General features: G+C 72.8%; 50 protein-coding genes and 1 pseudogene (2 of these 51 running past the window's edge). 22 read left to right on the top strand and 29 right to left on the bottom strand.

Annotated features, from left to right (window positions below):
- A protein-coding gene (locus tag ACY0MR_RS05955; RefSeq protein WP_404078385.1) for a LysR family transcriptional regulator crosses the window boundary here: on the bottom strand, positions 1-466 show its 5' portion. 446 nt of this gene lie to the left of the window's left edge; only the first 466 of its 912 coding nucleotides appear in the window; the start codon lies at positions 464-466; the stop codon falls past the left edge of the window.
- Between the two features lie 97 nt (positions 467-563).
- Between ACY0MR_RS05955 and ACY0MR_RS05950 the strand changes: the two genes are divergently transcribed.
- From ACY0MR_RS05950 to melC2, 5 genes are all read left to right on the top strand, one after another.
- Positions 564-1,289, top strand: coding sequence for a succinate dehydrogenase (locus ACY0MR_RS05950; RefSeq protein WP_473559616.1), 726 nt, complete (start codon positions 564-566; stop codon positions 1,287-1,289).
- A gap of 3 nt (positions 1,290-1,292) precedes the next feature.
- A complete protein-coding gene (locus ACY0MR_RS05945) occupies positions 1,293-3,248 on the top strand; it encodes a fumarate reductase/succinate dehydrogenase flavoprotein subunit (protein WP_388795227.1) in 1,956 nt (651 codons plus the stop codon).
- Positions 3,245-3,994 carry a succinate dehydrogenase/fumarate reductase iron-sulfur subunit gene (locus ACY0MR_RS05940; RefSeq protein WP_361858831.1) on the top strand — a complete coding sequence of 250 codons (750 nt, stop codon included), beginning with the start codon at positions 3,245-3,247 and terminating at the stop codon, positions 3,992-3,994. The genes ACY0MR_RS05945 and ACY0MR_RS05940 overlap by 4 nt, the downstream gene beginning before the upstream one ends.
- Before the next feature lie 316 nt (positions 3,995-4,310).
- Positions 4,311-4,703 carry an apotyrosinase chaperone MelC1 gene (gene melC1, locus ACY0MR_RS05935; protein ID WP_388795224.1) on the top strand — a complete coding sequence of 131 codons (393 nt, stop codon included), beginning with the start codon at positions 4,311-4,313 and terminating at the stop codon, positions 4,701-4,703.
- Positions 4,704-4,726: 23 nt separating this feature from the next.
- Complete coding sequence (gene melC2 / locus ACY0MR_RS05930; RefSeq protein WP_361858837.1) at positions 4,727-5,554, top strand: tyrosinase MelC2; 828 nt, start codon at positions 4,727-4,729, stop codon at positions 5,552-5,554.
- 28 nt (positions 5,555-5,582) lie between these two features.
- On the opposite strand, the gene ACY0MR_RS05925 is transcribed toward melC2, so the two are convergent.
- A complete protein-coding gene (locus ACY0MR_RS05925; protein WP_473559614.1) occupies positions 5,583-7,943 on the bottom strand; it encodes an ATP-binding cassette domain-containing protein in 2,361 nt (786 codons plus the stop codon).
- A 112-nt stretch (positions 7,944-8,055) separates the two neighbouring features.
- The gene (locus ACY0MR_RS05920; RefSeq protein ID WP_473559612.1) at positions 8,056-9,087 is read right to left on the bottom strand and encodes an LLM class flavin-dependent oxidoreductase; all 1,032 of its coding nucleotides are present in this window, start codon (positions 9,085-9,087) and stop codon (positions 8,056-8,058) included.
- A 112-nt stretch (positions 9,088-9,199) separates the two neighbouring features.
- Between ACY0MR_RS05920 and ACY0MR_RS05915 the strand changes: the two genes are divergently transcribed.
- Both ACY0MR_RS05915 and ACY0MR_RS05910 read left to right on the top strand, forming a co-directional pair.
- A complete protein-coding gene (locus tag ACY0MR_RS05915) occupies positions 9,200-9,691 on the top strand; it encodes a phosphatase domain-containing protein (protein ID WP_473559610.1) in 492 nt (163 codons plus the stop codon).
- A gap of 184 nt (positions 9,692-9,875) precedes the next feature.
- Positions 9,876-10,094, top strand: coding sequence for a dodecin (locus ACY0MR_RS05910; protein ID WP_338491675.1), 219 nt, complete (start codon positions 9,876-9,878; stop codon positions 10,092-10,094).
- A 348-nt stretch (positions 10,095-10,442) separates the two neighbouring features.
- Here the strand turns inward: ACY0MR_RS05910 and ACY0MR_RS05905 are convergent, their stop codons facing one another.
- Positions 10,443-11,483 (bottom strand): vWA domain-containing protein, encoded by a 1,041-nt coding sequence (locus ACY0MR_RS05905; protein WP_361863187.1) that lies wholly within the window; start codon positions 11,481-11,483, stop codon positions 10,443-10,445.
- A 360-nt stretch (positions 11,484-11,843) separates the two neighbouring features.
- Between ACY0MR_RS05905 and ACY0MR_RS05900 the strand changes: the two genes are divergently transcribed.
- The 3 genes from ACY0MR_RS05900 (at position 11,844) to ACY0MR_RS05890 (ending at position 14,991) form a co-directional block, all read left to right on the top strand.
- Positions 11,844-13,091 (top strand): extracellular solute-binding protein, encoded by a 1,248-nt coding sequence (locus tag ACY0MR_RS05900; RefSeq protein ID WP_361863184.1) that lies wholly within the window; start codon positions 11,844-11,846, stop codon positions 13,089-13,091.
- Positions 13,092-13,228: 137 nt separating this feature from the next.
- On the top strand, positions 13,229-14,092 hold the full coding sequence (locus ACY0MR_RS05895) for a GNAT family N-acetyltransferase (RefSeq protein WP_473559607.1): 864 nt from the start codon (positions 13,229-13,231) through the stop codon (positions 14,090-14,092).
- A complete protein-coding gene (locus tag ACY0MR_RS05890) occupies positions 14,089-14,991 on the top strand; it encodes a lysophospholipid acyltransferase family protein (RefSeq protein ID WP_473559605.1) in 903 nt (300 codons plus the stop codon). The genes ACY0MR_RS05895 and ACY0MR_RS05890 overlap by 4 nt, the downstream gene beginning before the upstream one ends.
- Here ACY0MR_RS05890 and egtD read toward each other — a convergent pair.
- The 4 genes from egtD to egtA are packed head-to-tail and all read right to left on the bottom strand — an operon-like array spanning position 14,886 to position 19,181.
- Positions 14,886-15,851 (bottom strand): L-histidine N(alpha)-methyltransferase, encoded by a 966-nt coding sequence (egtD, locus tag ACY0MR_RS05885; protein WP_361849897.1) that lies wholly within the window; start codon positions 15,849-15,851, stop codon positions 14,886-14,888. The genes ACY0MR_RS05890 and egtD overlap by 106 nt on opposite strands.
- Positions 15,848-16,600 carry an ergothioneine biosynthesis protein EgtC gene (gene egtC / locus ACY0MR_RS05880; protein WP_361849895.1) on the bottom strand — a complete coding sequence of 251 codons (753 nt, stop codon included), beginning with the start codon at positions 16,598-16,600 and terminating at the stop codon, positions 15,848-15,850. Before egtC ends, egtD begins: the two co-directional genes overlap by 4 nt.
- The gene (egtB, locus tag ACY0MR_RS05875; protein ID WP_404078411.1) at positions 16,600-17,925 is read right to left on the bottom strand and encodes an ergothioneine biosynthesis protein EgtB; all 1,326 of its coding nucleotides are present in this window, start codon (positions 17,923-17,925) and stop codon (positions 16,600-16,602) included. Before egtB ends, egtC begins: the two co-directional genes overlap by 1 nt.
- Positions 17,922-19,181 (bottom strand): ergothioneine biosynthesis glutamate--cysteine ligase EgtA, encoded by a 1,260-nt coding sequence (gene egtA, locus ACY0MR_RS05870; protein ID WP_473559602.1) that lies wholly within the window; start codon positions 19,179-19,181, stop codon positions 17,922-17,924. The genes egtB and egtA overlap by 4 nt, the downstream gene beginning before the upstream one ends.
- Positions 19,182-19,408: 227 nt before the next feature.
- Between egtA and ACY0MR_RS05865 the strand changes: the two genes are divergently transcribed.
- Positions 19,409-20,242 (top strand): TIGR02452 family protein, encoded by an 834-nt coding sequence (locus tag ACY0MR_RS05865; protein WP_404078417.1) that lies wholly within the window; start codon positions 19,409-19,411, stop codon positions 20,240-20,242.
- Between the two features lie 77 nt (positions 20,243-20,319).
- Positions 20,320-20,490 carry a hypothetical protein gene (locus tag ACY0MR_RS05860; RefSeq protein ID WP_388795190.1) on the top strand — a complete coding sequence of 57 codons (171 nt, stop codon included), beginning with the start codon at positions 20,320-20,322 and terminating at the stop codon, positions 20,488-20,490.
- 114 nt (positions 20,491-20,604) lie between these two features.
- On the opposite strand, the gene ACY0MR_RS05855 is transcribed toward ACY0MR_RS05860, so the two are convergent.
- The 4 genes from ACY0MR_RS05855 to ACY0MR_RS05840 all read right to left on the bottom strand — a co-directional run bounded on the left by ACY0MR_RS05855 (position 20,605) and on the right by ACY0MR_RS05840 (position 24,365).
- A complete protein-coding gene (locus ACY0MR_RS05855; RefSeq protein WP_473559599.1) occupies positions 20,605-22,023 on the bottom strand; it encodes a flotillin family protein in 1,419 nt (472 codons plus the stop codon).
- A gap of 83 nt (positions 22,024-22,106) precedes the next feature.
- Positions 22,107-22,337 carry a hypothetical protein gene (locus ACY0MR_RS05850; RefSeq protein ID WP_361849883.1) on the bottom strand — a complete coding sequence of 77 codons (231 nt, stop codon included), beginning with the start codon at positions 22,335-22,337 and terminating at the stop codon, positions 22,107-22,109.
- Positions 22,338-22,351: 14 nt separating this feature from the next.
- Entirely contained in the window at positions 22,352-23,059 is a 708-nt protein-coding gene (locus ACY0MR_RS05845) for an alpha/beta fold hydrolase (protein WP_473559597.1), read from the bottom strand.
- 43 nt (positions 23,060-23,102) lie between these two features.
- Positions 23,103-24,365, bottom strand: a complete 1,263-nt coding sequence (locus ACY0MR_RS05840; protein ID WP_361849879.1) for an MFS transporter — start codon at positions 24,363-24,365, stop codon at positions 23,103-23,105.
- A 153-nt stretch (positions 24,366-24,518) separates the two neighbouring features.
- On the opposite strand from ACY0MR_RS05840, the gene ACY0MR_RS05835 reads away from it, so the two are divergent.
- The 3 genes from ACY0MR_RS05835 (at position 24,519) to ACY0MR_RS05825 (ending at position 27,266) form a co-directional block, all read left to right on the top strand.
- Positions 24,519-25,553, top strand: a complete 1,035-nt coding sequence (locus tag ACY0MR_RS05835; RefSeq protein WP_473559595.1) for a LacI family DNA-binding transcriptional regulator — start codon at positions 24,519-24,521, stop codon at positions 25,551-25,553.
- Positions 25,554-25,662: 109 nt separating this feature from the next.
- Entirely contained in the window at positions 25,663-25,932 is a 270-nt protein-coding gene (locus ACY0MR_RS05830; RefSeq protein WP_361849875.1) for a hypothetical protein, read from the top strand.
- A 146-nt stretch (positions 25,933-26,078) separates the two neighbouring features.
- On the top strand, positions 26,079-27,266 hold the full coding sequence (locus tag ACY0MR_RS05825) for a thiolase family protein (protein WP_388795175.1): 1,188 nt from the start codon (positions 26,079-26,081) through the stop codon (positions 27,264-27,266).
- Positions 27,267-27,326: 60 nt separating this feature from the next.
- Here the strand turns inward: ACY0MR_RS05825 and trxA are convergent, their stop codons facing one another.
- From trxA to ACY0MR_RS05800, 5 genes are all read right to left on the bottom strand, one after another.
- Entirely contained in the window at positions 27,327-27,692 is a 366-nt protein-coding gene (trxA, locus tag ACY0MR_RS05820) for a thioredoxin (protein WP_361849873.1), read from the bottom strand.
- A 125-nt stretch (positions 27,693-27,817) separates the two neighbouring features.
- Positions 27,818-29,242, bottom strand: coding sequence for a GH1 family beta-glucosidase (locus ACY0MR_RS05815; protein ID WP_473559592.1), 1,425 nt, complete (start codon positions 29,240-29,242; stop codon positions 27,818-27,820).
- 83 nt (positions 29,243-29,325) lie between these two features.
- Positions 29,326-30,429 (bottom strand): DUF1996 domain-containing protein, encoded by a 1,104-nt coding sequence (locus ACY0MR_RS05810; protein WP_388795169.1) that lies wholly within the window; start codon positions 30,427-30,429, stop codon positions 29,326-29,328.
- 27 nt (positions 30,430-30,456) lie between these two features.
- On the bottom strand, positions 30,457-32,661 hold the full coding sequence (locus ACY0MR_RS05805; protein WP_473559590.1) for a discoidin domain-containing protein: 2,205 nt from the start codon (positions 32,659-32,661) through the stop codon (positions 30,457-30,459).
- A 122-nt stretch (positions 32,662-32,783) separates the two neighbouring features.
- Positions 32,784-34,979, bottom strand: a complete 2,196-nt coding sequence (locus tag ACY0MR_RS05800) for a galactose-binding domain-containing protein (protein ID WP_473559588.1) — start codon at positions 34,977-34,979, stop codon at positions 32,784-32,786.
- A 191-nt stretch (positions 34,980-35,170) separates the two neighbouring features.
- Between ACY0MR_RS05800 and ACY0MR_RS05795 the strand changes: the two genes are divergently transcribed.
- Entirely contained in the window at positions 35,171-36,190 is a 1,020-nt protein-coding gene (locus tag ACY0MR_RS05795) for a LacI family DNA-binding transcriptional regulator (protein WP_404078438.1), read from the top strand.
- A gap of 209 nt (positions 36,191-36,399) precedes the next feature.
- Here the strand turns inward: ACY0MR_RS05795 and ACY0MR_RS05790 are convergent, their stop codons facing one another.
- From ACY0MR_RS05790 to ACY0MR_RS05775, 4 genes are read right to left on the bottom strand one after another with little or no spacing between them, the layout of a single operon-like run.
- Positions 36,400-37,818, bottom strand: a complete 1,419-nt coding sequence (locus ACY0MR_RS05790) for a GH1 family beta-glucosidase (protein WP_404079061.1) — start codon at positions 37,816-37,818, stop codon at positions 36,400-36,402.
- A 17-nt stretch (positions 37,819-37,835) separates the two neighbouring features.
- Complete coding sequence (locus ACY0MR_RS05785; protein ID WP_361861951.1) at positions 37,836-38,675, bottom strand: carbohydrate ABC transporter permease; 840 nt, start codon at positions 38,673-38,675, stop codon at positions 37,836-37,838.
- 49 nt (positions 38,676-38,724) lie between these two features.
- Positions 38,725-39,717, bottom strand: coding sequence for a carbohydrate ABC transporter permease (locus ACY0MR_RS05780; protein ID WP_361861945.1), 993 nt, complete (start codon positions 39,715-39,717; stop codon positions 38,725-38,727).
- 11 nt (positions 39,718-39,728) lie between these two features.
- Entirely contained in the window at positions 39,729-41,033 is a 1,305-nt protein-coding gene (locus ACY0MR_RS05775) for an ABC transporter substrate-binding protein (RefSeq protein ID WP_361861942.1), read from the bottom strand.
- 172 nt (positions 41,034-41,205) lie between these two features.
- On the opposite strand from ACY0MR_RS05775, the gene ACY0MR_RS05770 reads away from it, so the two are divergent.
- The gene (locus tag ACY0MR_RS05770) at positions 41,206-42,513 is read left to right on the top strand and encodes an ROK family transcriptional regulator (protein WP_388795153.1); all 1,308 of its coding nucleotides are present in this window, start codon (positions 41,206-41,208) and stop codon (positions 42,511-42,513) included.
- 69 nt (positions 42,514-42,582) lie between these two features.
- A complete protein-coding gene (locus ACY0MR_RS05765; RefSeq protein ID WP_388795150.1) occupies positions 42,583-44,031 on the top strand; it encodes a dihydrolipoyl dehydrogenase family protein in 1,449 nt (482 codons plus the stop codon).
- A gap of 7 nt (positions 44,032-44,038) precedes the next feature.
- On the opposite strand, the gene ACY0MR_RS05760 is transcribed toward ACY0MR_RS05765, so the two are convergent.
- Complete coding sequence (locus tag ACY0MR_RS05760; RefSeq protein ID WP_404078445.1) at positions 44,039-44,680, bottom strand: TetR/AcrR family transcriptional regulator; 642 nt, start codon at positions 44,678-44,680, stop codon at positions 44,039-44,041.
- Positions 44,681-44,876: 196 nt separating this feature from the next.
- Between ACY0MR_RS05760 and ACY0MR_RS05755 the strand changes: the two genes are divergently transcribed.
- Positions 44,877-46,292, top strand: coding sequence for a purine-cytosine permease family protein (locus ACY0MR_RS05755; RefSeq protein WP_473559584.1), 1,416 nt, complete (start codon positions 44,877-44,879; stop codon positions 46,290-46,292).
- A 219-nt stretch (positions 46,293-46,511) separates the two neighbouring features.
- Complete coding sequence (locus ACY0MR_RS05750) at positions 46,512-48,176, top strand: amidohydrolase (RefSeq protein ID WP_473559581.1); 1,665 nt, start codon at positions 46,512-46,514, stop codon at positions 48,174-48,176.
- A 339-nt stretch (positions 48,177-48,515) separates the two neighbouring features.
- On the opposite strand, the gene ACY0MR_RS05745 is transcribed toward ACY0MR_RS05750, so the two are convergent.
- From ACY0MR_RS05745 to ACY0MR_RS05735, 3 genes are all read right to left on the bottom strand, one after another.
- Positions 48,516-49,172, bottom strand: coding sequence for a DUF305 domain-containing protein (locus ACY0MR_RS05745; RefSeq protein WP_404078451.1), 657 nt, complete (start codon positions 49,170-49,172; stop codon positions 48,516-48,518).
- A 93-nt stretch (positions 49,173-49,265) separates the two neighbouring features.
- Complete coding sequence (locus tag ACY0MR_RS05740; protein WP_404078454.1) at positions 49,266-49,670, bottom strand: DUF6153 family protein; 405 nt, start codon at positions 49,668-49,670, stop codon at positions 49,266-49,268.
- A 52-nt stretch (positions 49,671-49,722) separates the two neighbouring features.
- Positions 49,723-50,070, bottom strand: a complete 348-nt coding sequence (locus ACY0MR_RS05735) for a tetratricopeptide repeat protein (protein WP_388795135.1) — start codon at positions 50,068-50,070, stop codon at positions 49,723-49,725.
- A gap of 120 nt (positions 50,071-50,190) precedes the next feature.
- Here ACY0MR_RS05735 and ACY0MR_RS05730 point away from each other — a divergent pair, with 120 nt between their 5' ends.
- A complete protein-coding gene (locus tag ACY0MR_RS05730) occupies positions 50,191-51,159 on the top strand; it encodes a pirin family protein (protein ID WP_473559577.1) in 969 nt (322 codons plus the stop codon).
- Positions 51,160-51,568: 409 nt separating this feature from the next.
- Here the strand turns inward: ACY0MR_RS05730 and ACY0MR_RS05725 are convergent, their stop codons facing one another.
- Positions 51,569-52,033: a transposase family protein gene (locus ACY0MR_RS05725; RefSeq protein WP_473559575.1), complete on the bottom strand. Its 465-nt coding sequence runs from the start codon at positions 52,031-52,033 to the stop codon at positions 51,569-51,571.
- A 34-nt stretch (positions 52,034-52,067) separates the two neighbouring features.
- On the opposite strand from ACY0MR_RS05725, the pseudogene ACY0MR_RS05720 reads away from it, so the two are divergent.
- A pseudogene (locus tag ACY0MR_RS05720) lies at positions 52,068-52,415 on the top strand (MBL fold metallo-hydrolase); the annotation flags it as partial.
- A 262-nt stretch (positions 52,416-52,677) separates the two neighbouring features.
- Here the strand turns inward: ACY0MR_RS05720 and ACY0MR_RS05715 are convergent.
- From ACY0MR_RS05715 to ACY0MR_RS05705, 3 genes are all read right to left on the bottom strand, one after another.
- The gene (locus ACY0MR_RS05715; protein ID WP_473559573.1) at positions 52,678-54,483 is read right to left on the bottom strand and encodes a zinc-ribbon domain-containing protein; all 1,806 of its coding nucleotides are present in this window, start codon (positions 54,481-54,483) and stop codon (positions 52,678-52,680) included.
- A 458-nt stretch (positions 54,484-54,941) separates the two neighbouring features.
- Positions 54,942-55,781 carry a hypothetical protein gene (locus ACY0MR_RS05710; protein WP_351850210.1) on the bottom strand — a complete coding sequence of 280 codons (840 nt, stop codon included), beginning with the start codon at positions 55,779-55,781 and terminating at the stop codon, positions 54,942-54,944.
- On the bottom strand, positions 55,778-55,952 hold the 3' end of the coding sequence (locus ACY0MR_RS05705) for an AAA domain-containing protein (protein WP_473559571.1). The gene runs 4,259 nt beyond the window's last position; 175 of the gene's 4,434 nt are visible here — the last part of the coding sequence; its start codon lies off the right edge, out of view; its stop codon occupies positions 55,778-55,780. The genes ACY0MR_RS05710 and ACY0MR_RS05705 overlap by 4 nt, the downstream gene beginning before the upstream one ends.

Below are 55,952 nucleotides of genomic sequence, written 5' to 3'. Positions count from 1 at the left end.
CCGGCGACGGACTCGGCAGCGGCAGCACGACCAGTGCCAGGTCGAGGGCCCCGCGGGCCAGCTCCCGCACCAGGTCGTGCGAGCCGCCCTCCTCGATGAGCAGCTCGATCCCCGGGTGCAGGTCGTGGAAGGCGCGCAGCACGTCCGGCAGCAGGCCCGTGCAGAGGCTCGGGGTCGCGCCGAGCCGCACCCGGCCCCGCTTCAGCTGGGCCAGTTCCTGGACCTCGATCCGGGCGGTCTCGGTGTCGGCGAGGATCCGGCGCGCGAGCGGCAGCAGGGCCTCGCCGGCGTCGGTGAGCGTGATGTTCCCCCGGGCGCGGCTGAACAGCTCGGCGCCCAGCTCCTGCTCCAATGCCTTGATCTGCTGGGAGAGCGAGGGCTGCGAGACGTGGACGCGCTCGGCGGCCCGGGTGAAGTGGCGGGTCTCGGCGACGGCGACGAAGTAGAGGAGCTGCTGGAACTGCATGGGCACCAGGGTAGGACACGTTCATAGGGGTGGCCTATCGAGATCAGCCGGACCATGTCTTGGACCTCTCGGGTCCTTCGGCCCTAGCGTCGTGGGTATGGCTCTGGCACCCACGAGGGACCGGACGACGGGCCGCCCGCCGTCCCCCACACCGCACCGCGGATTCCTGTCGTCGACCCTCGGCAAGAAGACGGTCATGGCAGTCAGCGGGCTGATCATGCTCGGCTATCTCGTCGCCCACGTCGCCGGCAACCTGAAGGTCTTCTTCGGCCCCGAGGAGTTCAACGGCTACGCCCACTGGCTGCGGGTCCTGGGCGCACCCCTCCTGCACCACGAGTGGGCCCTCTGGCTCGTCCGGATCGTGCTCCTCGCCGCCGTCGGGGCCCACGCGGTCTCCGCGTACCAGCTCAGCCGCCGCGACGTGCGGGCCCGGCCCACCGCCTACGTGCACCGGCGCAGGCGCTCCTCGTACGCGACCCGCACCATGCGCTGGGGCGGGATCATCCTCGCCCTCTTCATCGTCTGGCACATCCTCGACCTGACCACCGGCACGGTCCACCCCGGCGGCTTCGAGGAGGGCCGGCCCTACCAGAACGTGATCGACACCTTCTCCACCTGGTACGGCAACGTCATCTACATCGTCGCCATGCTGGCCGTGGGCCTCCACGTCCGGCACGGCTTCTGGAGCGCCGCCCAGACGCTCGGCGTCGGCAGCGCCCGCCGCGAGCGCCTCCTGCGGGGCCTCGCCAACACCCTCGCGATCGTCCTGACCGCGGGATTCGTCTCCGTCCCCGTCGGCGTCATGACCGGAGTGGTGAGCTGATCCATGAACCCCACCGAATTCGCGGACTACACCGTGGGCGAGCCGATCACCGACACCAAGGCCCCCGCGGGACCCGTCGCCGAGCGCTGGGACACCCGCCGCTTCGAGGCGAAGCTGGTCAACCCCGCCAACCGGCGCAAGCACCGCGTCATCGTCGTCGGCACCGGCCTGGCGGGCGGCTCGGCCGGCGCCACCCTCGCCGAACAGGGCTACCACGTCGTCCAGTTCTGCTTCCAGGACTCCCCCCGCCGGGCCCACTCCATCGCCGCCCAGGGCGGCATCAACGCGGCGAAGAACTACCGCAACGACGGCGACTCGATCCACCGGCTCTTCTACGACACCGTCAAGGGCGGCGACTTCCGCGCCCGCGAGTCCAACGTCCACCGGCTCGCCCAGATCTCGGTCGAGATCATCGACCAGTGCGTCGCCCAGGGCGTCCCCTTCGCCCGCGAGTACGGCGGGCTCCTCGACACCCGCTCCTTCGGCGGCGTCCAGGTCTCCCGCACCTTCTACGCCCGCGGCCAGACCGGCCAGCAGCTCCTGCTCGGCGCCTACCAGGCGCTCTCCCGGCAGATCGCCGCGGGGAACGTCGAGATGCACGCCCGCACCGAGATGCTCGACCTGGTCGTCGTCGAGGGGAGGGCCCGCGGGATCGTCGCCCGCGACCTGGTCACCGGGGAGATCTCCACGCACTACGCGGACGCGGTGGTCCTGGCCAGCGGCGGCTACGGCAATGTCTTCTACCTGTCGACGAACGCCATGAACTCCAATGCCACCGCCGTCTGGCGGGCCCACCGGCGCGGCGCGTACTTCGCCAACCCCTGCTTCACCCAGATCCACCCCACCTGCATCCCGCGCACCGGCGACCACCAGTCCAAGCTGACCCTGATGAGCGAGTCCCTCCGCAACGACGGCCGCATCTGGGTCCCCAGGGCCAAGGGCGACACCCGGGCCGCGGCGGACATCCCCGAGGACGAGCGGGACTACTACCTGGAGCGGATCTACCCCTCCTTCGGCAACCTCGTCCCCCGGGACATCGCCTCCCGCGCCGCGAAGAACGTCTGCGACGAGGGCCGCGGCGTCGGACCAGGCGGGCAGGGCGTCTACCTCGACTTCGCCGACGCGATCCGCCGCATGGGGCGGGCCGCCGTCGAGGAGAAGTACGGCAACCTCTTCGACATGTACGCGCGGATCACCGCGGAGAACCCGTACGAGGTCCCCATGCGGATCTACCCCGCCGTCCACTACACGATGGGCGGACTCTGGGTCGACTACGACCTCCAGACCACCGTGCCCGGGCTCTTCGCCGTCGGCGAGGCCAACTTCTCCGACCACGGGGCCAACCGGCTCGGCGCCTCCGCCCTCATGCAGGGCCTCGCCGACGGCTACTTCGTCCTCCCCGCCACCATCAACGACTACCTCGCCCGGCATCCCCACGCGGAGCCCGTCACCGACGACCACCCGGCCGTCCGGGAGGTGCTCGCCGAGACGGAGGACCGGCTGAACCTCCTCCTCGCGGTCGGCGGCGACCGCACCCCCGACTCCTTCCACCGGGAGCTCGGCGAACTCATGTGGGAGTACTGCGGGATGGCCCGGACGGAGGAGGGGCTGCGCACCGCCCTCGCCCGGATCCCGGAGATCCGCCAGGAGTTCTGGAGCCGGATCCGGGTCCCCGGCACCGGCCGTGAGTTCAACCAGTCGCTGGAGAAGGCGAACCGCATCGTCGACTACCTGGAACTCGCCGAGCTGATGTGCCTCGACGCGCTCCACCGTGCCGAGTCCTGCGGCGGCCACTTCCGCGAGGAGTCCCAGACGCCGGACGGCGAGGCCGCCCGCGACGACGAGCGCTTCGCCTACGCCGCGGCCTGGGAGTTCGGCGGCACCGGCACCGCCCCCGTCCTCCACAAGGAGGACCTGACCTTCGAGTACGTCCACCCCACCCAGCGGAGCTACGCATGAGGCTCACCCTGCGCGTCTGGCGCCAGCGGAACGCCGACACCCCCGGCGCGATGTCCACCTACGACGTGGACGGGATCTCCGCCGACATGTCGTTCCTGGAGATGCTCGACACCCTCAACGAGGACCTCATCCTGCGCGGCGAGGACCCCGTGGCCTTCGACCACGACTGCCGCGAGGGGATCTGCGGCGCGTGCAGCCTCGTCATCAACGGCGACGCGCACGGGCCGGAGCGGACCACGACCTGCCAGCTCCACATGCGGTCGTTCGACGACGGCGACACGATCGACGTCGAGCCCTGGCGGGCCGCCGCCTTCCCCGTCGTCAAGGACCTGGTCGTCGACCGGTCCGCCTTCGACCGCGTCATCCAGGCCGGCGGGTACGTCTCCGTCCCCACCGGAGCGGCCCCCGAGGCGCACGCGACCCCCGTTCCCAAGGCGGACGCGGACTCCGCCTTCGAGCACGCCGAGTGCATCGGCTGCGGCGCGTGCGTGGCGGCCTGCCCCAACGGTTCGGCGATGCTCTTCACCTCCGCCAAGGTCAACCACCTCAACGTGCTGCCCCAGGGCGCCCCGGAACGCGAGACACGGGTCCTCGACATGGTGGCCCAGATGGACGCCGAGGGCTTCGGCGGCTGCACCCTGACGGGGGAGTGCGCGACGGCCTGCCCCAAGGGGATCCCGCTGCCGTCGATCTCCGCGATGAACAGGGAGTGGCTGCGGGCGCAGCGCAGGACGGGCCGCGGCTGAGGCCGGACGACGGGCCTTGACTGAGGCCGGTTCAGGACAGTCTCCCGGCGTGGGCTCCGCCACATGAAGCACCCCGAGGCGAAAGATCCTTCACGAGAACATCACTTTCTCCGTAAGATCTTCTCTCCGGGGTACTTTCGGCCGTCCGGACGGCAAGATCAACTCCGTTCAATCCTGTACATAATGTGACAAGTTGGCCACTTCCTAGCCAACCCTCCGGCCGTGATTTCCACCGCGCCGCCACCCCCGGGTACTGATGTGGACTGCCGGGGGCATATGACCAAACCCCCGGTCGCACAGACCATTTGGGGGTTCCATGTCCAGCATCACCCGCCGCCGGGCTCTCGGCGTCGCGGCCGGCGCCGCCGGCGCCGCCGCCGGCCTCGCCCTGGCCGGCTCCGCGCTCGCCGACACTCCCCGGGACGCCGCTCCCGCGGCCGGACCGGCTCCGGCGCCCTTCGACGAGGTCTACCAGGGCCGTCGCATCAAGGGCGGGCCCGCGCACGGCGGCGGCCACCACGGGGGACACCACGGAGGCGGCTACTCCGTGACGATCGACGGCGAGGAACTGCACGTCATGCAGAACGCCGACGGCACCTGGATCAGCGTGATCAACCACTACGAGCCCGTCGCCACGCCCAAGTCGCTGGCCCGCGCGGCCGTCCGCGAACTCCAGGGCGCCCCGCTCGTACCCCTCACCCTCGGCTGACCGATCCAGGAGCGACACCCGTCATGACCGTACGCAAGAACCAGGCCGCCCTCACCGCCGACGAGAAGCGACGCTTCGTCGCCGCCCTCCTGGAGCTCAAGCGCTCCGGACGGTACGACACCTTCGTCACCACCCACAACGCCTTCATCATGAGCGACACCGACAACGGCGACCGCGTCGGCCACCGCTCGCCGTCCTTCCTGCCCTGGCACCGGCGCTTCCTCATCGAGTTCGAACAGGCCCTCCAGGCCGTCGACCCGACCGTCGCCCTGCCCTACTGGGACTGGACGGCCGACCGCACCGCCCGCTCCTCGCTCTGGGCGCCCGACTTCCTCGGCGGCACCGGGCGCGCCCGCGACGGCCAGGTGACCGACGGCCCGTTCGCCCGGCTCGGCAACCGCTGGACGATCAGCGTCCGCGTCGACGGCCGCGACTACCTCCGGCGCGACCTCGGGGCGGGCGGGCGCCAGCTCCCCACCCGTGCCGAGGTGGACTCCGTCCTCGCCATGGAGACCTACGACACGGCCCCGTGGAACAGCTCCTCGGACGGCTTCCGCAACCACCTCGAAGGGTGGCGCGGAGTCAACCTCCACAACCGCGTCCACGTCTGGGTCGGCGGCCAGATGGGCACCGGAGTCTCCCCGAACGACCCGGTGTTCTGGCTCCACCACGCCTTCATCGACAAGCTGTGGGCCGACTGGCAGGCCCGTCACCCCCGGTCCCCGTACCTCCCGGCCGCGGGCACCCCGAACGTCGTCGACCTCGGCGACACCATGCGCCCGTGGAACGACGTGACCCCGGCGGACATGCTGGACCACACCCGCCACTACACCTTCGACACGGCGGCCTGACCCGCGGCCACGGGCCCGCCGGACGGCCTCAGTCCCGTCCGGCGGACCCCAGCGCCCGGAGCAGATACGGCGCGGTGCGGCTCTCCGCCGCCCGCGCCACCCGGTCCGGCGGCCCCGCGGCCACGATCCGGCCGCCCTCGTCCCCGCCGCCCGGACCGAGGTCGACCACCCAGTCCGCGGCGGCCACCACGTCCATGTCGTGCTCCACGACCACCACCGAGTGGCCCGCGTCCACCAGCCCGTGCAACTGGCGCATCAGCACCTCGACGTCGGCCGGGTGCAGCCCCGTGGTCGGCTCGTCCAGGACGTACAGGGTGGGGGAGCGGTGCGGCCGCTGGAGCTCGGACGCGAGCTTGATCCGCTGCGCCTCGCCCCCCGACAGCTCCGTCGCGGGCTGCCCCAGCCGCAGATAGCCGAGACCCACGTCGAGCAGGGCGCGCAGGCTCCGCGCGGCGGCGGGCGTGCCCTCGAAGAACTCCGCGGCGGCCTCCACGGTCAGGTCGAGGACCTCGGCGATGGTCAGGCCCCGCAGCCGCACCTGGAGCGTCTCGGGGTTGTAGCGGGCGCCGTGGCAGTCGGGGCACGGCGCGTACGTACTCGGCAGGAACAGCAGCTCGACCGAGACGAACCCCTCTCCCTGGCAGGTCTCGCACCGGCCCCCCGGAACGTTGAAGGAGAACCGGCCCGCCCGGTAGCCGCGGGCCCGCGCCTCCTCCGTCTCGGTGAACAGCTTGCGCACCACGTCGAACAGACCCGTGTACGTGGCCAGGTTGGAGCGCGGGGTGCGGCCGATCGGCCGCTGGTCCACCGTCACCAGCCGCCCCACCCCGGAGACCTCCTCCGTCAGCGCGCCGACCAGGGTCGACTTGCCCGAGCCGGACACCCCGGTGACCGCGGTCAGCACCCCGACCGGGAACGCCGCGTCGACCTCCCGGAGGTTGTGCCGGGTCACCGGCCCCGTCCGCAGCCAGCCGGCGGGCGCGCGCACCTCCCGCGCGGGCCCGGGATCCCGGTCGAAGAGGAAGCGGCGGGTCGCGGAGTCCCCGACCGCCGCGAGCCCGGCCGGCGGACCGCTGTGCAGGACCCGTCCCCCGTGCACCCCGGCGAGCGGCCCGACGTCCACGAGCCAGTCCGCGTGCCGGATCACGTCGAGGTGGTGCTCCACGACGAACACGGAGTTGCCCGCCGCCTTGAGCCGGTCGAGCACGACGAGCAGCGCCTCCGTGTCGGCCGGGTGCAGTCCCGCGGAGGGCTCGTTCAGGACGTACACCACGCCGAAGAGCCCCGAGCGCAGCTGGGTGGCGAGCCGCAGCCGCTGGAGCTCCCCGTTGGAGAGGGTGGGGGTGGCCCGGTCCAGACTGAGGTAGCCGAGGCCGAGTTCGGTCACGGTCGCGATCCGGGCGACGAGGTCGCCGGTCAGGACGCGCGCGGTCTCGCCCACTCCGGCCGCCGGTGCGGAGAGGAGGGCGGACAGGGCGGTGAGCGGGAGCGCCGCCAGGTCGGCGATGGTGCGGCCCGCGAACGTGACCGCCAGCGCCTCCGGCCGGAGCCGCCCGCCGCCGCACACGGGACAGGCGGTGCTGGTCAGGAACCGCTCCGCCTTCGCCCGCAGGGTCGCGCTCTTCGAGTCGGAGAAGGTCCGCAGCACGTACCGCCGGGCGCTCGTGTACGTGCCCTGGTAGGGGCGTTGGATGCGGTCGGCGTCCCGGACCGGATGGACGGTCACGACCGGCTGCTCGTCCGTGAAGAGGATCCACTCGCGGTCCTTCGCGTCCAGCTCCCGCCACGGCCGGTCGACGTCGTGACCCAGGGCGTCGAGGACGTCCCGCAGGTTCTTCCCCTGCCAGGCGCCCGGCCAGGCGGCGACGGCGCCCTGACGGATCGACAGCTCCGGATCGGGGACCAGGAGTTCCTCGCTCGTGTCGTGGACCCGGCCGAGACCGTGGCACGAGGGGCAGGCGCCCGCCGCCGTGTTGGGGGAGAAGGCGTCGGAGTCGAGCCGCTCGGCGCCCTCCGGATAGCGGCCCGCGCGGGAGAACAGCATGCGGAGCGAGTTGGAGAGGGTGGTGACCGTCCCGACGGAGGACCGGGCGTTCGGTGAGGACCGGCGCTGCTCCAATGAGACCGCCGGCGGGAGCCCGGTGATCTCGCCCACCGCGGGCGCCCCCACCTGATGGATCAGCCGCCGCGCGTACGGCGCGACCGACTCGAAGTAGCGCCGCTGGGCCTCGGCGTAGAGGGTGCCGAAGGCGAGGGAGGACTTCCCGGAGCCCGAGACCCCGGTGAACGCGACGAGCGCGTCACGGGGGATGTCGACGTCCACCCCGGCCAGGTTGTGCTCACGGGCACCGCGGACGCGGACGTACGGATCATGGCGGCTTTCGGACATGGCGCGATGGTATCTCCCGTTTCGTCCGCGGCCCGGTCGGGGCCGCACGGGGCCGGTGCGGTGGGCCGGGGGGCCGGGGTGCGTCAGGGGCCGGGGTGCGTCCGGCGGTGCGTCACGTGGTGGCCGACGACGCCCCGGCCGTCAGGCCGACCGCCGCCGCGAGCCCGCGGTACGACCCGCTCAGCGCGGCCCGGTCGTAGGTACTCGTGGTGACCAGGACCTCCTGCGCCCCGGTCTCCCGCACCGCCTCCGCCAGCGCCGCGGCCACCTGCTCCGCCGTCCCGTGCACATGGCCGGTCAGCCCCGACTCGTAGAGGCCCCGCTGCCTCTCCGTCATCGTGAGCCCGTCGATCGCCTCGGGCGCGAGGAGCGGCGGGAAGGCGCCCAGGGTGCGCGCGTGGGCGAGCGACCAGGCCTCCGGCATCAGGAGGCGCCGGGCCTCCGCCTCGGTGCCGGCCACCGCGACCGTCCCGGCGATCACCACGTACGGCTCGGCGGCCCACGGCGAGGGGCGGAAGGCGGAGCGGTACGTCTCGACGGCGGCGAGCAGCCGGTCGCGGCCGCGGAGGTCCCCGATGACCAGCGGCAGCCCGGTGGCCGCGGCGAGGGACGCGCCCTCGCCGGTCGCCAGCACGAAGGGCGGCACCCGCAGCCCCTCGGCGGGCCGGGCGTGCACCTGCGGGTGGGCGGACTGCTCGCCCGTGAACCAGCCGAGCAGTTCGACGAGCTGCTCACCGAACCGGTCGGCGTCCTCCTTGTCGCGGCCGAGCGCGCGCCGGATGCCGTCGGTGAAGCCGACCGAGCGGCCGACGCCCATGTCGATCCGGCCGGGGAAGAGGGACTCCAGCACGCCGAACTGCTCCGCCACGACCAGGGGCTGGTGGTTGGGGAGCATCACCCCGCCCGTGCCGACGCGGATGCGGGACGTGGCGGCGGCCACGGCGGCCGCCAGGACGGTCGGCGCGGAACCGGCCACACCGGGCACGCTGTGGTGCTCCGACACCCAGAAGCGGTGGTAGCCGAGGGCCTCGGCCTCCCGGGCGAGGGCCACCGTGTCACGCAGTGCCCGGGAGGAGTCCTCGCCCTCCCGGGTGCGGGAGCGGTCGAGGACGGAGAAGCGGACGCCGCCGGGAAAGGTGCTCACAGGGGGTTCAACGTCCTGGTCCGGCAGGGATTCCCGCAGCGCGCCCCCGGCCCGCCGGGCCGGGCTCCGCGACACCCGCGTGATCGGCGGGACACCCCCTACGCTGGGCCGCGTGACAGCGGACACCCCCCGGCCCCTGGCCGTCTTCGACCTCGACAACACACTGGCCGCCACGGCCCACCGTCAGCACTTCCTGGAACGGCGCCCGAAGGACTGGGACGCCTTCTTCGCTGCGGCGCCCGACGACCCGCCGCTCGACGAGGGGGTCGCGCTGTGCCGGGAGGCGGCCGAGGAGTGCGACGTCGTGTACCTCACCGGGCGCCCGGAGCGCTGCCGCCGGGACACCCTGGCCTGGCTGACCGCACAGGGCCTCCCCGAGGGGCCGGTCCACATGCGCCGCCACCGGGACTTCCGGCCGGCCCGGGTGACGAAGGTGGAGAACCTCCGCCGGCTCGCCGCCGACCGCGCGGTCAGGATGCTCGTCGACGACGACCTGCTGGTCTGCGACGCCGCCGAGGAGGCCGGCTTCCCGGTCGTCCGAGCAGGGTGGGCGACCCCGTCGGAGGAGCTGAGGGACGCCCAGGAGAAGGAGGGCCGTACCTGACGGCTGCGGCTCCCGGCGCCCGGGCCCCGAGGGCGAGGGCGGCTCCCGGCCCCGGCCCCGCGGGGCGGGGCGACCCGGCCGGGCGCTCGTGACCGGACGGCGCGGGGCGCGCTCCGGCTCGACTCGCGGGGGTCTCCGCTTCCGTGCAGGGTGGATGGAGTCGGAACCCGAAGGAGAGGCCGCCATGGGAGACCACGTTTACCGCGTCACGGAGATCGTCGGATCGTCCTCGGAGGGCGTGGACACCGCCATCCGCAACGGCATCACCCGCGCCTGCGAAACGCTGCGCTCGGTCGACTGGTTCGAGGTCACGGAGATCCGCGGTCACGTCGAGGACGGCCAGGTCGCCCACTTCCAGGTGGGCATGAAGGTCGGCTTCCGGCTGGAGGAGCCGGGCGCCTAGGCCGTCTCTTCCGGATCCTGCCTGACCCGCGCCGCCCGGCACCGCACCTCGCCGCGTTGTCGAGGTACCCGGGTACGTCCCGTACGCGGGTACTTCTCCGCCTTGCGATGCGTCCCCTCGGCCCTGGCGGGCCTGGGGAGACCCCAGGCACCGGACGACGCGGGCCTGACCGGCACGATCCGAAGGGCCGATCCGCCCCCTCCCACCGACCTGTCGGCCCACCCGGCCCGCGCCGACCTCGCGCGGACCGCGCACGGCGGGCCGGCGCCGGCCCGGGCCCCGCGTCGACGCGCGCGACCGGCGGCCGGAGCGGACGTCCGCTCCGGCCGCCGGTCGCGCCGCCCCCTCTCAGAGCATCAGCAGCAGCCGGGTGTTCGGCACCAGCTTCCGGTTCACGCTGGTGCTCTGCACGAAGATCGTGAAGTCGTCGTTGTGGTCGGGCCGGACGCGGGCCTCCGCGTCCGGCAGGCCGAGCAGGGCGCGTGCCTCGGGCCCGGTGTACACCCGGTCCGTCTTCTTCTCCAGGACGGCGATCCGCTTCTTCGCCTGCACCTTCTCCGACTTGCTCAGCTGGTAGAAGGCGCCCCCGGTCCGGTAGGTGTGGCCGGACTCGACGACCCACTCGCGGATCGCCGCGTCGCGGGCCACCGGGATCAGCCGGTAGTCGGACGGGTCCACGGCGGCGAGGCCGGCCGCCCTCACCGTCTCCGGGTTCACCGCGTCCGCCCCGGTCGAGAACACCGCGCGCGATCCCCGGATCCCCTTGGTGCGGCCCACCATGAACTTCTCGGTGGCCTCCTGGATGACCTGCCCGGCCTCTTCGAGGCCCTGGGTGCTGGTGGCGTCCCAGACGGCGACGTTGTCCTTGGGGAAGCCGCTCTGGACGGCCTCGCGCTTGCCCACCTGGTCCGGCACCAGGACGGCCAGCGTCCAGTTGTCCTCCTGCGTCTCGATCATCCGGGTCACCGCCTGGACGAGGCCGCGCGCGTCCTTCGAGGGCGCGTCGGGGCAGCGGTGGCTGGCGTTCTCCTGGCCGTCGGTGAGGACGAAGGTGAGGAAGCTGTGGTCGCCGTAGAGCTGGGCCGTCTGCGCGAGCTCCCGCTGCGACTTCAGCGCGGCCGCCAGCAGGGCCGTCATGCCGCCGACCCGGTAGAGCTGCTTCAGCGAGGGCATCCGCAGGACGTCCTTGTCGTAGATGACGCACTCCACCGTGTCGGCGAAGACGTACACCGTGACGCGGGTCTCCTGGTCCAGCTCCCGGGACCGGCGGGCGAGGTAGGCGATCTGCTGGTCGGCGACGTCGACCACCTTGCGGCTCAGGTGCGACATGGACGAGCTGGCATCCAGTACGAGAGCGACGTGGTTGATGTAGTTCTGGCTTCCGGACATGGCAACTCCCCCTGGTTCGCGGGCCTTCCGACCCGATGCCTCTACGGTCCCACCCACCACTGACAATCGATCACCTGTTCGCATGCGGGAGGGCGGTCTCGCCCCGTCGGTCGCCGGGGGATTCCGGGCGGCGCGGGCCCGGGAGGTTCGGCCAAAGGTGACCGACGGGTAATTACCGCCGGTAACGGAACAGATGGCGCGTCTGAGGCGCGGGACGGGATGGTCAAGGACTTGACCATCCCGTTGGTCCAGACCAGAATCCAGGCCACATACCCGCGCGAACACCCCGTTCGGTCCCCCCATGTCGGGTCAGCCCCCCATGCCGCACGACCCTGTGCTGAACCGCAGAAGGTGACCTACGTGAAGAACCGCCATCTGGCCTGCCCCCTGGCAGCCGCCACTGCGCTCGCCCTCGCCGGCTGCGGGATGCTCCCGGGCGGCGGCGGGACGAAGACAGTCAACATCTGGCTCATGCGGAACAGCGTCAGCGAGGACTTCCTCAACCGCTTCACCGAGGCCTACGAGGAGGAGCACGACGGCGTCGAGCTCAAGGTCACCATCCAGGACTGGACCGGCATCGGGAAGAAGGTCACCGAGGCCATCCAGGGCCCCGGCGGCCCCGACGTCATCGAGGTCGGCAACACCCAGGTCGCCCAGTACGCCGACACCGAGAGGCTCTTCGACCTCACCCTGGAGTCGGTCCGCGACCTCGGCAGCGAGGACTGGCTCCCCGGCCTCGCCGAGCCCGGCAGCATCGGCGGCGCGCAGTACGGCATCCCCTGGTACGCGGCGAACCGCATCGTCATCTACAACAAGGACCTGTTCGCCGACGCCGGCATCGACAAGCCGCCGGCCACCCGCGAGCAGTGGCTCACCGACACCGAGAAGCTCAACAGCAAGGGCTCCCAGGGCATCTACCTGGCCGGCCAGGACTGGTACACCCTCGCCGGATTCGTCTGGGACGAGGGCGGCGAACTCGCCGTCGACAAGGGCGGCGAGTGGGCCGGCGCGCTCGACACCCCGGCGGCCCGGCGCGGCATGGCCTACTACAAGGAGCTCCAGTCCCTCGGCTCCGGCCCCAAGGACGCCGACGAGCAGACCCCGCCGCAGACCGACGTCTTCGCCAAGGGCGACGTCGCCCAGCTCATCGCCGCGCCCAGCGCCGTCGCCGCGATCGTCCAGGCCAACCCGGCCCTCAAGGACAAGCTCGGCTACTTCCCCATACCCGGGAAGGCGGAGGACCGGCCCTGCGCCGTCTTCACCGGCGGCTCCGACCTCATCATCCCGAAGAACGCGCCGCAGCGCGGCGCCGCCCTCGACGTCGTCAAGGCGCTCGCCGGCGAGAAGTGGCAGACCGACCTCGCCCGCACCATGGGCTACGTGCCCAACAAGAAGAGCCTCGCCTCCGTCGTCGCCGGCCAGGAGGCCACCGCCGTCATGGCCCGGGCCGCCGCCCGCGGCCGCGCCACCCCCAACTCCCCGCAGTGGGCCGACGTCGAGGCCGACAACCCCATCAAGCCCTACATGACGGCCGTCCTCCAGGGCGAGGACCCCCTGAAGGCCGCCCAGACCGCCTCGGCCGAGATCACGGACACCCTCGCCGAATAGCATTCAGCGCCTCCACACCCGCGGGCCCCCGGCCTGTCACGTCGAATCCAGCCGCTCACGGAAGAAACGAGGAGCCGGACCACCGCTCACCGGTCCGGCGCCGTCCTTTCCCCTTCCGTACGCCGGAGGAGTCCGACATGGCCGCACCGACCCCCGCGCTCGCCGTCCCCGCCCCGCCGCACGCCGCCCCCGACCGGCCCCACGGCGAGCGGCCCGCGCCCCGGCGCCCCGCCGAGCAGGCCGCCCGCCGGGCGTCCGGCGCGGACCCCGCCCCCCGCTACCAGGTGGGCCTCGCCCGGGACCAGCAGGACGTCCGGGCCGCCCAGCGGCTGCGCCACCAGGTGTTCGCCGGCGAACTCGGCGCCCGGCTCGACGGCCCCGAACCCGGCCTCGACGCCGACGCCTTCGACGCGTACTGCGACCACCTCCTCGTCCGGGAGGAGACCACCGGCGAGGTCGTCGGCACCTACCGCATCCTGCCGCCCGACCGGGCCGCGATCGCCGGGCGCCTCTACTCCGAGAGCGAGTTCGACCTCGGCCGGCTCGCCCCCATCCGGCACGACCTGGTCGAGGTCGGGCGCTCCTGCGTCCACCCCGCCCACCGCAACGGCGCCGTCATCGCCCTCATCTGGGCCGGGCTCGCCCGCTACATGAACGACACCGGACACAACTGGCTCGCCGGCTGCTGCTCCCTCCCGCTCGCCGACGGCGGCGCCCTCGCCGCCGCCACCTGGGACACGGTCAGGACCAAGCACCTCGCCCCCGAGGAGTACTGGGTCACCCCGCACAAGCTCTGGAGCCCCGACGGCGTCACCCGCCCCGAGGGCCGCACCGAACTGCCGCCGCTGCTCCGCGGCTACCTCCGGCTGGGCGCCCAGGTCTGCGGCGCCCCGGCGCACGACCCGGAGTTCGGCACCGCCGACCTCTTCGTCCTGCTCTCGCTGCGCCGGACCCACCCGCGCTACCTCGACCACTTCCTCTCGCTCGTCCCGGCACGGTGACCGGGACCACGGCCCCCTCGCCGTGGCTCCCCACGGCGCCCTGCACCCCGGGCCGGTGCGCGGCCCATCCCGCGTCCGGCCCCGGCGGCGCCGGGACCGCCGAGGCCGGTTCCGTCCGGTCCGCGCTCCGGCTGGCCGCCGGGCTCGGCACGGTCCTCCTCGGCCTCCTCCTCGCCGCGCCGGCCGCCCTGCTCCCGGCCGCCGCCCGGCTCGCCCTGGTCCGCCTCTGGACGAGGGCGACGGTCCGCGCCCTCGGCGTCCGCGTCCGCTACGAGGGAGCGGCGGCCCCGGCCTCCGGCCCGCTCCTCGTCGTCGCCAACCACGTCTCCTGGCTCGACATCCCGCTGCTCGCCGCCGTCCTGCCCGGCCGGGCGGTCGCCAAGGCGGAGGTCCGCCGCTGGCCGGTGCTCGGCACGCTCGCCGCGCTCGGCGGCACCCTCTTCATCGACCGGGACGGCCTGATGGCCCTGCCCGGCACCGTGCGGTCCCTGGCAGGGGTGCTCGCGGCCGGCGGCCGGGTGCTGGTCTTCCCCGAGGGCTCTACCTGGTGCGGACGGGAACGCGGCCGGTTCCGCCCGGCCGCGTTCCAGGCCGCCCTCGACGCCGGCTGCGCCGTGCAGCCGGTACGGATCGACTACCGGCCCACCGACGCCGCGGCCTACGTCGGGGCCGACCCGCTCGGCTCCTCGCTGTGGCGGGTGGTCTCCACCCGCCGGCTCACCGCCGTCGTCCGCCTCGGCGAGCCCCTGACCGGGACCCTCCACCGGGACCGGCGCGCCCTGGCGGCCGCCGCTCAGCGTGCGGTGGCGAGGGACAGCGCGAACCGGCCCGCACTGTCGGTCCACCAGCGGTCGAGCTCCAGGTCCGCCTCCGCGAGCTCGGCCCGCACCCCGGCCTGACGGAACTTCGCGGACACCTCCGTCCGCATCTCCTCGCCCGCCGCGAACGGCACCGCGAGATCCAGCTCCGGGATCTTCACGGTCAGCGCGCGGCGGGCCCGCAGCCGCATCTCGATCCACTCCCGCTCGTCGTCCCACACCGCCACGTGCGCGAACGCGTCCGGGTCGAAGTCCGCTCCCAGCTCCCGGTCGATCACCGCGAGGACGTTCTTGTTGAAGGCCGCCGTCACCCCGGCCGGGTCGTCGTACGCGGCCACGAGCGTCGCCTCGTCCTTCACCAGGTCCGTGCCGAGCAGCAGCGCGTCGCCCGGCGTGAGCATCGCCCGCACGGAGCGCAGGAAGGTGCGCCGCTCCCCGGGCAGCAGATTGCCGATGGTGCCGCCGAGGAAGGCCACCAGGCGCGGGCCGGGCGTCCCGGGCAGCGCGAGCCCCCGGGTGAAGTCGGCCACGAGGGCGTGCACGTGCAGCTCCGGCCGCTCGCCGAGCAGCGACTCCGCCGCGCCCGTCAGCGCGGACTCGCTCACGTCCACCGGCACGTAGGCGTCGAGCCCCGGCAGCAGCGCGTCGATGAGGAACCGGGTCTTCTCCGAGGAGCCGGAACCCAGCTCCACCAGGGTTCTGGCCCCGGTCGCGGCGGCGATGTCCGGCGCGCGCTCCTTGAGGATCTCGCGCTCGGCCCGGGTCGGGTAGTACTCGGGCAGCCGGGTGATCTCCTCGAACAGCTCGCTGCCCCGGGCGTCGTAGAACCACTTGGGCGGCAGTTCCTTGGGCGAGCGGTTGAGCCCCTGGAGGACGTCGGCGCGGAGATCGGCGCCGGCGGCGTCCGGGGCGAGGGTGCGGGTCAGCTGGAACGGGCTCACGCGGAGGGCTCCTTGAGCGGGGTGAGGGTGACGTCGGCACGGGTGGCGGTCACGAGCGTGCGCCCGGGGACCTCCCGCCAGCGCGGATCGTCGTCGTACGGTTCGGAGGCCACGACCACCCGGTCGGGGCCGGTCAGGTACCAGAGGCTGTTCTCCCAGGCGGTCGCGGTGATCCGCGCACCGTCGGTCAGCAGCAGGGTGAGCCCGGAGCCGGGGGCCGCCGCGGCGACCTCCCGCACCGTGTCGGCGAGGGCGTCCCCCGGGGCGTCCCCGGACCGCAGCCGGTGCAGCACCAGCGCCCAGACCAGCGCCGAGTCCGTCCGGGCCTCCAGTCCGAGCAGCTCCCCGGCCGGAAGGGCCGCGGCGAGCGGCGCCAGCGAGCCCGGCCAGCCCCGGACGGCGCCGTTGTGGCTGAACAGCCAGGGCCCGGCGGCGAACGGCGCGGCGGCCGCCTCCCCGTCCGCGCCCGGGAGCGTCGCCCCCCGGACCGCGGCGAGCAGGGCACCGGAGCGCACCACCCGGGCGAGGTCGGCGAAGGAGAGGTCGGCCCAGATCGGGCCGGAGCGCCGGTACCGGGCCGGCACGGGGTCTCCCTCGGCGTACCAGCCCACCCCGAAGCCGTCGGCGTTCACCGTGCCGCTGGTCTGGGACCGGGGCTCCCACGACTGGCGCAGCAGGGCGTGCGCCGGCTCGACGAGCAGCTCTCCCAGGGCCGCCGGATCGCCCAGGAAGGCGATGTGGCGGCACATCAGTCGAGCTCCGCGCTGCGCGCCGTGCGGAAGCCGGCGAAGATCTGGCGGCGCACGGGCAGGTCCCAGTTGCGGAAGGTGCCCCGGCAGGCGACCGGGTCGACGGCGAAGGACCCGCCGCGCAGCACCTTGTGGTCCGGGCCGAAGAACACCTCCGAGTACTCCTTGTACGGGAACACGGTGAACCCCGGGTACGGCAGGAAGTCGCTCGCGGTCCACTCCCAGACGTCCCCGATCAGCTGCCGTACGCCGAGCGGCGAGGCGCCCTCCGGATAGCTGCCCGCGGCGGCGGGCCGCAGGTGCCGCTGGCCGAGGTTGGCGTGCTCGGGGCCGGGGTCGGAGTCGCCCCAGGGGTAGCGGCGCGAGCGGCCGGACTCCGGGTCGTACCGGGCGGCCTTCTCCCACTCGGCCTCCGTCGGCAGCCGCCGGCCCGCCCAGCGCGCGTAGGCGTCCGCCTCGTACCAGCTGACGTGCAGCACCGGCTCCTCGTCCGGGACGGGTTCGGTCACCCCGAACCGGCGGCGCAGCCACTGGGCGCCGTCCCGGCGCCAGAACAGCGGGGCCGCGATGTCGTGCTCCCTGATCTGCGCCCAGCCCTCGGGCCGCCACCAGCGCCGGTCGGTGTAGCCGCCGTCGGCCATGAAGGCCCGGTAGGCGCCGTTGGTGACCGGGACCGTGTCGATGTGGAAGGCGGGCACCACCCGGGTGTGCGCCGGCCGCTCGTTGTCCAGGGCCCACGGCTCCTCGGAGGTCCCCATGGTGAACGGGCCGCCGGGCACCAGGACTTCGGCGGGCAGCGGGCCGCCGCGCGGCGGGGGCGGCGGGGGAGCGGTCAGCGCCGCGGGCCCCTTCCGCAGCTGATGGGTGATCAGCATGGTCTCGTCGTGCTGCTGTTCGTGCTGGGCGACGAGGCCGAAGGCGAAGGCGGCGCGGAGCAGCGGGCGCTCGTCGAACTCGGCGTGCTCCAGCACGTCGAGGACGCGCAGCCGCACGTCCGCCGCGTAGGTACGGGCCTCGCCCGGCGCGAGCAGCGGCAGGGTGGGGCGGGTCGACCGGGGGTGCTCGAAGGCGTCGTAGAGCGAGTCGATCTCGGGCCGCAGGGCCTCCTGCCGGGCCACGGCCCGCCACAGCCACAGCTCCTCCTGGTTCCCGATGTGCGCCAGGTCCCAGACCAGCGGCGACATCAAGGGGGAGTGCTGGGCGGTGAGTTCACCGTCCTCGACGCAGGACGTCAGCAGATCGGTGCGGGCCCGCGCGGCGGAGAGGGCCTCCAGGGCGTGCCGGCGCAGCGCCTCGGGGTCCCGCTCGGTCCGGGTCTCCGTCATGACGCCACCACCTCCAGCTCGTCGGCCGGGCAGCTCCCGGGGACCACGTACCGCTCGTGGAAGGCGGCGACCGCCCGCCGCACCTCCTCGCTCGCCCCGATCCGGGGCAGCGCGTCGAGCGCCGCGGCGAACACCGTCAGGGCGGTGGCGTGCAGCTCCGGGTCGGCCAGGCCGTCGCGGGCCGCCGCCAGCCAGAGCGGGTTGCGCGGGGCGGGCGCGCCGCCGGCCCGCTCCGCGAGCGGCTTCACCGCCCGGTACACGGTCTCCGCCGCCTCCGGGTCCTCGAAGGCCGCGGTCGTCACGGCCACCGGCACCATCCACCCGTCCGCCCCCGGCTGGGCGTCGACCATCCGCAGCTCCAGGTGGCCGCGGGGCCGCACCGGCGGGAAGAGCGTCGTCATGTGGTACCGCAGGTCGTCCGCGTCGGCCGGCCGGGGCCCGCCCGAGCGCAGCCAGTCACGGAAGGTCATCCCCTCCGGCACGTCCCAGGGGCCCTCCTCGGCGCGTACGCACATCACCGGGGTGTCCAGGACGTGGGCGGCGTACTCGGCGCGGGGCTCCCCGTCCGGCGGGGGCGCCAGGGTCCGCAGGGGATCGAGGTCCGCCCACAGCGCCTGCCGCGTCGAGCGCCAGCCGGTGGGACGGCCGCCGTGCAGCGGCGAGTTGGCGAAGACCGCCACCAGCACCGCGCCGAGGAGATGGGCCAGCTGCCAGCGCCGGTGGTAGCCCAGCGGCCCCGGCTCCTCCAGGCCCGCGTCCAGGCAGATCTGCACGGAGGCCGAGTCGCACATCATGGCCCGCCCGGCGGGGCCGGTGCGGTCGAGCGCGGCCTCCATGGCGTCGTACCGCGGTTCGTGGAGCACCCGGCCGCGCGGCGAGTGCCAGGGGTCCACCCCGTATCCGCTGAGACCGAGGCCGAGGGGACCGAGCGCCGACCGGACCGCACGGAGGTCGGCCGCGAGGGAGTCGAGGCATTCCATGAGCGAACCGGCCGGGCGCGAGCTGAGCTCCAGCTGCCCGCCGGGTTCGAAGGTCAGGGACGACACCAGCGGCAGGGACCGCACGCTGTCGAGGGCGGTCGCGAGCCGCGGCGGCCGGACGGGTTGCCGGGGGTCGCGCAGCTCGTGCACCAGCCATTCCAGTTCCACCCCGACGGTGCGGGGCGGGCCGGTCTTGAAGCAGATACATCGCAGCAGTTCCTCCGCGTCCGCCTCCGCGAGGGGCGGGTCGCCGCGCCGTATGCCACTGGACGACATCCGTACACCTCCAGTCGTCGGGCCGGTCGTCGGGACCGGCCCCGGGACGTTCTGCTTCCACCTAAAGCCACCGCCGAGCGGCGTGCAAGAGCGCCCCGGACCGGCCGGACGCGCCCCCCGCGCCCCCGTACGGCCGGAATCCGCCCGTGTGAGGGCCCCGCCGGAACCCGGCGGCACCGCCGGAAAACCCGTTGTCCCGGCCGATCGGAAACGATCATTCTGGGGCCATGAGTGCACGACTGCGCGCGATCGCGCGGCAGACCGAGGAGATCGTCGCCGCGGGCCGCTACCGGGCCCCCGACGGCCGGACCGTCTCCCTCGCGGAGGACCTCGCCGCCGCCCTGGCCGGAACACGCCTGCACGGCCCCGAACCGGTCCCGGTCACCCCCGACACCGACCGGACCCCCACCCTCGACGTCACCGGCGAGAGCAGCCTGGCCGCCGCCCGGCGGATGACCGGCGCCGATCCCGCCCGCCCCGTCGCCGTCCTCAACTTCGCCTCCGCCCGCAACCCCGGCGGCGGCTACCTCAACGGCGCCCAGGCCCAGGAGGAGGCGCTCTGCCGCTCCTCCGCCCTCCACACCACCCTGCTCCGCGCCCCCGACTACTACGCCCACCACCGCGAGGACCGGGACGTCCTCTACACCGACCGGGTCATCCACTCGCCGCGGGTACCGGTCTTCCGCGACGACCGCGGCGCCCTCCTCGACGCCCCCTTCACCGTCGGCTTCCTGACCTCGCCCGCCCCCAACGCCGGCGTCCTCCGGCGCCGCACCCCCGCCCTCGCCGACCGCCTCCCCGCCGCCCTCGCCTCCCGCGCCGAGCGCGTCCTGGAGACGGCCGCCGCGCACGGCTACCGGCGGCTCGTGCTCGGCGCCTGGGGCTGCGGCGTCTTCCAGAACGACCCCGGACAGGTCGCCGGCGCGTTCGCCGCCCTGCTCACCGGCGACGGCCGCTTCGCCGGGCACTTCGAGGAGATCGTCTTCGCCGTCCTGGACCGCGCCCCGGGCACCCCCACCCTGGCCGCCTTCACCCGGGTCATCGGGGCGGCGGCCGCCTGACGTGCGGCGCCCGCACCCCCGTGCCAGGCTGAAGGGATACGGACCACCGTCCGACACCCGTCACGGGAGGCACGATCGTGGGCAGGAAACAGACCCGGACGAACCGGGGAGCCCGTACCGGCGGTCATGAGCACCGCACCGGGGCTACCACGAAGGAACAGACCTCGACGGCCCCCAGGAGCGAGACGTCGATGCCCCTGGTGGAGCACGCCGCGCACCGCAAGGAACGGAAGTTCGGCCACAACTGACGCGCGCCGGCCGAGCCGGCGGAGAAGCGAGGCGGGGAGCCGACGGGGGCACGGGACCCGGGTCCGGCGCCGACCGGCACCGGACCCGGGTCCGTGTCCCCTTCCGCCCCGCCGCTACTCCTCCCCGCCGCCGACCCTGATCTCCACGCTCGCCTCCGGCGCCCGCGGCGCCGGAGGCACCGCCGTGCCCAGCCGCTCCTGGGCGGCCGGGTTCATCGTGGCCAGCAGCTGCCGGGCCAGCCCCAGACCGGTCCCGCCCATGGTCAGCGCCTTGGCGAACACGTCCGCCATGCCGTCGGCGCCGTTCAGCAGCACCATCTGGTCCACGTTCCCGAACGCCGACGCGCCCGCGGACACGATCTCCGGCCACTTCTCGGCCAGCTGCTGCGCGACGACGGCCTCCTGGTTCTCCGCGAGCGCCGCCGCACGGGCCTTGATCGCCTCGGCCTCCGCCAGACCCTTCGCCCGCGTCGCCTCGGCGACCGCGAGCCCCCTGGCGTGCTGCGCCGCCGCCTCCGCCTCACCGGTGAGCCGGGTCGCCGTCGCCTTCGCGGCGCTCGCCAGCTCCGTCTCCTTGGCCTCGGCCTCGGCCGCCGAGATCCGGGCGTCCCGCTCGGCCGCGGCCAGCGTCCTCGTCTCGTACGCCATCGCGTCGGCCGGCTTGCGGACCTCCGCCTGGAGCTGCTGCTCCTTGCGATGGCCCTCCAGCTCGGCGACCCGGGTCTCCTGGACGACGACCTCCTGGCGCGAGGCCGCCTCCGCCAGCGGACCCGCCTGCCGGGCCTTCGCGGACGCCTGGTCCCGCTCCGCCTGATAGCCCGCCTGGAGGATCTCGCTGTCGCGGGTCGCCTCCGACATGCGCGCCGCGGCCTGCTGCTCGGCCTCGGTGGCCCGGCGGTTGGCCTCGGCCTGGGCGATCCGCGCGTCCCGCTGGACGGCGGCCGCGTGCGGCGCGGCCAGGTTCTTGATGTACCCGGTCGGGTCCTCGATCTCGTGGATCTGCAGGGAGTCGACGATCAGACCGAGCTTCTCCATCTCCGTGCCACAGGCCGAACGCGCCTGCCCGGTCAGCTTCTCCCGGTCACGGATCATGTCCTCCACCGTCAACCCGCCGACGATGGCGCGGAGATGGCCGGCGAAGACGATGTGCACCCGCTCGCTCATGAGCTTCTGCTGGTCGAGGAAGCGACGGGCCGCGTTGGCGATCGACACGAAGTCGTCACCGACCTTGAAGATCACCACACCGCGGACCTTCAGCGGAATGCCCTGGTGGGTCACGCACTCGACGGACAACTGGGTCTCGTTGAGGTCGAGCGAGAGCTTGCGCACCGCCTGCACACCCGGCAGCACCAGCGTGCCCCGCCCGGTGACGATGCGGAACCCCATGCCCGCGCCGAGAGCCTCGTTCTTGTGGTTGGAGCCGGAGATGATCAGAGCCTCGTTGGGTTCCGCGACGCGCCACATCATCTTGAAGACGATGATCAGGACGGCGACGGTGCCGACGACGGCGCCCGCGAGAATGCCGATGCCCATGGACATGGTCCCCCTTCACCGGAGCCGGTGCGGATCCGGTGAAGGGAGTGTGCGCCCGCGGCGGGCGCGGCTCAACGGTCCGGTCAACCCCCGTACGCGGCTGTGACATAGACGGTGCGTGGAGGGAGATGTTCCATGACGGTCACCACCGTTCCCACGTCGATCCGCTCCTTCGGGGAGGCCGGATGGGCGAGGAAGTGCTCGGCACCGCCCCGGATCCGGACGATCACCTCACCGACGAGACCCGGCCCGACGGTGCCGGTCACCCGGCCGAGCAGTCCCACCATCGAGGAGTCCATCGACGCGTCGTCCATGCCTGAACGGTACGTCAGATCCACTCGTCCAGAGCGGACATGAACCCGTCGAACTCGTCCCGGTGGACCGTGTGGCCCGCCCCCTTCACCGTACGGACCTCGAAGCCGCGGTCCGTCAGCATCCGGGCGTGCTCCGGCCGGACCAGCGAGCTCGGATCGGCCAGGGTCACCAGCGACGGCACCTCCGCCAGGGCCGGCCACATGTCGGCGCCCACGAACTCCGTCAGGCCGTGCGCCGACCGCTCGTCCCACGTCCGCACCGACGCCATCTCCGTCTCCACGTCCTCGTCCGGCCAGTGCGGGTTGAACCCCTTGATCTGCTCGCGGGTCAGCGACTTGCCCCGCACGAACATCTCGGCCCGGTAGCCGCAGGGCCCGGCCGCCAGGTGCCAGGCCGGGTCGGAGTACACCGCACGGGCCGGCGCGAGGCGCCCCACCGTCCGCGCGAGGACGAGCCCGCCGAGCGAGTGCCCGACGGCCAACTCCGCCCCGGACGGCAGGGTTTCGACGAGATCGTCGGCGTAGTCCTGCGGACGGTACCCGGCCGGTCCCGCCGCGCGCCCGCTCCGGCCGTGCCCCCGCAGGTCCACCGCGATCACCCGGTAGCCGCGCTCCGCGAGCGCCGGCCCGACCCGCCGCCAGGTGCGGTGGTCGGCCATGATGCCGTGGACGAGCAGGGCGATGCGGTCGCCCGACCCCCACGTGGTCGTGTGCAGGAGCACGGTGCGGCCTCTCTGACGGTGCTGGGCGGACGCCGGCCGGGGGTCAGCGCACGCTGCGGACGGGGCGCACGGCGAGCGCGCCGAGTACCGACAGTACGGCGGCGATCAGGAACAGCGCCGTGTACCCGCCACTCAGCGAGACGACCAGCGAGGCGGCGAAGGGGGCGACGATCTGCGGCCCCGCGTTGGCGACGTTGAGGACGCCCATGTCCCGGGCCGCGTCCTCGGCCTTCGGCAGCACCATGGTCACCAGAGCGGTGTCGACGGCCATGTAGCAGCCGAAGCCCAGGCCGTTGACCGCCGAGAAGACCAGCATCGCGGTCCAGCTCGCCGAGACGGCCGGGACGAGCAGCGCCGCCGCGGCCAGCGCCGCCGAGGCGCCCACGAAGAGCTTGCGCCGGTCGTAGCGGTCCGAGAGCCAGCCCCCGAGCACGGTGGACACCACCATCGCGAGCGCGTTGAGCGGCATGAGGACCGCCACCGCCTCCTCGGGACTCAGCCCGGCGGGCAGCTCGGTGTGGTCCTTGAGGATGTAGAGCTGGAACCCCGCCACCGCGAAGTAGCCGAGGACCAGCAGTGCGCGGCCGATGAAGGCCCACCGGAAGTCGTGGTGCCCGAGCGCGCTGCCGAAGGCCCTGAGCTGCTCCCTCACCGGCAGGGGCGCCTTCGCGGGCATGCGCCGCTCCCGGGCACAGGCGGTGAAGAGCACGGCGGTGGCGGCGACGACGGCCCCGAGGACGAGGTAGCCGGTGCGGTAGTCCTCGGAGAAGGCGGCCCCGACCAGGGCGCCGATCGTCGACCCGACGGGGAGGCCCAGGCCCACGGCCGCCGAGGCCTTCCCGCGGGCGCCCACCGGGACCCGGTCCGGCACCACGGAGGTGAGGGCCGCCTGGTAGACGTTCATGACGGCCTGCCCGAGGCACCAGACGATGGTCACCAGCAGGATCGTGTGGACGCCGCCCAGGAGCAGCATCACCGGGAGCGTGAGCAGGCCGCCGGCGAGGATCCACGGGTTGCGCCGGCCCGAGCGGTCGGAGAGGGCGCCCGCGACCGGGTTGAAGACGGTGGCGAAGATCGCGGATATGCCGGAGACCAGGCCGAAGTTGGCCACCTTGTCGGCCGGGTCGATCTCCTCGATCTGGAGCGCGAGGAGCAGTCCGGGGACGCCGACGTACAGGGCGTACATCGCGGTGTTCCCGGCGAGCAGCAGGGCGAGCAGGCCGCGGGCCGGGCGGTCGGCGGCGGGGGAGCCGGGAGCGGGTGAGCCGGTGCCGGAGGCGGTGGAGCCGGGGGAGGAAAGGGCCACGGTGCCCTCCTGGGGAGATCGCCCGACGGGGGCGAGAGACGGATCGAACGGGTGAGTTACACGTGTCACTGACACGTGTGAGCATTGTGTAGCACCCGTTTCCGGCCATCCGCCAGACCTCGGGCCGGATCGTTCTGGAAAGATGCCGAAGCGATGAGTCAGCCAACCGAACACACCCCCGAACGCCCCCTCGGGCGCACGGTCCCGACCAGCGCCGACGTCGCCCGCCTCGCGGGCGTCTCCCGGGCCACCGTCTCGTACGTCCTGAACAACACCTCGGCCGTCCGCATCAGCGAGCCGACCCGCCGCCGGGTGCGTGAGGCCGCCGAGGAGCTCGGGTACGTGCCGCACGCCGCCGCCCGGAGCCTGCGCGCCGGCCACAGCCGGATGGTGCTGCTGCCGACCTCCCACGTGCCGGTCGGCCCGCTCTACAGCCGGTTCTTCAACGACTTCCAGTGGGCCCTGCGCCGCCTCGACTACACGGTGGTCCAGTACGGCAGCGTCGGACTCGAGGGCGAGGAGGCCGCCCGCGCCTGGGCCGAGCTCCGGCCGGTGGCCGTCGTCTCCCTCGGCGCCGTCCAGCTGACCGGACAGGGCGTCGAGATCCTCAAGCGGTCCGGGGCGCGCGCCGTGATCACCCTCGGCACCGGACACGTCGACGGCACCCACGCCCTCCTCATGGACCAGGGACGCGTCGGCGAGGTCGCCACCGCCCACCTCGTGGAGACCGGCCGGCGCAGGATCGGCGTCGTCCTCCCCGAGGAGCCCGGCCTCGACATCTTCTCCGGGCCCCGCCTCGACGGCGCCCGGCGCGCCGTCCGCGGCACCGACGCCACCGTCGTACCCCTCCCGCTGCGGTACGACGAGGCGTCGGCCGACGCGCTCGCCGGACGCTGGCGGGAACTAGGCCTGGACGCCGTCTTCGCCTACAACGACGAGTACGCGATGCTCCTGATGCGCGCGCTCCAGGACGCCGGCGTGGCCGTGCCCGAGGACACCGCCGTCGTCGGCGCGGACGACCTGCTGCTCGGCCGGCTGCTGCGCCCCCGGCTCAGCACCGTACGGATCGACATGGTCCTCGGACGCGAACTCGCCGAGCTGGTCGACCGGGCCGTCCGGGAACCCGAGGTCCCGCCCCGCACCCGCTCGCTGCTCGCCTCGGAGGTCGTCCGCCGCGAGTCCAGCTGACCGGCCCCCCGGCCGGCCGCCCGCGGGAGCGCCACCCGCCGGGCCGCTCCGGGACACGCCGCCCGGCGGTCGTCCGGCGCGCCGGCGCCCGAGCGCATAGCGTCGGTCCATGAGCACAGTTCCGCAGCGTTTCGAGATCCTGCTGGTACCGGCCCACGTCGAGGACCGGGGCGGCGCGGCCGTGGCCGACAGCGCCGTGCGCACCGCCGTCGTGGAGGCCACCGGACGGCACGGCGAGACCGGATACCCGATCTACGAGGGCCACGGCGTCAGGGCCGACATCGACCCCGCGACACCCACCGTGGAGGCCCTGCTCGTCGACGGCCGCGAGCTCGACTACGGCCTCACGGCCCTCGTCCGGCCCGCGCGACGCGACTGACCTGGGCGTCCCGGCCGGAGGGGGCCCGTTGACAGCGCGGTCCGACGGGCAGAGACTCGGCGCGCGCCGGGTCGGACGCCCCCCGGGGCGACGCACCCGCCGCCAGGCGAACAGAGTCGTTCCGAAGGCCACGTGGGAGAGAACCGATGAGCATCCGCGACGTCTACATCGTCGACGCCGTCCGCACCCCGATCGGGAAGTTCGGGGGCGCCCTCGCCCCGGTACGCCCCGACGACCTCGCGGGCCACGTCGTCCGGGCCCTCGTGGACCGCACTCCCGACCTCGACCCGGCCCGCGTCGACGACGTCTACTTCGGCGACGCCAACGGCGCCGGCGAGGACAACCGCGACGTCGCGCGGATGGCCGTGCTGCTCGCCGGGCTGCCGGTCTCCGTGCCCGGCGTCACCGTCAACCGGCTCTGCGGCTCCGGCCTCGAAGCCGTCATCCAGGCCGCGCGCGCCATCGCCCTCGGCGACGCCTCCGTGGTCGTCGCCGGCGGCGTGGAGTCGATGTCCCGCGCCCCCTGGGTGCTGCAGAAGCCCGAGCGGGGCTTCCCCGCGGGCCACCAGCAGCTCCACTCCACCACCCTCGGCTGGCGCATGACGAACCCCCGCATGCCCGCCGAGTGGACGGTCCCCCTCGGCGAGGGCGCCGAGCTGATCGCCGACAAGCACGGCATCACCCGCGAGCAGCAGGACGCCTTCGCGCTCGCCAGCCACCGCAAGGCGGCCGAGGCCTGGGCCAAGGGCCTCTACGACGACGAGGTCGTCCCCTACCCGGACGTGGAGCTCACCCGCGACGAGTCCATCCGCGACGCCACGTCCATGGAGGCCCTCGCCCGGCTGAAGCCCTCCTTCCGCCCCGACGGGGGCACGGTCACCGCGGGCAACTCCTCACCCCTCAACGACGGCGCCGCCGCCCTGCTGCTCGTCGACGAGGACGGACTGCGCGAGACCGGCCGCGAGCCGCTCGCCCGGATCCGCACCTCCGCCGTCACCGGCATCGAGCCCCAGCTCTTCGGCCTCGGCCCGGTGGAGGCGGTCCGGCGGGCCCTCGGGAAGGCCGGTCGCTCCTTCGCCGACCTGTCGACCTTCGAGCTCAACGAGGCCTTCGCGGCCCAGTCGCTCGGCTGCCTCGCCGAATGGCCGGAACTGGACCCCGAGATCGTCAATCCGCGCGGCGGCGCCGTCGCCATCGGCCACCCGCTGGGAGCCTCGGGCGCCCGCCTCGCCGGATCGGTCGCCCACCAGCTGGCCGCGGCCGGCTCGGGCACCGGTCTCGCGGCCCTGTGCATCGGCGTCGGACAGGGCCTCGCCCTCGTCCTGGAGCGCTGACCGCCCGGACATCGCGCGAGGGGGGTACGGGAGACGCTCCCGTACCCCCCTCGCGGCGGATCACTTCTGCTTGGCTTCCTCCACGGACTTGCGGACCTCGTCCATGTCCAGCTTCCGCGCCTGCCCGATGACGTCCTCCAGCGCGGCCTCCGGAAGCGCCCCGGGCTGGGCGAAGATCGCCACGTTCTCCCGGACGATCATCAGTGTCGGGATCGAGCGGATCTCGAAGGCCGCCGCCAGCTCCGGCTGCGCCTCGGTGTCCACCTTCGCGAAGACCAGGTCCTCGTGGCGCTCGGACGCGGCGTCGTAGACCGGGGCGAACTGACGGCACGGACCGCACCAGGAGGCCCAGAAGTCGATCAGGACGAACTCGTTCCCGCTGACGACCTCGTCGAAGTTGTCCTTGGTGAGCTCTACGGTACTCATGCTGGTCGGCCTCCGACGTGCGTGAATGGTGGGTCCCGGCTGATTCCCGAGACGCGCACGGGAACACTGGGGCGTCATCCGAGCCTAACCACGCACGGGGGCCGGGAATTCCCTGTTATCGGCCATCAGGCCCCGTGCGCACCAGCGCCGCGGACCCGCCGGGCCGTGTCGCGCAGCCACAGCGCGCTGCGCTTGGGCGTCCGCGTCTGGGTGGCGTAGTCGACGCGCACCAGACCGAAGCGCTTGTCGTAGCCGTAGGCCCACTCGAAGTTGTCCAGGAGCGACCAGGCGAAGTAGCCGCGGACGTCGGCGCCGCGGCCGCGGGCCTCCGCCACGGCGGCGAGGTGCGCGGCCAGGTAGGCGGTGCGGTCGGTGTCCTCGACGAAGCCGCGTGCGTCGGGGACGTCCTCGTACGCGGCGCCGTTCTCCGTGACCACCATCGGCGTGCCCGGGTAGTCCCGGGAGATGCGCAGCAGCAGCTCGGCGAGGTCGTGCGGCATGACCTCCCAACCGAGGCCGGTGACCGGCAGGCCCCCGTGCGGCAGGTTCCGGGTGACCGGCACGCCGCGGGCGTCGGTGGCGGCGCCGGCCTCGTCGGTGCCCGCGGTGCGCATCGAGCGGTAGTAGTTGACGCCGAGGGTGTCGAAGGGACTGGAGATGACCTCCAGGTCGCCGTCCCTGACGGGGATCTCGACGGAGCGGGCGGCCAGGTCGTCGATCAGGTCCTGCGGGTACCGGCCGCGCAGGATCGGGTCGAGGTAGAAGCGGAAGCCGAGGGCGTCGGCCCGGCGGGCCGCCTCGCGGTCGGCCGCGGACCCGGTGGCGGGTCCGCTGGTGCCGAGCAGGTGGGTGACGGCCAGGTCCAGGGGCCGGCGGGCCGCCGCGCGCAGCCGCCGGACCGCGAGTCCGTGGGCGAGGTGCAGGTGGTGCACGGCGCGCACCCCGTCGGCGAAGGAGCGCCCGCCGGGGGCGTGGACGCCCTCGACGTGGCCGAGGATCGCCGAGCAGAAGGGTTCGTTGAGGGTGGTCCAGTGCGTGACGCGGTCGCCGAGGCGCTCGTGGACGAGCTCCGCGTAGTCGGCGAACCGGTGGGCGGTGTCGCGGGCGGGCCAGCCGCCGGCGTCCTGGAGCTCCTGGGGCAGGTCCCAGTGGTACAGGGTGAGCCAGGGGGTGACGCCCCGGGAGAGGAGCTCGTCGACGAGCCGGTCGTAGAAGCCGAGCCCCGCCGGGTTGGCCCGCCCCCGTCCGCGCGGCTGGACCCGCGACCAGGAGACGGAGAAGCGGTACGTGTCGAGGCCGAGGGCGGCGAGCAGGGCCACGTCCTCGGGCATGCGGTGGTAGTGGTCGCAGGCGGTGTCGCCGGTGTCGCCGTTGTCGACGGCCCCGGGGACGCGGCAGAAGGTGTCCCAGATGGACGGGGTGCGGCCGTCCTCGTCGGTGGCTCCCTCGATCTGGAAGGCGGAGGTGGCGGCGCCGAAGCGGAAGTGCGGGGGGAGGAGGTCGATGAGCGCGTCGTGGCGGGCGGTGACGGACGGGGCGGGGGCGGTCACGGGGTCCTCCGGGTGCCGAGAGGGCGGACGGGAAAGCGGCCCGGGCGCCCTCGCGGGCGTCCGGGCCGGGTGCGGGAGCCGGGTCAGGGCAGGCGGTGGTTCTCGTCCAGCACGACGCCGCGCTCGGGGCGGTAGAGGTCGAAGCCCCGGGTGTCGCACTGGAGGCCGCCGTTGATGCAGTGGTCGACGAGGGCCTTGAGGGTGCGCTCCTCCCACGCGTTGAAGAAGTCGTAGTGGAAGGAGTAGCCGCGTCCGCTGGCCAGCCGGACCCGGCTCATGTCGCCGTTGACCGGCCACGCCATCTTGAACTCGATCATGGGCAGGGCGACCGGGTGCGAGGCCGGGCACATGTTGTCGTTGGTGCCCGGCTTCACCACCGGGTACGCCATGTGGCTCTTGTGGTCGGGGGTGTCGAGGTAGAGGCCGTTCCAGCAGCTGGGGGCCTGCATGCGCAGGTTGAGCTGCACGTCGGGCCGGCTGGGACAGGCGGCGGGGATGTCGGTGTTGAAGAAGCTGTCACCGCACTCCCAGCCCTCGACGAAGCCCTTGTGGCTCCGGAACTCCTCGGCGGTCTGCATCGGGTTGCCGACGACGAAGCGCAGGCCCTTGGGGAAGGGCCGGACGCTCCGGTAGTCGGTGACGCCCGCCTTGTAGTAGATGACCTGCGGGCCGACGGGCAGGATCTTCTGGTCGCCGTTGTACAGCGAGGGCATCCAGTAGGCGGAGGCGTCCGCGGGCGCCTTGCAGGTGGTGCCGCCCCCGTAGAGCGAGGCGGTGGTGCTGGCGGCGTTCGTGGAGGTGTTGCCCATGAACGTGTGGTCGTGGGACTTGCCGAACTGCCCCGGGTAGACGATCGGGTCGTCCGGCGCGGTGTGGGTGACGGAGCAGCCGGCCTGGAACTCGTGGTGGTAGGCCGGGGGCGGGGTGGCGGTGGACGGGGTCACCCCGGTGACCTGGGGGACGGCCGGGATGTAGCCGTCGCCGTCGGGGTCGTCGCCCGAGGCCTGGGTGGAGGCGGCCATGACGTGGCCGGTGGCGGCGCCGCCCGCACCGTGTGACCCGTGGGCGGCGGCCGGGGCGGTCTCCCCGTGGGCGGTGGCGGCGGTGTAGGTGTCGACGGTCAGGGCGGAGACGCCCAGGGCGGCGGCGAGCAGCAGGGCGGACAGGGTCCGGCCGCGGATTCTCATCGTGTTCTCCTCGTTCTCCTCAGGGGGTCAGCTGTAGATGCCGAACTCGTGGAGCGAGTAGCCCCAGCCGGTGCCGCGTGCGGTGAGCTGGAGCCGGACGTACCGGGCGGTGGTGGCGGTGGTGACGGTGTCGATGTCGCCGTTGCCCGTCGTGGTGGTGTGGATCGTCCGCCAGGTGTTCGCGTCGTCGGACACCTGCACCTCGTAGGACTTGGCGTAGGCGGGGTCCCAGACGAGCTGCAGGGTGCGCAGGGGCCTGACCGAGCCGAGGTCGACCTGGATCCACTGCGGGTCGCTCCAGTCGCTGGCCCAGCGGGTGCCGGTGTTCCCGTCGGTGGCGTTGGTCGCCGGGCAGGGGCAGTCGCCGTAGGAGGCCTGCGCGGAGGAGGCGGTGGTGGGCCGGTTCAGGGCGATGTTGGTGCCGGCGACGGGCGGGGCGACGACCTTGACGGACTTGGTCTCGATGCCGACGTTGCCGCGGCCGTCCTCGGCCTGGACGTACACCTTCCACACGCCGAGCTTCTCGGGCGCGGTGACGGCGAAGGCGCCGTTGCCGAGGGAGCGGTACGGGACGTCGATGAGGCGCTTGTCGCCGTTGGCGTAGTTGCCGCTCAGCAGGATCTTGGTGGTGACCGGGTCGCCGTCGGGGTCGCGCACGTCGGCGCGGACGGTGAACTCGCCGCCGGCCGGGGCGGATCCGGCGGGGGTGACGGTCATCCCGCTGATGACCGGCGGGGTGTTGTCGCCCGCGACGGAGCCGGTGTAGGCCTTCTTGAGGGCGTAGTAGGAGAGGCGCTTCAGACCGTCGGGGAGCAGGTTGAACCAGACGCCGCCGAAGTCGTGCTCGATGCCGTAGTGGAAGGCGGTCGCGCCGAGGGCGACGCCCTGGTGGCCGGTGACGCAGTTCCAGGCCTTGGTGTACCCCTCGGCCTTCTGGACGTCGGTGGGCTCCTCGGGGACGCCGTTGGCGTCCTTGGGGGTCTCCCACTCGCCGGCCGGCCCGGTCTCGGTGATGATGTACGGCTTGGTGTAGCCGCCCTCCACCCAGTCCTCGCGGACCCCGCAGATGTCGCCGTAGGCGTTCATCGAGTAGAGGTCCAGGTCGGGTGCGTTGCGCTTGTAGTACGGCCAGGCGCCGGTCCACGCGTCCGTGGAGGTCACGGGGTGGTCGGGGTCGAGGGCGTGGATCCGCTTGGCGACGTCGTTGACGAAGGTCGTGTACGCGTTGCGCTGGGCCTCCAGCTCGGTGCCGCCGTAGCAGTTCTGCAGGCCGAGGACGGACTCGTTGCCGACGTTCCACATGAGCGTGGCCGGGTGGGACTTGTAGGTCTCGACCCACTTGGCGAACTCGGTGAGCATGGTGTTCTTGTAGGCCGTGTCCGTCACGTAGTTCACGCAGCCGCCGGAGCCCGGGCCGCCGCCCGGCTGGAGCCAGAAGCCGTTGATGACCTTGACGCCGCTGGCGGCGGCGGCGTCGAGCAGCGGCTTGGTGCCGGCGTCCGTCCCCCAGGTGCGGACGGTGTTGACGCCCATGGACCGCACGTCGGGCATGTAGCGGGGCGCGTCGGCCATCGCGGGGCCCCAGGTGACGCCCTTGACGGTGTACGGCTGTCCGCCCACCGTCAGCCGCCAGTCGCCCTGGCCGCCGGTGACGCGGACGGCGCCGCCGGGTTCGGGCTGGGCGGATCCGCCGCCGTAGACCCGGAACTCCCAGAGCGAGTAGCCGTATCCGGTGCCGCGGGTGACGCCCTGGAGGCGCACGTAGCGGCCGGTGCCGCTGACCGCGAGCTCGTCGGTGCCGCCGTCGCCCGCGGTCACGGAGGTGACGGTGCGCCAGTCGGTGCCGTTGTCGGAGAGCTGGATGTCGTACGCCTTGCCGTAGGCGCCCTCCCAGTTCAGGACGACCCGGCTGATGTCCGTACGGGTGCCCAGGTCGACCTGGATCCACTGGGCGTCGCTCCACTGGCTGGCCCAGCGGGTGCCGGTGAGGTCGCCGTCGAAGGCGGCGGAGGCCTTCCAAGCCTCGCCCTCGGAGGAGGAGGCGGTCGCCGTCTTCCCCTGGGAGAGGAGGGTCTCGGCCGCTGCGGCGGGGGGCGCGGCCAGCACCGTGGCGGAGCCGAGGGCGGTGGCGAGCAGGGCGCCGACGGAGACGAGCGAGGCCGTCGTGCGGGTGCGGGTGCGGGTGCGGGCGCCGGGGCGCCGTGGGGTCGTGGGGGAGGTGGTCGGGGACATGGCGGCTCCTGGCCGGAGGGGGAGGGGGGATCTCGCCTTCCGGGCGGCGCGGCGGGGACTGGGCGCCGCCCGGAAGGGGTGTGGGGGCCGGGGCGCACCGGCTGGGGCGCCCCGGCGGGCCGTCAGGGGAAGGAGACGACCGTGGACGGCACGGTCGAGGTGCCGGCGGGGACCGTGGAGGCCCCGGTGTCGTTGATGACGTGGTTGTAGTGGCCCATGCCGCCGAGGGAGACCACCAGCAGGCTGTGGAACTTCACGCCCGGCTTGACGGGTGCCTTGAAGCCGTGGTCCTGGCGGATGTTCGGGTCCACGTTGTAGTTGCAGTAGCTGCCCAGGCCCCAGGCCTCGTGGGTGTTCACCGAGTCGTCGACCCGGTAGGCGGCGTAGCCCTTCGTCGCGCCGTTCTGGATGGCGGCCTGGTTCGGGGCGTCGTACGCCTTCTCGTTCTGGTAGAAGATCGTGCGGCCGCGCTCCCCGTACCACTCGACGTCGTACTTGTTGAAGTGTTCGACGAAGAGGCCGGTGGCCAGCACGTCGTCGCCGTTGACGCGGACGCCGTAGTCGGCGCGGTTGGTCTCCCAGCCGACGCCCTCGCCGTGGTCGGCGCGCCACACCCAGGTGTGGTCGATGATGGCGTCGTCGCTGTTGACGACCACGCTGGTGGTCGCCTTGCCGGCGCCCGCGCCGCCGATGCGGACGTACACGTCCTGGACGGTGGTGGGGTTGGCGGCGTGGTCCGCGGAGGAGTTCTGCGGCCCGAGCTCCAGCAGGGTCGGGGAGTTGACCGGGCCGGCGTCGATCAGGAAGCCAGCGAGGCGGACGCCGTCGACGTCGGCGACCTTCATCGCGGTGACGCCGTTGTCCGGGATGATCGTGGCGAGGCCGAGGCCGAGCACGATGGTGTCGGCCCGGTTCACGTTGATGGTCTGGTCGACGTGGTAGACGCCCGGCGTGAACAGCAGGTGCAGGCCCTGGGCCAGCGCCTGGTTGATCGTGGCGGCGGTGGCGCCCGGCTTGACCACGTAGAACCGGCTCAGCGGGATCGACTCGCCCTGCGGGGTGCCGTTGGCCCAGCTGGTGCCGCGGGCGTTGACGCGCTTGGCGGGGGCGAAGACCTTGTACTCGGTGCCGTCGAGGTAGAGGTAGGGCTTCTCGCGGGAGACCGGGGTGGTGTCGAGCGTGGTGTAGCGGGGCTCCGGGAACGAGGTGGCCGGGGCGCCCTCGACACCGGAGAAGGTCTGGTTCCAGACGCTGTTGGACCAGCCGCCGATGGTGCTCTCGCGGGTGTACCACTGCTGCTGGGAGTAGTTGCCGATCTGGCCGTCGATCTTGGAGTCGGCGATGTAGCCGCCGCTGGCCCAGCCGTAGCCGTTCGGGGCGAGGTTGAGGCCGCCCTTGACGTGCATGCGGCGGAAGGAGGAGGCCTGCGAGACGGCCCAGCGATCGGTGCCGCTGACCGGGTTGAGGGTCAGGCCCTCCGCGCCGCGCCAGAAGTTCTGGGTGGCGTTGCCGTTGAACCAGCCGGCGTCGACGGTGACGTCGCCGTTGATGATGGTGTCGCCGGGGCGCAGGCCGAGGCCGGCGATCTGGGTGTAGAAGCCGATCTGGGCGTTGAGCCCGTTGTACGTGCCCGGCTTGAAGAGGAAGGCGTGCCGGCCGCTGCCGAACTGCGCCGACTCCTGCTCCTGGAAGACCTGGTCCAGCTTGGCCTGGATGCCGGGCGTGGACGGGTCGAAGACGTGCACGTTGGGGCCGAGGTCGCCGCCGCCGGGCAGGGCCGGGCCGTCGCCGCCGGTGGTGCCGTACACCTGGAACTCCCAGAGGGAGAAGCCGTATCCGGTGGCCCGGGTGTGGCCGTTCATCCGGATGTAGCGTCCGGTCCCGGAGAGGGTGACCTCGTCGGTGCCCCCGTCGCCCGCGGTGACCGAGGTGACGGTCCGCCAGTCGGTGCCGTTCTCGGAGGCCTGGATGTCGTAGCTCCTGCCGTAGGCGGCCTCCCAGGTCAGGACCGCGCGGCTGAGCGTGGCGCTGCTGCCGAGGTCGACCTGGATCCACTGGGAGTCCTGCCAGGCGCTGGCCCAGCGGGTCCCGGTCAGGTTGCCGTCCACGGCGGCGGAGGCGGTGAACGCGCCGCCCTCGGTGGAGGAGGCGGTCGCGGTCTTCCCCTGGGAGAGCAGGGTGGGGGCCGCTTGCGCCGTCGTGGCGGGGGCGAGGGCGAGCAGGCCGCCGGCCAGGGCAGTGACGAGTGCGCCGACGGTGGCCCGGCGGACGCGTGAGGCGGGTCGCCGGAGGACCGGCGGGGACCCGAGGGAAGACATGGGGTCTCCTCTGGATACATGGGGGAAACGTGGGAGAGCGCTCTCCCGAAACCTTGCCCGCCGGGCGAGTTGACGGTCAAGGCGTATGACACGACTTTTCTTTTGGCTTTCATTAAGTGTCGACAGCAACAGGTTCCGGCCGCCCGCGGACCGTCCTCCCACCGGACACACGGCACCGTTAAGGTGCGTGGGTGGGGAATCGAGCACCGACTCTGGAAGACGTCGCACGTGAGGCGGGGGTGTCGCGCGCGACGGTGTCCCGCGTGGTCAACGGCGTGCGCAACGTGGCTCCCGAGATCCAGCGGAGCGTCCGCGACGCCATCGACCGCATCGGCTACACGCCCAACCAGGCCGCGCGCTCCCTGGTCACCCGGCGCACCGGTACCGTCGCCCTGGTGCTCTCCGCCACCGGCCGGTCCTTCACCGCCCGGGTCTTCTCCGACCCCTTCTTCGGCCGGGTCGTCGACGGCGTCCTGCCCGTCCTGCGCCGCCGGGAGATCCAGCCGGTGCTGCTCGTCGCCGAGTCCGAGCAGGCCAGGGCGCAACTCGTCGAATACCTGCGGCAGGGCGGCGCCGACGGGGCGCTCGTCGTCCCGCTGGACGAGGACGACCCGCTCCCGTCCATGCTCCTGGCGGCCGGCCTGCCCACGGTGCTGTTCGGCCGCCCCCGCGAGGGGGAGCGGTGCGGCTACGTGGACCTCGACAATCCCGCGGGCGCCCGCCTCGCGGCCGAACACCTCTGGACCACCGGACGGCGGCGCCCGGCCGCCATCGCCGCCCCGGTCACCGCGCCCACGGCCGGGGAGCGCCTCGACGGGTTCCGGGACGCGCTCGCGGCCCACGGCGTGACCTCGGTGCCCGTCGTACGGGGCCGGTACACGGTCGACAGCGGGCGGCGGGCGATGGCCCGGCTCCTCAAGGACCACCCCGACCTCGACGCCGTGTTCGCCGCCAACGACCTGATGGCCCAGGGCGCCTGCCAGTACCTGCGCGAGCAGGGCGTCTCCGTCCCCGGCACCGTGGCCGTCGTCGGCTTCGACGACTCGGTGGCGGCCCGCAAGGCGCGACCGCAGCTGACCACCGTGCGCCAGCCGGTGGAACGCATGGCCGCCGCGATGGCCACGCTGCTGGTCGAACAGCTCGACGGCACCCGCGCCGAGCCGGCCTCCGAGGTCTTCGCACCGGTCCTGGTCGTCCGCGAGTCGGCCTGACGGCGGCGCCGAGGGGCCGCGGAGCCGCCGCGCCCGCCGACGCCGGCAACCGGGTGCCGGCCCGGGGCGTCACCCCTCCAGGGCGTCGAGCACGGCGAGCCTGTCCCCGACGCGGGCGGACGACCAGGTGCCGAGCCGGGCCCCCGGACCCCGGAAGGCCGCCCCGGGGATGCGGGGCGGCCTTCCGGACGTGTGCGCGGCGTGCGGGGTCAGCCCCCGTGCGCCTGCCGGTGGGCGCGGACGAGCTCCGCGTACCGCCGTCCGCTCGTCTTCACGGTCCGGCGCTGCGTCGCGTAGTCGACGTGGACGAGGCCGAAGCGCTTGTCGTAGCCGTAGGCCCACTCGAAGTTGTCGAGCAGGGACCAGGCGTAGTACCCGGCGAGCGGCGCGCCCTTGCGCAGGGCCCGGGCGCAGGCCGCGAGGTGCTGCTCCAGGTAGCGGGTGCGCTCGGGGTCGTGGACCTCGCCGTCGGGGCCGACGGTGTCGGGGAAGGCCGAGCCGTTCTCGGTGACGTACAGCTTCCGCACGCCGTAGTCCTCGGTGAGGCGCAGCAGGAAGGCCTCCAGGCCGCCCGCGTCGATCTGCCAGTCCATGCCCGTGCGGGGCACCTCGGGCAGCCGCACCTCGCGGGCGTGCGGGACGGGGCCGGTCGGGTCGTCGGCGACGGTGACCGGGAAGTAGTAGTTGAGGCCGTGCCAGTCCAGGGGGGCCGCGATGGCCTCCAGGTCCCCGGGCCGCTCCGGCAGCTCGACCCCGTACAGCTCCCGCATGTCGGCGGGGAACCCGCGGCCGTAGACCGGGTCCAGCCACCAGCGGTTGGTGTGGCCGTCGGCGCGGGCGGCGGCGGCGATGTCCTCGGGCCGGGTGGAGGCGGGCGCGACGGTGGAGTGGTTGGTGACCAGGCCGACCTGGGCCCCGGGCGCGGCGGCGCGGACGGCCTGGGTGGCGAGGCCGTGCGCGAGGAGGAGGTGGTACGAGGCGCGGACGGCGGCGGTGAGGTCGGTGAGGCCGGGGGCCATCCGGCCCTCCAGGTGACCGATCCAGCCGGAGCAGAGCGGTTCGTTGAGGGTCGCCCACTGGGTGACCCGGTCGCCGAGGCGTTCGGCGACGACGGAGGCGTAGGCGGCGAGGTGCTCGGCGGTGGCCCGCTCGGTCCAGCCGCCGCGGCTGTCCCGCACCCGGTCCTGGAGGGCCTGCGGCAGGTCCCAGTGGTAGAGGGTGACGGAGGGCGTGATGCCGGCGTCGAGGAGTCCGTCGACGAGCCGGTCGTAGAAGTCGAGGCCGGCGGCGTTGACGGGGCCGTCGCCGCCGGGGACCACGCGGGGCCAGGCGACGGAGAGCCGGTAGGCGTCGGTGCCGAAGCCCTTCATCAGGGCGATGTCCTCGGGCCAGCGGTGGTAGTGGTCGCAGGCGGTGTCGCCGTGGTCGCCGTTGTCGACGGCACCCGGGACGCGGGAGAAGGTGTCCCAGATCGACGGGGCCCGGCCGTCCTCGGCGACGGCGCCCTCGATCTGGTAGGCGGAGGTCGCGGTGCCCCAGGAGAAGTCCGGCGGGAAGGCCTCCAGGTCGAGCGCGGTGCGGGATTCGGGGGAGCCGGGGGAGACGGGCACGGGGAACCTCTTCGTGATGGGTGTGGAGAGGGGCGTCACTTGACCGCACCTGCGGTGAGTCCGGCGACGAGATAGCGCTGGAGGAGCAGGAAGCCGACGACGACCGGGACGCTCACCACGAGGGAGGCGGCCATCACCTGGTTCCAGTAGACGTCGTTCTGGGTGGCGTACCCCTGGAGGCCGACGGCGAGGGTGCGGGTGGTGTCGTTGGTCATGACGGAGGCGAAGAGGACCTCGCCCCAGGCGGTCATGAAGGCGTAGACGGCCACGGCGATGATGCCGGGGGACGCGGCGGGGACGATGACGCGGAACAGCGCGCTGATCGGCCCGCAGCCGTCGACCTTGGCGGCCTCGTCGAGTTCGCGCGGGATCGAGTCGAAGTAGCCGGTGAGCATCCAGATGGAGAACGGCAGCGAGAAGGTCAGATAGGTGAGGATCAGGCCTTCGCGGGAGCCGAAGAGGGCGATGCCGGTGGCGTTGCCGATGTTGACGTAGATGAGGAAGAGCGGCAGGAGGAAGAGGATGCCGGGGAACATCTGGGTGGAGAGGACCGTCACCGTGAAGACCCGCTTGCCCCGGAAGGTGTAGCGGCTGACGGCGTACGCGGCGAAGATCGCGACCACCACCGAGAACACCGTGGCCGCGCCGGCGACCACGATCGAGTTCACGAAGTAGTCGGCGAGCGGGACGGTCTCCCAGATGTCGAAGTAGGGCCGCAGCGTGAGCCCGGACGGGATCCACTCGAACTTTCCCGAGACGTCCGCGAGGGGCTTCAGGGAGCTGGAGATCATCACGTACACCGGCAGCACCACGAAGGCGGTGAGCAGGGTGAGGAAGATCCGCCGGGTCCACAGGAACGAGCGGGGCGCCGCCATGGGGGAGCGGCCGGGGCGCGGGCGCTGAGCCGCGTGCCGGGAGGTGTGCTCAGACATCGGCTGCCTTCCTTCCGCGGCTGGTGAGCAGGAGGTAGACGCCCGTGACGACGAGGAGGAAGAGCAGCAGCAGGACGGACATGGCCGAGCCGGTGCCGAAGTTCCACGTCTGGAAGGACGACTGGTAGATGTGGAGCGAGATCAGGTCGGCGGCCTCGGGCGCGGCCTTCCCGAAGAGGACGAACGGCGTGTTGAAGTCGTTGAAGGTCCAGAGGAAGAGCACGAGGACGAGGACCTGGTTGACGGAGCGCAGCGACGGCAGGGTGATGTGCCGGATCTGCTTCCACACGCCGGCCCCGTCGAGGGCCGCCGCCTCGTACATGTCGCGGGGGATGTTCTGGAGCCCGGCCATGACGGTGAGGAAGGCGAACGGCCAGCCCTTCCAGACGGAGACGACGAGCAGGGCCCAGAAGCTGTTGTCTCCGATGAGCCAGAAGGCGGGGCTGTCGCCGATGCCGAGCTGGTCGTGGAGGACGTGGTTGACCAGGCCGTTGTCCCTCTGGAACATGAACGCCCAGGTGATGACGGCCGCGTAGACGGGCAGGGCGTACGGGACGAGGAACAGGGTCCGCAGGAAGCCCCGGCCGCGGAAGTTCTCCTGGAGGAAGATCGCGGCGGCGGTCCCGAGGAGCCAGCACAGTCCCACGGACAGGACGGTGAACAGACACGTCGTCAGGAAGGACTTCAGGAGCGCCTGCCCGACGGGGGCGTCGAAGTCGATCGCGACGGAGTAGTTGTCCAGGCCCGACCAGGGAGCCTCGTTCCAGTTCCGGATGTAGAACTGCGTGAGCTCCTTGAAGCTCATGGCGATGCCCATGAGCATCGGTACGAGGTGGACGAGGAGTTCGAGGAGCAGGGCGGGCAGGAGCAGCAGGTAGGGCAGTGCGATGCGGCGACGCCCGGAGCGGCGTGGTGCGCGTGCCTCTCCGGGTGTGGCCTTGCGCACCGCCGGCTCGGTCGGGTGAGCGACGGCGGTCTCGGTCATGGTGGGGCTGCCTACTTCTTGGGCATCTGCTGCTGGGCCTTGGCGAGCTTGGCCTTCACGGACTCCGTGGTGACCGGCCGGCCGGCGGCGGCGTCGGCGAACAGCTCCTTGACCGCGGTGCCCACGACCGTCTCGAACTGGGACTCCTCGGGGACCTGGGGCAGGGCGGCGGCGCTGGTGGCGAGGGTGTCGCGGATGACGGTGAGCGACGGGGCGGCGAAGGCGGCGTCCTTCTGCGCGCCCTTGACCGGCGGGACGGAGCCGTACGCCTTGTTGAGGACGATCTGCTCCTCGTCGCTCGTCATGTACTTCACGAACTTCAGGGCGCCGTCGAGGTTCTTGGTGTTCTTGAAGACGGCCATGTTGATGCCGGCGACCATGGAGTTGGTCTGGGCGCCCTGGCCGGGCTTGCCGGACGGGACCGGGGCGGGGGCCACGCCCCACTCCTCGGGGCCCATGCCCTGCGCGGAGAAGGTCTGCTGCGGGGTCTGCCACAGGACCATGCCGGTCTTGTTCTTGGCGAAGTCACTGAGGGACTGGTTCTGCGCGTACTCGGCGTTGCCGGGGGCGACGATCTTCTGGGCGGCCATCAGGTCGATGTACTGCTTGACGGCGGCGACGGCCCCGTCGGAGGTGAAGTCGGGCTTGCCGTCGGCGGTGAAGAAGTCGGCGCCGTGCTGCTTTCCGAGGACGAACACCTGGTGGATGTTGTTGGAGAGGTTGGAGCCCTCGACCCCGATGCCCGCGTTGCCGCCCTTGGTGAGCTTCTTGCCGGCGGCGATCACCTCGTCCCAGGTGGCCGGCGGCTTGGCTATGCCGGCCTCCTTGAACATCTTCTTGTTGTAGTAGAGCGCGTAGGCCATCGAGTAGAGCGGGACGGCGGCCGGGTCCTGGCCCGGGACGCCGGTGGAGCCGAGCGCGGACTCGACGAACCGGTCCCGGCCGCCGATGGCCTCCAGGTTCTTCGCGTCCCAGGGCAGGAGTGCGCCGGTGGACTGGAGCGAGGCGCTCCAGGTGTTGCCGATGTTGAGGATGTCCGGCCCCTGGCCGGAGGTGGTCGCGGTGAGGATCCGGTTGAGCAGGTCGGACCACGGGATCACCTCCAGCTTGACCTTGATCCCGGTCTCCTTCTCGAACTGGTCGAGCTCGGGCTGCAGGACCTTCTTGTCGACCTCCAGGCTGGCGCCCTGGTTGGAGGCCCAGTAGGTGAGGGTCTTCGGCGACGACTCGGTCGCCTCGCCGCCGCCGCAGGCGGTGGCGGTGAAGGCGAGGGAGAGGGTGACGACACCGGTGACAGCGGCTCTGACTCTGCGCATGGCTCCTGGGCCCTTTCAGGGACGAGGGGGCGTGCCGATGAGGGTGGGCTTCTGGGCGCCTCGCCGTAACATCGGCTTAATTTAGGATGTGAGTTAAACCCCATGAGAAGGTCGCGTCAAGGCCTGTGCTGCGGGTATGTTGCAACGAACGACTTCAGAGACGGGGACCCACGTGCACGCGAGAACTGGCCGTACGGTGCGTGACCTGCGGCGCGAGAACCGCACCGCCGTTCTGCGCAGGCTGTACTTCGAAGGACCGATGAGCCGCCTCACGCTCGGCCCGGCGACCGGCCTCAGCTCGGGATCCGTCAGCAACGTGGTCGCCGAACTCGTCGCCGACGGACTCGTGGAGGAGGCCGGCAGCGTCGACTCGGCCGGCGGGCGCCCCCGCACCCTCGTCAGGATCGCCCCCTCCAGCGGCTTCATGATCGGCGTCGACATCGGCGAGACCCGGGTCAGGATCGAGCTGTTCGACCTCACCCTCACCGAACTGGCGCGCACCGAGCGCCCGTTGGCCTGCTCCGGCCCTCGCACGGCCCGTTACGACGTCGACCTCGTGGTCGGTCACCTCCGGGACGGCATCGCGGAGGTGCTGCGCGTCGCCGAGGTGCCCGCCGACCGTCTCATCGGCGTCGGCGTCGGGGTGCCCGGCATCGTGGCCCGGGACGCCGGGGACGGCGCGGTCGTCCACGGTCAGACCGTCGGCTGGGACGCCGTCCCCTTCGAGCGCCTGCTCCGCGCGGCCGTCGACCTGCCGGAGTCCGTTCCGTACTGGATCGACAACGGCGCCAAGACCCTGGGGCAGGCCGAGATGTGGTTCGGCGCCGGGCGCGGAGCGCGCAGCGCGGTGGTGGTCCTCTTCGGGTCGGGTGTCGGCGCGTGCGTGGTCACCGACCCGATGGGGCCGGGCCGGGCGATCGAGTGGGGTCATCTGACCGTGGGCGTGCGGGGGCGGCGCTGCCGCTGCGGGGCGCAGGGCTGCCTGGAGGCGTACGCCGGGGCGGAGGCGCTGCTCGAGCGGTGGCGGGAGGCGGGCGGGGTGCCGCCGGCGGGCGCGGACGAGGAGACGGCGCTGACCGCGATGCTCGCCGCGGCGTATCCGGCCGAGCCGGGGACGGAGCCCGACGCGACGGCGCTCGCGGTCCTGGCCGAGACCGCCGAGTACCTCGGCGCCGGCTTCGCCGACCTCATCAACCTCTTCCAGCCCGAACGGATCCTCGTCGGCGGCTGGGCCGGCCTCCAGCTCGGCACCCGCTTCCTGGAGACCGTCACCGGCTACGCGCGGGACTACGCCCTCACCTACCCGGCCAGCCGGACCGGCATCGGACTCGGCACCCTCGGCCCGGAGGCGGTCACCGTCGGCGCGGCCCTGCTGCCGCTGGTCGACTTCTTCGCACAGGGCGGCCGGCGCCCCGAGCGGGAGCCCGCCGTCCCCGCGCCCGCCTGGCAGTCCGCCCTCCAGGACCGGGTCTCCACCTGAGCCGGAACCCGTCCCCGCCCCGGCGTATCGAGCCGTGCGAGGCGGCGCGGTTGGGCCAGACTGTCCCCCATGACACGAACGGTGCAGAGCGAGCACGAGCACGAGTACGACGTGGTGGTCCTGGGGGCCGGGCCGGTCGGGGAGAACGTCGTCGACCGGGTGCGGGCCGCCGGCCTGAGCGCCGCCATCGTCGAGAGCGAGCTGATCGGCGGTGAGTGCTCCTACTGGGCCTGCATGCCCAGCAAGGCCCTGCTGCGCCCGGTGATCGCCCGCTCCGACGCCCGTCGGGTGGCGGGTCTGCGCGCCGCGGTCCACCGTCCGCTCGACGTCCCGGAGATCCTCGCCCATCGGGACGAGGTCGTCGGGGACTGGACGGACGACGGGCAGGTGGACTGGCTCGACTCGATCGGCGTACGGATCTTCCGCGGCCACGGCCGCCTCCTCGGGCCCCGCCGCGTGGAGGTCGCGGCCCCCGAGGGCGAGCGGCACGTCCTCACCGCCCGCCACGCCGTCGCCGTCTGCACCGGCAGCCGCGCCGTCCTGCCCGACCTGCCGGGACTGCCCGGGGCGCACCCCTGGACCAGTCGCGAGGCGACCAGCGCCGACCGGGTGCCGGGCCGGCTGATCGTGGTCGGCGGGGGAGTCGTGGGGGTCGAGATGGCCACCGCCTGGCACGCCTTCGGAGCGCAGGTCACGATGCTCGTGCGGGGCGGAGGCCTGCTGCCCCGGATGGAACCCTTCGTCGGGGAGCACGTGGCGGCGGCCCTGACCGCGCGCGGCGTGGACATCCGCAGCGGAGTCACCGTCAGCGCGGTCGTGCGCGACGGGGGCACGGGACCGGTCACCGTCGTCCTGGAGGGCGGCGACCACGTCGAGGGCGACCAGGTGCTCTTCGCGACCGGGCGGGCCCCGCGCACCGAGGACCTCGGCCTGGAGACGGTCGGACTGAAGCCGGGCTCCTGGCTTGACGTCGACGACAGCCTCAGGGTGGTCGGAACCGACTGGCTGTACGCCGTCGGGGACGTCAACCACCGCGCGCTCCTGACCCACCAGGGCAAGTACCAGGCGCGGATCGCCGGTGCCGCGATCGCCGCCCGCGCCCAGGGCGACGGCTCCCTCGACGCGTCGGGCTGGGGCCCGTACGCGGCGACCGCCGACCACGCCGCGGTGCCGCAGGTGGTGTTCAGCGACCCCGAGGCGGCCGCGGTCGGGCTCTCGCTCGCCGAGGCCGAGCGGGCCGGCCACCGGGTCCGGGCCGTGGACCTCGACATGCGCCAGGTCGCCGGGGCCGGGCTCTACGCCCAGGGCTACCAGGGGCACGCCCGGATGGTCGTCGACCTCGACCGGGAGGTGATCCTCGGCGCCACCTTCGTCGGCCCCGGTATCGGGGAGCTGGTCCACTCGGCGACGGTCGCGGTCGTCGGAGAGGTCCCGATCGCCCGGCTGTGGCACGCCGTGCCCTCGTACCCGACGCTGAGCGAGGCCTGGCTGCGCCTGCTGGAGGCCTACCGGGGCTGAGGATCGGTCAGGTCGCGGGCCCGGCCGTCGAGTCGGCGCCCGCGGCGTACGGGGCGACGAGTGCCCGCACCGCCGAGCGGGCCACCTCCAGGGCCGGCCGCGGATCGCGGCCGGACTGCTGGCCGAGCACCACGCGGGTGCTCAACCCGTCGAGGAGCGCCAGGAGTTCGGACGCGCGCGCCGCGGTGTCGAGGGGGGCGAACCGCCGCCGGGCGACCCCCGTCGCGAGCAGTGCCTCCAGGTCCTCGTGCCAGCCGCGGTCCAGCTCCTCCTGCGCCTCGCCGAGCGCGTCGTTGCCCGGGGTGCGGGCCCAGAGCTCGATCCACAGGGTCCAGCGCGGATCGCGCGGCCCGCGCGGCAGGTACAGCAGCAGGAACCGGTCGAGCTTGCGCTCGGCCGGGATCCGCCGGGACAGCAGCGCCCGGCGCTCCTCGGCCAGCGCCGCCTCGCTCCACCGGAGGGCGGCGAGCAGCAGCAGGTCCTTGCTGCCGAAGTAGTACAGGATGTGGCCCCCGCTGGTGCCGAGCCGCTCCGCGAGCGCCGACATCGTGAGCGAGGAGAGGCCGTCCTCGGCGATCGCCGTCATGGCCTCCTCCAGCATCCGTTCCTGGGTGACGTGCCCGTCCCGCCGTCGTGCCGACCCTGCCACCGCCACCGTCCCCGTTCCGTGGATCCGCCCTGCCTCTGCCGGATCGACCTTAATCGCAACCGCCGGGGGTCTTGACGCGGCCGGAACTCATCGCACATCTTGAATGTCATTCAAGAACTTAGAACGTCATTCAAGGTGTGGTCGAGGCAGCGCCCCGGCCGCGCACCGAGGCAGCGTTCACGACAGGAGGTGCGGTGTGCTCGGACACGAGACGACGCCCGGGACCGCGGAACCCGCGGCGGCCACGGCCCGGGACGAGGTGTTCCAGGTCGAGGAGCACGGGATCGACCCCATCCCCGACGCCGAACGGCACGGCGGCGCCAAGGACGTCTTCTGGCTCTGGTTCGGCTCGAACCTCACCTTCACCTACGTCATCAACGGCGCCCTCGCCGTCGCCTTCGGGCTCTCCTTCTGGCAGGCCACCGCCGTCGTCGTCCTCGGCGGCCTGGCCTTCTTCGCCATCGGAGCCGCCGGCCTGAGCGGGGTGCGCACCGGCACCGCCACCCTCGTCATCTCCCGCGCGGCCTTCGGCCGGCGCGGCAACTGGCCGGCCGGACTCCTGAACTGGGTCGTGAGCATCGGCTACACCATCGTGAACACGGTGGTGGGCACCCTCGCCCTCGAAGCCTTCTTCGCCGACCTCGGCTGGAGCGGCGGCTCCACCGCCCGGGCCCTCGCCCTGGGCATCACCCTCGCCCTGACCTTCGCCGTCGCCCTCTGGGGCCACGCCACCGTCCAGTTCGCCGAACGCTGGATGGCCTACGTCCTCGCCGTCGGCTTCGCCGCCCTGCTCCTCCTCGTCCTGCCGGGCGCCGACACCTCCGCGCCCGCCGCCGCACCCGGCGCCGCCAGCTGGAGCCTCGCCTTCGTCGTGATGCTCGCCGGCCCCTTCTCCTACCTCCCCATGCCCGCCGACTACACCCGCTACCTGCCCCGCACGACCTCACTCAAGGCGCTGACCTGGAGCGGAGCCCTCGGCGGATTCGTCTCCTCCGTCGCCCTCGGCGTCGCCGGGGTGGCCGCCGCGACCCAGGTCGACATGACCGACGCTGTCGCCGGCACCGAGAGCCTCCTCCCGGGCTGGTTCCAGCCGCTCTTCCTCGCCCTGGTCCTGGGCGGCTCCGTCACCAACTCGATCATCACCCTCTACTCGTCGAGCCTGAACCTCCAGGTCCTCGGCATCCCCTGGAGCCGCGCCCGCGCCATCGTGATCAGCGCCGGGGTCACCGCCGCCGGCTCCCTCGGTGCGCTCTTCCTCACCGACTTCACCACCTCGCTCCTCTCCTTCCTCTCCCTGCTGATCATCGTGTTCGCCCCCTGGGGCGGGGTCTTCCTCGCCGACATGGTGCTCCGGCGCTGCACGTACGACTCCGCCGGACTGCACGCGAGCACCGGCGGGGCCTACTGGTACCGCTCCGGCTGGCACCCGCCCGGCCTGGCCGCCCTCCTCGCGGGCCTGCTCTTCTCGGCGCTGACCTGCGACTCCGAACTCTGGACCGGCCCGCTCGTCGCCCCCCTCGGCGGCGCGGACCTCACCTTGCTCGGCGCGGCGGTCTCGGCCCTCGTGTACGTGCTCCTCGCCCGCCGGACGGTCCGGCCGATCCGGGCCTGAAGCCCGGCCGCCCCAGCCCCGGGCCGACCTCCTGGCCGTCCCCTCGGCCGTACCCGTACGGGCCGAACCCCTGCCCGCCACCCGCCGCGGCCCCGGAGACCGGCCCGTACGCCCCCCCATCCGCATCCCGAGGCGCCGCGCACCCCCCCCCGCCGGGACCGCCGGCGCCCCCGACACCGCACGAACACCCCTCGACCGCACGTCACGGAGTCACCCCGCATGAACCGCACCACCGCCCCGTCCCCCGCCCCGGCCGACCTCCTCCTCACCGGCGCCCGGATCCACACCGTCGACCCCGCGCTGCCGGAGGCCGAGGCCCTCGCCGTCCACGACGGCCGGATCGTCTGGATCGGCTCCGACGCGGAGGCGGACGCCTGGGCGGGGCCCGGCACCCAGGTCGTCGACGCCGGCGGGCGCCTCGTCCTGCCCGGGTTCATCGACGCCCACAACCACGTCCGCCTCGGCTCCGACGACGCCTGCGTCCAGCTCGCCGGAGCCCGCACGCTCGACGCGATCCACGAGCGCATCCGCACCTGGCACGCCGCGCACCCCGACGCCGAGTGGATCGAGGCCGAGGCCTTCGACTACTCCGCCGTCCCCGACGGGCGGATGCCCACCGCCGCCGACCTGGACCCGGCCACCGGCGACACCCCCGCCCTCGTCCTCAGCTACGACGTCCACACCGCCTGGCTCAACACCGCCGCCCTCCGCAGGCTCGGGGTCGACCGCGACCGCACCGAGCTGCCCTTCGGGCGGGCGGTCACCGACCCGGAGACCGGTGAGCCCACCGGCTTCGTCAAGGACTTCGCCATCAAGGGACTCTCCCGCGAAGGCCACCGCGCCCTGCGCGAACTCGGCCTTCCGTGGGCCTCGCCGGACCGGCAGTACGGCCGGCTCGCGAAGAGCCTCGACGACGCCATCGGCTTCGGCATCACCACCGTCGTCGAACCCCAGAACTCCCTCGACGACCTCGCCCTCTTCCAGCGCGCCCGTGCCGAGGGCCAGCTGCGCTCCCGGATCGTCGCCGCGCTCTTCCACCCGCGCGGCACCACCGACGCCGACCTGGACGAGTTCCGGGACGCGGCCGAGCGGTTCGCGGACGACCGGCTGCGGGTCGGACCGCTCAAGCTGTACATCGACGACGTCGTGGAACCCCGTACCGCCGCCCTCCTGGAGCCGTACGCGGGCTGCTCCCACCACCGCGGCGACACCTTCTACCCGCCCGAGGAGTTCGCCGAGCTGCTCACCCGGCTCGACGCGCGCGGCTTCCAGTGCTTCGTGCACGCCACCGGGGACCGGGGCATCCGGACCGTGCTGGACTCCGTCGAGCGGGCCCGCGCCGCCAACGGACCGCGCGACGCGCGCCACCAGGTCGTCCACGTCGAGTGCCTCGACCCGGCCGACACCCCCCGCTTCGCGGAGCTCGGCGTGGTGGCCTGCATGCAGCCCCGCCACGCGGCCCCGGACATCGCGGGCCCGGGCCAGGACTGGGCCGAGAACGTCGGCCCCGGCCGCTGGCACAAGGCCTGGCCGCTGCGCAGCCTGAGCGAGGCGGGCGCGGTGCTCGCCCTCTCCAGCGACTGGAACGTGGCCGAGATGGACCCGATGGTCGGCATCCACGCCGCCGTGACCCGCCGGCCGCCCGGCGGCGGGGAGGCGTGGACGGCGGGGGAGACGATCGACGTCGAGACCGCGGTCGAGGGCTACACGATGGGTTCGGCGTACGCCAACTTCCTGGAGCACGAGCGCGGCTCGCTGACCGTGGGCAAGCTCGCCGACTTCGTCGTCCTCTCCCGCGACATCCTGCGCGTGCCCCCGGAGCAGATCCCCGGCACGGTGGCGGAGACGGTCGTGGTGGGCGGCGAGGTGGTCGTGCGGCGCTGACGCAGGGACACGGGGGAGGGCCCGGGGCGCCCGCGCCGGGCGGCGGCCCCGCGACGGACGCGAGGACGCCCCGGAGACGGCGGGCCCCGCGCGGCCCGGGCCCTCAGGGGAGCCGGGCCGACGGACGGGCCGCCCGGGAGTGAGCCCCGCCGTCGCCGGGCGGTCCTCCGGGAGTGAGCCCCGCCGTCGCCGGGCGGTCCTCCGGGAGTGAGCCCCGCCGTCGCCGCGCGGACCTTCCGCGCCGCGGCGCGCTCGCGGCCGGTCGAGGGCCGTCCCCGCGGGTCGGCGACCGGTTCGGTGGCGGTCGCGAGGTTTCCGCTCGCGGGGACGGCGTCCGGGTCAGAGCCGGTCGAGGATCTTCCGGAGTGCGGTGACCTCCGCGGACTGGGTCCGTACGACGTCGTCGGCGAGCGCCTTGGCGGTGGGGTTCTCGCCGCCGCGCTGCTCGTCCTTCGCCATGGCGACGGCGCCGTCGTGGTGGGCGATCATCAGCTCGGCGAACCTGCGGTCGAAGGCCACGCCCTCGGCCGCGGCGAGGGACTTCATGTCCTGCTCGGACATCATCCCGGCCATGCCGTGGCCGCCGCCGGAGCCGTGGCCGGCGGACTCGGGCCTGCCCCAGCCCGCGAGCCAGGCCCTCATCTTCCGGATCTCCGGGTCCTGGGCCCGCTCGATCGCGGTGACCAGCTTCCTGACCTCGGGGTCCTGGGCCCGGCCGTCGGCCAGCCGGGCCATCTCCAGGGCCTGCTCGTGGTGGGGGATCATCATCTGCGCGAACATCACGTCCGCGTCGTTGAAGGGGCCGGGAGCGGCGGCCGCGCCACCGGAGGCGGACGCCGTGGCGGAGGGGGCGGCGGAGGCCGTGGAGGCCGCGCCGCCGTGGTCCGTGCCGCTCTTGCCGTCGTCCGCGCCGCAGGCGGTGAGCAGGAGCGCGGTCGCGCCGGCGGCGCCGGCGAGAGCGATCTTCCCGGCGGTGCGGTGGGTGAAGGAACGCATGGGTGCTACCTCGTGGTGCTGGTCGTGCATACGGATGGGGGCAGGCCGAGACGTTCACCGGGCGCGCGAGACGGCGCCCGCGGGTCGGTCGGTCTAGATCCGCAGGACGGACAGCAGGGCGAGGTCAGGGGGGCGGGGCGGGGGCGCGTGCGGCGCCCGCGCGGGCAGCAGCCGCGCGACCAGCAGGGCGAGCCAGTCGGCACGGCGGCCGAGCGCGGCCCGGAGGAGCCCCGCGAACAGCCAGCCGGCGAGGACGGCCACGCACAGGGTGGTCATGTCCGTCGACGGACCCGGCTCGTGGCGGGCGCCGTCATCGCCCTGGGGTGCGGCGGAGTGGTGGGCCGCGGTCGACGAGCCGCTCGCCGTACCGCCGCCGGCCCCCTCGGGGTGGCCGACGGCATGCATGAGGAACACCCCGAGCGCGAGCACGACGACGAGCAGAAGGTGCGCCAGGGCACCCTCCGCCCGCCTGCGTCGTTCCGCTCGGTGTGCACGCACGGTCAGGACCTCCCGGCCGCCGAATATACCGGACGGGGGTATCAGGACCGCGTCAGACCCGCGGTGTCTCGCCCGCCATCGCCGCGGCCATCCGCAGGTGCGGCGCGGCCTCGTCCGCGCGCCCCAGGCGCTCCAGGGTGCGGCCGAGCATCAGCCGCGCGTAGTGCTCGACCGGGTCGCGGTCCAGGACGGCCCGCAGCTCGGTCTCGGCCCGGGTGAGCTGGGCGGAGTGGTAGTAGGCCCGCGCGAGGAGGAGGCGCTGGGCCGTCTGCTCCGGGTGCTCCTCGACCAGGCCGGTGAGGATGCGCACGGCCGTTCCGTACTCCTTCGCGTCGAAGAAGAGCCGGGCGCGGTCCCAGCGCTCGCCGGCCGTTCCGAACTCGTAGTACGTGTCGCTCACTTGCCCGCCCCTTCCCGAGGCCCGGATCTGCCACCCTGTGGGGTGGTCGACCAGGTCAACACACCGAGATGGTTGAACATTCCACGAGGGTGGCCGTCTCCGGACAGGAACAGGTTGAGCATGAGCAATCTTGATCGCCAGGCAGCGCTGACCGTGTGCGGCGGCCGCGGGTTCGTCGTCGCCGAGCCGGTACGGGAACTCCTCAGCCCCCGCCACGTCCGGCTCGGCGAGTCGACCGAGGTCCGCCGGCTCCTCCCGAACCTGGGCCGCCGGATGGTCGGCGCCTGGGCGTTCGTCGACCACTACGGGCCCGACGACATCGCCGACGAACCCGGCATGCAGGTGCCGCCGCACCCCCACATGGGACTGCAGACCGTCAGCTGGCTCCACGACGGCGAGGTCCTGCACCGGGACTCCACCGGAAGCCTCCAGACCATCCGGCCGCGCGAGCTCGGCCTGATGACCTCGGGCCGGGCCATCTCCCACTCGGAGGAGAGCCCGCGGCCGCACGCCCGGTTCCTGCACGGCGCGCAGCTCTGGGTGGCCCTCCCCGACGCCCACCGCCACGTGGAGCCGCACTTCCAGCACCACGCCGACCTGCCCCGGATCGCGGGCGGCGGCGGCCTCACGGCCACGGTCGTCCTCGGCGAGCTCGACGGAGCCCGCTCGCCGGGCACCACGTACACCCCGATCGTCGGCGCCGACCTCGCGCTCGCCCCAGGCACCGACGCCCGCCTCCCGCTGGACCCCGACTTCGAGTACGCGGTCCTCGCCATGTCGGGAGAGGTGCACGTCGACGGCGTCCCGGTCCTCCCCGGCTCCATGCTCTACCTCGGCTGCGGCCGCACCGAGCTGCCGCTGCGCGCCGACTCCGCCGCCGGGCTGATGCTCCTCGGCGGCGAGCCGTTCGAGGAGGAGATCGTCATGTGGTGGAACTTCGTCGGCCGCACGGACGAGGAGATCCGCCAGGCCCGCGAGGACTGGATGACGGGCGACCGCTTCGGCGAGGTGAAGGGCTACAACGGCGACCGGCTGGACGCGCCGGAGGTCCCGGCGACGCAGCTGAAGGCGCGGGGGCGGGTGCGCTGACCTGGGTTTTCTCTTCTGCGTCGATTCAAGGTCGAGGGCTGCTTGGCTCCGCCGGGGCTGCCGTCGCGACTGAGGGAGGGCGCGTATCGCAGCCCCTTCCGCAGTCGTGCAGTCGGTGGGTGCACTTCCAGGGTGTGCTCGGGTGCGAGCAGGTCTGGTCAGCTGAATGCTGACCTTTTGCTGACTTTACTGACGGTTCATCAGGTGTCCTGGCGGTGTAGCGCAGACAGTGGCAACATGCCGGTCTCGGCACCGTAACCTGCGTGGCCATGGCCTGGCGGGGCGTGGTGGTACGTCTGTTCCGGCTGGTCGGCCGGCCTGCTCGGCTCGACGTTAGGCGTTGCCCCAGCCCTAACGAGCTCGTGCACAGTAAGCGGTGAGACGTCGAAGGCTGGGGCGGGGCCGGTTCTCACCTCTGTCGTTGAGGGCTCAGGTCTGCGGTCTGCTGGTGGGATAGCAGGCCAGCGACGGTCTGGACCGTGTCGCTCATGTGCTCGCGGCGGCCGAGGCGGCGGGCCAGTGCCCGCCAGTTCTTCAGGTGGGCGATGCCGTGCTCGACCCGGATGCGGCGGGAGGAATGCGCTTTGCGCTGCCGCTCGTGCATTTCCTCGTACCAGTCCGGGGCGTTCTTCTTGAACTTGCGGTGCGGTGGCGTCACCACACGTCCGCCGGTCTGAGCGCCCAGACCCTGGTAACCGGCGTCCGCGAGGACCTCCACCGCTGGACCGTCCGCCAGGAGCTTGACCAGCCCCAACTGGCGGGCGTGGGTGATGTCCGCGCAGCTTCCGGGTGCGGTCGGGCTGCTGAACAGAAGCCGTCCGTCTTCGTCGGTGAGGACCATGGTCTTGACGGCGTTCTGCTTGTTCTTCCCCAAGAACCACACGGACTATACGCCGATGCCTGGGGCGTGGCCAGACATTCACATGACGCCTGCGCTGGGGGTCCAGGCCCATCTTGACCTGCAGGGAGGTGCTCCGGCCGGTGTGATGCTGCCGATTCACTGGGGGACCTTCAACCTGGCGCCGCATCCGTGGGCGGAGCCGGGGGAGTGGACGAAGGACGCGGCTGAGGAGGCGGGGCAGGCGGTGGCGTTCCCCTGTCCCGGTGAGCCGTTCGAGCCGGCGGGGAAGCTGCCGGCGGATGCTTGGTGGCGTGGGGTGTCTCAGCCGATCGCTCGTCCGTGGCGCCGGCCGAAGCCGGAGCGGGCTCCTGTCGATGCGTCCGAGCGGGATCTCGACCTTGCGGGTGATCGGTGACGTCGGGTGAGGATGAGCTGGGCAGGGTCGTGGCCCTGCTGGCTCGCCTCTCGGCCGAGGAGCGTGATCGTGTGGTGCGCGCTCTGGACGGCCCGTCTCGGCGGGAGCCTTCGGTGTGCGCGCCGCGGTTCGTGCCCTTGCCGACCAGAGCGGGTTCGTCTGCGGTTGTCGTCCGAACACGCATCGTGGAGGGCTGAGCCTGCAGATGAAGCAGGCTGGATATCGGGTGAGGCGCTGGCAGTCACCTCACCCTAATCACGCCTCAGCACCGTGGCCCTGGTCGCCTGCTCGCCCACTCCCTCACTCGCTGGATCGTCTCGCCCGGCGTAGGCATCGCCGAGTACACCACAAACTCCGCGTAGTTCGGATTGTCGATCGGCAGCGGCGGCAGAGGATGCTCGCGTAGCCTGGCCACCAGGTATCCGGCCGCTAGCAGATCGCGGGACTTCTCGATGTCGAGATCGACCTTGCCCGCGTGCCAGTAGGAACCGTCGTATTCGATGGCCAGCTTGTGCTCCTCGAATGTCTCAACCGTGATGTCGACGAGCCAGTTCGCGCGCCGGGTGAATGCCTCATGTTGTATCGACTGGCCAGACGACGCCCGGCCGAAGGCCCGCTCAGCAGCGGACCAGTGATCAAGCTCTATACGGGACTTACCGTGCTCTCGGCACTCGGGGCAGCCGCTGCCGTTCGCCCGTGAGGGCAGGGGAGCCTCCCATGTGTGATCCGGGTTCGCGGAGCAGATCCAGGCCGGTGTGAACGAGGTCTGGGCGGTGGGCCGCACCTGCCACGCGGACAGAGGATTGGTGGGCGACCATTCCTCCGCCAGATCAGGGAAGTGGTAGGCGAGCGAGTCGAGGATGGTGCGGCATTCCGGGCAGCGTAGACGTTGGCCCTGCTCCCGGCGGGCCGGTGTCTCCTGCCATTCATGGCCGCAGTCTTCATTCCGCCACCACACGAGCTTGCGTGAACGGGGCGACACCTTCGACAACTGAGTCTTGCCGTTCTTGGCCGGGTGCCACTGTGCGGCGATTTCGGTGTTGAGTCCGAAGGCATCGGGATCGGCCTCGACTGCCTCGAGACGCGTCGCGCGTGTGTCCTGGCCGCGGCAGGACGGGCAGCCGTTACGCAGATACGTAAGCGGCGACTGGCGAGGGCGGTGCCCTCGTGGGCAGCGTAGCTGGCGCCGCTGGTAGTCCGCGACCATCACGATGCGGGGATCCGCGTCATCGTCCCAGGCGGCGAGTAGTTCGGGTATGTCTGCGACCGGCGTGGTCTGGTAGCGGGCGTGCTGCGCTTTCCATTCGGCGCGTCGCTTCGGTTCGCACTCCGGACACTTGCTCATGTTGACCATGTCGAGGATCCGTTTCCTGAACTGCAGTCCGCAGTCGGGGCAGCGCCAGGCCGCTTCCCGCAGAGCCTTGACGGTGACGGTTTCCCAGGTGGCGGTGTCGTTCTCCTCATGGTCCCACCAGTCGAGGACGGGCAGTTCGCTGTCCTTGAGGAGGTTGCGCTGCTTGGCCCCGGCGCGCTTCGTCGTCTGCCGCTCACGCCGAGGGTTGATCTGGCACTGGCAGCCGAACCCGATGTCCCCGAGTCGCTCGGCGCTCACACGACCGCAGTACCGGCACCGGACATGGTGCGGGTCGTCAGAGAAGGAGGGGCTGGTCAGTGCGCTGAGGTAGTCGTATCCGTTCTTCTCGGCGTGCTCCCGCGCCTTGACCTCGGGAACCGGGCTCAGGTCCACGTACGCGCCCATGGCCTGCCGAGCTTTGCGCGCCCACTGCCGCCAGTAGCAGGCCCGGCACGTCGCTTCCCCGTACGTGTTCTTTTCCAGGGTGTACTCGAAGCGGTAGTGCGCCTCGCAGCCGCATGCCAGGCATCGGGTCAGCCGCCACGCTTTCGGCTTCGTGAAGGGCTCCAGCGGCTCCAGGCCGCCCTCACGCAGCATGTGCGTGATGTGAGTGTCGCACCAGGTGCTTTTCGTGCGTGTGGAGAATGCAGCAGGCTGCCCGCAGTCCGGCTCGGAGCACAGTTGGGGCGACTTACGGGGCAACGTGGAACTCATGTAAGGATTTTCGCAGGTCGGCGACTTCAACGGCACGAGAACAGCTCGTTGCCGATGGTTTGGCAACGAGCTGGTGCATGGTTAGCGGCGAGAGGTCGAGAGCCTCGGTGGCACCGATGCTCACCTCGGCCATTGAGGGCCCAGAGCCACAGTCTGCTGGTGGGAGAGCAGGCCGGCGACGGCCTGGACTATGTCACTCATGTGATCGCGGCGGCCGAGGGGGACGGGTCAGCGCCCGCCGGTTCTTGAGGTGGGCGATGCCGTGCCTGACCCAGATGCGTCGGGAAGAGTAGGCCGTGTGCTGTCGCTCCTGGGGGAGAGTGACTGCAGTGGTGGTGGTCATGCGGTTAGGCCGCATCAGCGGACGTGAGTGCGGGAGCTGCTGGGTGCGCCAGACGGCAGTCCCGTGCTCAGGCTCGTCAGACGAGCCTGAGCACGGGACGGTGCGGTCCGGACGATCAGACTGCCTTCGGCTGGGAGTCGGCGAGGTCGTTCAGAACCGCGTTGACCACGGGCCAGCACATGTCCAGGGTGTCGCGGTCCGGGGCGTGAGCTTCCCGGATCTCAGCGCGCGGATGCACGAAGTTGCGGTACTTGCGTAGCTCGTGGCAGAAGCGTTCGACGTCGGCCCCGATCCAGCCGGCGTCGTGACAGGTCTTGATCAGGGAATCCAGGCTCACCCTGTCGGGGGAGGTGCGGCCGAGCAGGGAAGCGTCACGCTCGTGAACGACGTGGACGAGGACGCCTTCGAGGAGGCTGCCGAGCATGATGATGGCGGCCACGTGGGCGCCGTTGGCGTAGCAGGTGTGGGCCTCGTCCAGGCGGTGTTGGAGGAGGCCGGCCATGTTCTTGTCCGTGATGAGGTCGGTCATGGTAGCTCGGAGTTCGACTGGGCCCTGGCTGCCCGGATGGGCGAGAGAGGGGTCACAGGCGACGAGGCGGGGGCGGCCGCCGGGGTTCTCCAGGCGTACGCCCTCATGGATGAGGAAGGCGTTGACGGCGGAGATGACGGCGGGGAGTTGTTCGGGCTCGTCGAGGTACTCGCGTGGGTCAGCGAGCCGGAGAAGGACCCTCTCCAGCTCGGTGGGGTCCTCGCGGCGCCCGGTGAGCTGTGCGAGGGCCCACTCCATGCGGTACTCGCCGTCGTACTCCGGCACGCGCTGCCAGCCGGCGTGTTCCAGGAACCGGGCGATCTCGTAGCCCTTGCGGTAGTAGAGGTGTTCGTCGCCGCAGATGACGCGGGCCAGTTCCTCCAGGGTGTTGGCGTCCAGGATGCCGAGAGGGGAGTGCGGGGTCATGCCGAACCTTCCGTGATGTCTTCGAGTTCCTCGTCCTCGGCCGTTTGCAGGACAGCGAGGGGATCTGCTGCGTCGGTGGTGTCCGCGGCTTCCGCCGTGTCCTCGGTCAGGTCCTCGTCGGAGGAGAGGTCGAGCGGGGTCCACTGCACAGCGGAGGGCGCGGTGGATGGT

The organism is Streptomyces sp. JN8, from assembly GCF_055808075.1.
The sequence above is the reverse complement of the archived record's forward strand: the minus strand, read 5'-3'. Positions and strand labels throughout refer to the sequence as shown.

What these genes read in the sequence shown, in the direction of transcription:
- ACY0MR_RS05950 (WP_473559616.1), top strand. Translation starts at nt 564, where the DNA reads ATGGCTCTGGCACCCACGAGGGACCGGACGACGGGCCGCCCGCCGTCC.
- ACY0MR_RS05945 (WP_388795227.1), top strand. Translation starts at nt 1,293, where the DNA reads ATGAACCCCACCGAATTCGCGGACTACACCGTGGGCGAGCCGATCACC.
- ACY0MR_RS05940 (WP_361858831.1), top strand. Translation starts at nt 3,245, where the DNA reads ATGAGGCTCACCCTGCGCGTCTGGCGCCAGCGGAACGCCGACACCCCC.
- melC1 (WP_388795224.1), top strand. Translation starts at nt 4,311, where the DNA reads ATGTCCAGCATCACCCGCCGCCGGGCTCTCGGCGTCGCGGCCGGCGCC.
- melC2 (WP_361858837.1), top strand. Translation starts at nt 4,727, where the DNA reads ATGACCGTACGCAAGAACCAGGCCGCCCTCACCGCCGACGAGAAGCGA.
- ACY0MR_RS05925 (WP_473559614.1), bottom strand. Translation starts at nt 7,943, where the DNA reads ATGTCCGAAAGCCGCCATGATCCGTACGTCCGCGTCCGCGGTGCCCGT.
- ACY0MR_RS05910 (WP_338491675.1), top strand. Translation starts at nt 9,876, where the DNA reads ATGGGAGACCACGTTTACCGCGTCACGGAGATCGTCGGATCGTCCTCG.
- ACY0MR_RS05905 (WP_361863187.1), bottom strand. Translation starts at nt 11,483, where the DNA reads ATGTCCGGAAGCCAGAACTACATCAACCACGTCGCTCTCGTACTGGAT.
- ACY0MR_RS05895 (WP_473559607.1), top strand. Translation starts at nt 13,229, where the DNA reads ATGGCCGCACCGACCCCCGCGCTCGCCGTCCCCGCCCCGCCGCACGCC.
- egtC (WP_361849895.1), bottom strand. Translation starts at nt 16,600, where the DNA reads ATGTGCCGCCACATCGCCTTCCTGGGCGATCCGGCGGCCCTGGGAGAG.
- egtB (WP_404078411.1), bottom strand. Translation starts at nt 17,925, where the DNA reads ATGACGGAGACCCGGACCGAGCGGGACCCCGAGGCGCTGCGCCGGCAC.
- egtA (WP_473559602.1), bottom strand. Translation starts at nt 19,181, where the DNA reads ATGTCGTCCAGTGGCATACGGCGCGGCGACCCGCCCCTCGCGGAGGCG.
- ACY0MR_RS05865 (WP_404078417.1), top strand. Translation starts at nt 19,409, where the DNA reads ATGAGTGCACGACTGCGCGCGATCGCGCGGCAGACCGAGGAGATCGTC.
- ACY0MR_RS05855 (WP_473559599.1), bottom strand. Translation starts at nt 22,023, where the DNA reads ATGGGCATCGGCATTCTCGCGGGCGCCGTCGTCGGCACCGTCGCCGTC.
- ACY0MR_RS05850 (WP_361849883.1), bottom strand. Translation starts at nt 22,337, where the DNA reads ATGGACGACGCGTCGATGGACTCCTCGATGGTGGGACTGCTCGGCCGG.
- ACY0MR_RS05835 (WP_473559595.1), top strand. Translation starts at nt 24,519, where the DNA reads ATGAGTCAGCCAACCGAACACACCCCCGAACGCCCCCTCGGGCGCACG.
- ACY0MR_RS05830 (WP_361849875.1), top strand. Translation starts at nt 25,663, where the DNA reads ATGAGCACAGTTCCGCAGCGTTTCGAGATCCTGCTGGTACCGGCCCAC.
- ACY0MR_RS05825 (WP_388795175.1), top strand. Translation starts at nt 26,079, where the DNA reads ATGAGCATCCGCGACGTCTACATCGTCGACGCCGTCCGCACCCCGATC.
- trxA (WP_361849873.1), bottom strand. Translation starts at nt 27,692, where the DNA reads ATGAGTACCGTAGAGCTCACCAAGGACAACTTCGACGAGGTCGTCAGC.
- ACY0MR_RS05810 (WP_388795169.1), bottom strand. Translation starts at nt 30,429, where the DNA reads ATGAGAATCCGCGGCCGGACCCTGTCCGCCCTGCTGCTCGCCGCCGCC.
- ACY0MR_RS05805 (WP_473559590.1), bottom strand. Translation starts at nt 32,661, where the DNA reads ATGTCCCCGACCACCTCCCCCACGACCCCACGGCGCCCCGGCGCCCGC.
- ACY0MR_RS05800 (WP_473559588.1), bottom strand. Translation starts at nt 34,979, where the DNA reads ATGTCTTCCCTCGGGTCCCCGCCGGTCCTCCGGCGACCCGCCTCACGC.
- ACY0MR_RS05785 (WP_361861951.1), bottom strand. Translation starts at nt 38,675, where the DNA reads ATGGCGGCGCCCCGCTCGTTCCTGTGGACCCGGCGGATCTTCCTCACC.
- ACY0MR_RS05780 (WP_361861945.1), bottom strand. Translation starts at nt 39,717, where the DNA reads ATGACCGAGACCGCCGTCGCTCACCCGACCGAGCCGGCGGTGCGCAAG.
- ACY0MR_RS05775 (WP_361861942.1), bottom strand. Translation starts at nt 41,033, where the DNA reads ATGCGCAGAGTCAGAGCCGCTGTCACCGGTGTCGTCACCCTCTCCCTC.
- ACY0MR_RS05765 (WP_388795150.1), top strand. Translation starts at nt 42,583, where the DNA reads ATGACACGAACGGTGCAGAGCGAGCACGAGCACGAGTACGACGTGGTG.
- ACY0MR_RS05750 (WP_473559581.1), top strand. Translation starts at nt 46,512, where the DNA reads ATGAACCGCACCACCGCCCCGTCCCCCGCCCCGGCCGACCTCCTCCTC.
- ACY0MR_RS05745 (WP_404078451.1), bottom strand. Translation starts at nt 49,172, where the DNA reads ATGCGTTCCTTCACCCACCGCACCGCCGGGAAGATCGCTCTCGCCGGC.
- ACY0MR_RS05730 (WP_473559577.1), top strand. Translation starts at nt 50,191, where the DNA reads ATGAGCAATCTTGATCGCCAGGCAGCGCTGACCGTGTGCGGCGGCCGC.
- ACY0MR_RS05715 (WP_473559573.1), bottom strand. Translation starts at nt 54,483, where the DNA reads ATGAGTTCCACGTTGCCCCGTAAGTCGCCCCAACTGTGCTCCGAGCCG.
- ACY0MR_RS05710 (WP_351850210.1), bottom strand. Translation starts at nt 55,781, where the DNA reads ATGACCCCGCACTCCCCTCTCGGCATCCTGGACGCCAACACCCTGGAG.